Consider the following 57,671-nt stretch of genomic DNA (forward strand, 5'->3'; position numbering starts at 1 on the left):
GACACTAGCGGGTTATTTCTTTTAAAGGCGTATCTTCACGCAGCCCATCAAGCGCTTGCTCTTCAGATTCATAAATATCCATAATATGATGCAACCGAGTTAACTCAATTAATGCTCTTACGCTAGAATTTGGATTTAACAACACAATATTCCCATGGTAATGCATGGTATTTTTACGTGCAGAAATCAAAACTGAAAGCCCACTTGAGTCAATGTATTCAAGCTGGCTCATGTCGAAGACCAGTCGAGTATTACCCTTGTTGATGTATTCTAAAATAGCGGCTCTATATGTTGGCGTTTGTGCCATTACCATTTTTCTTGGTAAGCGAACTACACTCGCGTGTTGTTGTGCTTTTAATTCGAAGTTCATAATGTCGCCCTCTGATTTATCATGTAACAAAGTGAATATTGGTATTATCAATCATTGATTTTTATATCATCGGCTGAGAATATCTTTAATTACTAAAAGATACTGCAGTATATGTGCCAGTTATTTTATTGTTTAATTTCAATTGATTGCATGTATTAGAGAGTGTTTATTGCAAATTGAGGGTGAGATTTTGCAGATTGCAATGCATTGGTGCATGCCGGAGGGGGTTATTTTTAGTGATAAGTAAGTTCTGACGTGCAGCGAAGATTTTAAAAAGCAGTAAGCTGGGCTAATTTACTGCTGTTATAAGGGTTCGTAATCGTTATTTCTGTCAGTAAGTGGGTTAGTTTCTTAATAAACTCATTCTTAGGTGGCTGCCTAATACTGTGGGTTGATTCCACACCTGATCCATCCAACTATACATTATCCATAAACCCCGACCATGTTCCTCATTTTGATCAGGACAATCAATCAAAGCGGGTAATTCGGTATAAAGAGCATTATCAAGTAAGTCGACGATGACGCTATCGGTATTACAGTGCATTAATAAGGTAATGTTGGCAGCATCACAGCTTGTGTGTTGAAGGATATTATTGACGCCTTCTAACGTACAGGTAATGACTTTAAAACGCTGCTTATCACATACTTGGTTGTTCAGCATAAATTGTTCTAGTTCGATACAAAATTGCTGCTGCTCAATAATTTGAGGCGTTAAGTTTAATTGTAAACTATTCATAATGCGCTCCTTATGGCATTTTATCACTTATGGATCCCGATGAATTAACCGCTTTGTTTGCCTGATGGCTTTGCTGGTTATGGCTTTTTTGGTGTTCAACAGACTTTTTCTGGTGCCACAGTCTGTTGGAAAACAACATAAGTGACATGTCGTCTTGTGCTTCACCTTGTTGCCACATTGACAATGCATGACGAATACGATGGATCATCGCATCACCACTAATTGCGTGGTTGACCATGCATAATGTTTTGAGCCGTTCAAGCCCAAACATACCCAACTTCGGATGGTTAATTTCATAAATACCATCAGAAAAAATCATTAGATGTTCATCATCAGCTAGGTGACCTTGGCAGTCGATATATTGAGTATTTTCATCAATACCAATGGGTAAACTCGAAGGGATATCGAGTGACTCACAGCGATGTTGGCTGATGAGAAAGGGCTGTGGGTGACCGGCATTGCACATTTCATATTGGCCACTTTTACTGTTGATTTTTCCTATTATCATCGTGGCAAATTGACCGTGCTGGCAGGGGTCTGAAAAAACCTGATTAATGTAATCCATTAGTATTGCTGGAGATTGATGCCAATCTACTCGACTTGGATTTAATGATTGTGCCAGGGCGAAACTTTGCATTGCGGCCCCCGCGCCGTGACCTGACACATCGATTAAGAAAAATCCGATCCATTGGCCGTCAATAGTAAAGCATTGAAACATGTCACCGGCCAACTCATTTGCTGCAGCGAAATAATGATTCACTTGCCAATTTTCTAAGGTGAATCGTTTGTCAGGTAATAATGCATGTTGCAATTGAGCGGCTTGTTTCAATTCAGATTTTTTCTGATCAAGTAATTTTTGTGTTTTATGAAATGCCTGATTAAGTGCATTATTTTGTGCTTTCATTATCTGTTGTGCCTTAATCAGACGAATCGCGGCGATGACACGCATCTTTAGCACTTTGGGTTCAAAAGGCTTAGCTAAATAATCATCTGCTCCAGACTCTAATGCATAAATGAGGTCATCGGTTGCATTATTACCGGTAAGTAACAGTATGTAAGGAGGTGAATCAGTTTGTTTCAATATTTCACAGACGGCAATCCCAGTTAATTTAGGCATACGCCAGTCGCTGATGAGTAAATCAATGGGTTGATTTTCACACAAGGATAAGGCTTGTTGCCCGTCGATACACTGATGCAATACGATGTTGCAATCTTCAACCTGCAGCAATTCCAACAGACTTGCGATAAACAGTCTTTCGCTTGTCGAGTCTTCTGCGAGCAGTATATTGATAGTGTGTGTTAACTTAGCCAGATTCATGTTTTACTCCAATGTTGACCTTTGAAGGTTTACTGATCAACCTTCACACTGTGTCTTCGGTGTTAATTCCACTATTAACCCATAACTACAATCAATAACTACAAGCAATAACTATTCCATTCTTCAAATAACTTTTAAAACATGATCTTGTGAAAGTTTATTTGCTATACCTGTTTTCAATTTTCAATTTGCAATGTCGTTATTGCAAAATGCAACAGCCTCATCCATAGTAATTGTATAAGACGTTTATCAACGTTATTTGCTGGTCCGTAAGGGAGAGGAAATTTGTCTTTTCGATTAAAAACGATTATAGGAGTGGCACTGATTGAAGCCATATTGCTATTTATTTTGGTCTACACCAGTATTGATTACCTCAAACAATCTAACCAGTCTGAAATTGAGAAACGAGCGAGCCTAACCACGAGCTTATTTTCGGTAGCGGCTAAAGATGCGCTAAATGAGTTGAATAAAACCACCTTAAGAGAGCTAGCCAAAGAGCTTAGTCACAAACAAGAAGTCAGCTACGTTTATATTTTTAAAAATAATCAACTTATCGTCGCAATGCACAAAGAGTCCAGCAATGTTATATGGGGCGTTGATGAAGTAGGCCAAATTGATGAACAAAACAATATTTTTGATATAAACAGGCCAATAATTAAAGATGGGCTTGATATTGGGGCTGTTCAAATCGGATTTGATCGCTCTGGATTTGATGCCTTTTTAATCCAAGCTTCTAGCCGGCTTTTATCTATTGCGGCTGTTGGAATACTCCTCGTCGCACTATTTTCTTGGTTATTAGTTGTGTATTTGACTCGTAATCTGATGCAATTACAAATAGCCTCAAAACTTATTTTGCAAGGTAAAACCGGGGTACAAATACCGGTTGTCGGTAAAGATGAAATTGCTCAAACCACCACTGCTTTTAATCAAATGGTACAAAATATTGATTCAAGATCTCATGCCTTAACGGGAGCAAACGTCAGATTAAATACTATTTTAGAATCAGCTGCTGACGGATTTGTTATCATTGATGTTAACGGCTTGATTACTGAAGTGAATAAATCCGTAACCCGTCTTTTTGGCTATAGTAACGAGGAGCTGGTGGGTGAAAATGTTTCGATACTGATGCCAATAGCCGATCGAGAAATGCATGGCCACTATATAAAGCGTTACCTTGACGGGGCTGAAGCTAAGATAATCGGTACCGGTAGAGAGTTAATTGCTGAGCACAAAGACGGACATCAATTTCCTATTGAATTGTCAGTGTCTAAAATGGTCATTGATAACAACATTTTATTTTTGGGATTTATTAAAGATCTTACTGCAATAAAGCTTAATCAGAAAGCGGCTGAACGAAGCCAGTCAATTTTACTGACGACGCTTGAGGCAAGCCAAGATGCATTAATTACTATTGATATTACCGGTAGTGTAGAAGAATTTAATCCAGCAGCGATTAAGCTTTTTGGTTATTCCCGCGAAGAAGTGTTAGGTAAATACTTAGAGGATTTAATTATTCCTAAGGCATTTCAACAAGCTCATCGAAAGGGTATGGAACATTATCGGCAAACGGCCAAAGGGGCTGTGTTGCACAAACGGATTGAGGTACCCGCCCACAATAAAGACGGTAAAGAGTTTCCCATTGAGTTAAGGGTCATACCTATTCAGCTGGGAGATGATATTTTATTTACCGCATTTGTACGGGATATTTCTGAGCAAAAATCAAAAGAAGAAGAGTTGCGGCTTGCCAAAGAGCAAGCTGAAGCCGGCAGTAAAGCAAAATCACGCTTTTTAGCCACCATGAGTCATGAAATCCGCTCGCCATTAAATGCCGTGCTGGGTAGCGTTGAGTTACTTTTGGGGTCGTCGCTTCAAAAAGAGCAACGAATTTATGTTACAACGGCTAAAGAAGCGGGCGATGCGCTATTAAATACCATTAACGATATTTTAGATTTTTCTAAAATTGAAGCTGGGCAAATGGTGCTTGAGTCTCATGAGTTTGAACCCGATAACCTAGTAGCTCAGGTGCTGCAAATCCTTGCCAATAAAGCATTAGAAAAAGGCGTGCATCTTGCCAGTTATATTAATCGCAATGTTCCACAGCGTTTAGTCGGTGATCCTCAGCGGCTTCGTCAAGTGATCCATAACCTGGTTGACAATGCGATTAAGTTTTCAAACTCAGGCTGTATTACTGTAGAAATGTGGATACCTGATAGTCATAAAGAACGCGTTGAGCTATGTTGTTCAATATCAGATCAAGGTATTGGTATCAGTGAGGATGCTCAAGCAAAGCTATTTGTTGAATTTTCCCAAGTTCACGACACCCATACCACTAATTATAAGGGGACGGGTTTAGGGTTAGCGATTTGTGCCGAATTGGTACGAATGATGGATGGTGATATCTCGGTGGAAAGTGAACTTGGTAAAGGCAGCCGATTCAATTTGTTTGTGACGCTAGATAAAAGTACCAAAGCAATAAATCATTATGCAAAATTACCTGAACATTCTCGAGTGCTGATTATTCACCCTGATAAGCAATTGTGCAAATTGGTAAAAAAACAGTATATAGAATACGGTGTAAAAACAACGTATATAAATGATGTCGCTAACGTTTTTAAACTATCGCGAGTTCGGGGACAGTTTGACCTCATTTTACTCGATGATTCATACATTATGTCGGTTGATAGAAAGTTATTGAAAATTTTACATAATGACTTTTTATTGCCACAAGGTATTTTAGCTGCATTGAGCACTGGAGTGAATACTCAAGTGTCGCAACTATTAAATGAAATGGGCATAGAGCAAGTCGTTAACAAACCCCTTAGTCGCGCGATGTTGCTAAATCTAATCAGCGGATCAACCCAAGAAACCAAACTTGAATCGCAACAGCGAGATAATTTTTCATTTCCTCAACACTGTAAAATCCTCTTGGCTGAAGACAGTCCTGCAAATCAAATGGTTGCAGGAACGATGCTGGCTAAACAGGGGGCTAATATTGAGTATGCTAATAATGGTGTAGAAGCGGTTAACATGGCGCTTAAAACTGACTATGACATCATTTTAATGGATATTCGTATGCCAGAAATGGATGGGTTAGAGGCGACAAGCCTTATTTTACAGCAAAAACCTAAACAAATTATTCTGGCGATGACAGCCAATGTATTCAAAGAAGAGTTAGAGGCTTGTACTCAGGCAGGAATGCTTGATTTTATTGGTAAACCAGTCAATAGCAAAGATTTGATCGACGGTGTCGCTAAGTGGGTCAATAAAGCGCAAACATCAACACGCGATGAGCCAGACGATCAAGTCGAAATAACTTCGCAGCCTAAGATGGCGCTTGAATTACCGCATAGTGTTGATTGCCCCTCAGAGGAACAATCTGAGGAAGACATTAACATGAATTTATCTTTATCACTGTCGCCAAACAATGATATTGCTGCTGTCCAAAGCAATACATTGCAAGAGACTAAGATGAACATTGGCCTATTAAATTTTGATGTAATAGCTACTTTAGTCGATGTTATTGGCGAAAAAACCTTAAAGAAGATGCTAAAGGTCTTTTGCCAAGAAGTACAAATGAGAATAGAAACATTACAAAGACTAGGACCTGACGGTGACATGAGTCGAATTGAAGATGAAGCTCATACCCTAAAAAGCAGTTCTGGTAGTTTTGGGGCTGCAGCATTGTATGAAGCCGCTAAAACGTTAGAAGTGGCTTCAAGAGAGGGCAAGGATCCCATAGCAGAATTATTAGAACAGACTATTGTCATAGCAAATCAAAGTGTTGATGTAATTAAACAAATTTATCAATTAGATGATTGAAGATTCATTTCAGCAACTGAAGGAACATTATGGGATTTCGAGTCGTTTTAGTCGAAGACAGTATATCTTTAGGGGCGCTTTATACCGAATACTTATACAGCGAAGGTGCCGATGTCACTTTAGTGCATTATGGTGAAGATGCGCTAACAGAAATACATCGTCAACCGCCAGATATACTTATTCTAGACATCAAACTGCCTGATATGTCTGGAATGGATATTCTTGCTCAGGTGAATGAAAGCCATCCAGATATTACAGTGATAATGATCACCGCTCACGGCACTATTGATATTGCTGTAGATGCCATGCGATCCGGTGCGTTTGATTTTTTAGTTAAGCCATTTGACAGTAAACGTTTAGCGATAACGTTACGTAACGCGTTGAAGCAAAGGCAATTAGTTAAACTGGTTACACAGTATGAAAACAGCCTACCCAAAGCCAACTATCAAGGGTTTATAGGTGAGTCATTAGCCATGCAAACCGTGTATAAAACGATTGATTGCGTCGCTAATAGTAAGGCATCGGTGTTTATTTTTGGTGAAAGCGGTACTGGCAAAGAGGTCTGTGCACAAGCTATTCATAATGTTGGTAATCGCAAGCATAAATCATTCATAGCACTCAATTGTGCTTCTATCCCAAAAGAGTTGATCGAGAGTCAGATTTTTGGTCATACCAAAGGCGCTTTTACTGGGGCGGTGAGTCAGCGAGATGGGGCTGCAACACAAGCTGATGGTGGTACATTCTTTCTTGATGAAATCTGTGAAATGGAGCTTGAACTACAAAGCAAGTTACTGCGCTTTATTCAAACCGGAGTATTTCGTCGAGTGGGGGGAAGTAAAGATGAAAAGGTCGATGTGAGGTTTATCAGCGCCACCAATAAAGATCCTTGGCAACAAGTGCAAGAAGGCTTGTTTAGAGAAGACCTGTATTATCGATTGCATGTTATCCCGATTGAGTTGCCTCCACTCAATCAGCGCGGTAAAGATATTTTATTAATTGCCAATAAACTGTTAAAACAATACGCGAAAGAAGAACAAAAAAACTTTAAAGGCTTCAGCGCTGCAGCTCAAAAGCAACTTCAACTATATGCTTGGCCTGGCAATGTCCGACAGCTACAGAATATTGTTCGCCAAATTGTGGTATTGAACAATGCCGATGAAGTCGAAGTAGCCATGTTACCCTCGCAAATCAGCAAACCGTTATCAAATCTGGTTCAGGCTCCTAGTGTGTATGGTGCTAATCAAACCGTTGCCGTTATGCAAACTGCGCCGACAAGTTCTGCACAACCTGAAAACAGCACTCTTGATAATACGCCATTAAGTGACATCAATACGGTCGTGATTGAAGCCTTATGGAAAACTGAGAAGCGAACGATTGAAACCGCAATTGAACTTTGCGAAGGCAATATCCCAAAAGCGGCAGCTATGTTAGATATCAGCCCCTCTACGATATATCGAAAGAAGCAATCTTGGGATGATATGGAGCTTAAATAGTCGTGTTGCTGTGTAACAAAAAAACCTGCAAATACAGGCTTTTTGTCATATCGCTGCACGATGTTAACTATGGTAGTGCTCGCAAGCGTATAAAGTATTTTCAAGCAAACTGGCAATGGTCATCGGGCCAACTCCACCAGGAACCGGGGTAATAAATGCCGCATTTTCAGCGGCAATATCAAATTCAACATCACCCACTAGGCGACCATTATCCAAACGAGTGATACCAACATCAATAACAATCGCGCCGGGTTTTATCCATTCGCCAGGAATAAACCCTGGTTTACCCACCGCAACAACCAACAGATCGGCCTGACGGACTTTTTGTTCTAAGTTTTTAGTAAAGCGGTGACAGGTTGTGGTGGTACAACCGGCTAATAATAATTCCAGTGTCATTGGACGACCGACAATATTTGATGCACCCACCACGGTAGCATCTAGACCATAAGTATCGACACCGGTTGATTTGATTAAGGTCATAATGCCCATAGGGGTACATGAACGTAGCACTGGAATGCGTTGTGCTAAACGGCCGACATTATAGGGATGGAAGCCATCAACGTCTTTATCTGGACGTATACGTTCAATGACCTTTGAATCATCAATATGATCAGGTAGAGGCAGTTGTACAAGGATCCCATCAATGCTTGGATTAGCATTACACTGGTCGATTAGAGCTAATAGTTCTGCTTCAGTAGTGTTGATGTCGAGGTCAAACGATTGCGATTCAAAACCGACTTCCTCACAAGCTCTGCGTTTACTGCCAACATAAACTTGAGATGCGGCATCACTGCCCACTAAAAGAACCGCAAGTCCTGGCGCGCGAAATCCAGCTTGTCTACGTACTGCTACTTTTTGTTTTAGTGTGGTGCGGATAGATTGTGCAATGGCTTTACCGTCAATAATTTGAGCAGTCATGGCTGTTGAGTTTCCTTTGAGTGGCGCGGGTGTTGAAGTCAATTGTCGATCGGCGGTTATTCTAGCAGGCGTATTGAAGAGTGTCATTTGCTAGACGAGGAAAATACAGTTAATAAACTATTCGCGCTATGATACTAATCATAGTTTTTGCTGCTAAATTCGGCATATAGCATTTAGGGGTAAAAAAATCGTTGACGATAGCAAGGTGACTCGTTAATATGCGCTCCGTTCTCGAGACAACCTTGTTATTGTTTATCGATAATATAAAACTCGAATACAAGACTAGATTTTCGGTGATTAGCGCAGCCCGGTAGCGCATCTCGTTTGGGACGAGAGGGTCAGAGGTTCGAATCCTCTATCACCGACCAAATTAAATGTTATTTGCTATCATAGTGAGTAACAGAACAAGTAAACTTGTTCAGCCAGACAGGATACAGCGTTTAGCTGTGACCATGCGCCCGTAGCTCAGTTGGATAGAGCACCCGCCTTCTAAGCGGGTGGTCGCAGGTTCGAATCCTGCCGGGTGCACCATTTCAGTGGTGATTGTAGCTCAGTTGGTAGAGTCCCGGATTGTGATTCCGGTTGTCGTGGGTTCGAGCCCCATCAGTCACCCCATTTTTTCTGATTAACTCAAACTATCGAATAAAGACCCTTTATGGGTGTCGTTATGTTCGTTTTGGTCACGATAATTATTTTGCTGCAGAGCATTATCAACCTAAGTCAACAATCTCATTTCGCACATTAAACGTGCAAACACATCAAAATTGATCACAAGTCGGCTTTTTTATCACGTAAATCGACCTTTTCAGGCTCGACTCTGTTAAAAACGGTAGCTATAATGTCGCGTCTTGATAAATATCAAAAATAAGCTAACTGCACCAACAGCGTCTTCAGCATCATTAATATCGCTGTGCTGGGTGTCAGAGCTAAACCCGTGGTCAAGAAACGAATATCTAATGGTTGAGTTGTCGACCATTACAAAGAACGTTAGACATATTTCGAGGTAAAACAATGCAAGTTTCTGTTGAAACAACTCAAGGCCTAGAGCGCCGCCTAACTATTTCTGTACCTGCTGAGCAAATCGAGAAATTGGTTAAAGACAATGTATTGCGCGAAGCAAAGCGTGCTCGTCTTCCAGGTTTCCGCCCAGGTAAAGTACCTATCGGCGAAATCAACAAGCGTTATGGTAAAGCCATTCGTCAAGACATCACTGGTGAAGTGATGCAACGCAACTTTATTGAAGCGGTTGTGGCTGAAAAGTTGAACCCAGCGGGTGCACCCGTATTTACTCCTGGTACAACTGAAGGCGAAACATTTGAGTTCGTTGCTACGTTTGAAATTTATCCAGAAGTGGTACTAACTGGCTTAGATAACATTGCCGTTGAACAGCCTAAAGCTGAAGTAAATGATGCAAACGTAGACACTATGATTGAAACGTTACGTAAGCAGCACGCTACTTTCGCTGCGGTTGAACGTGAAGCAGTTGCTGACGATAAAGTTAAAATGAACTTTATTGGTACTATTGATGGTGAAGAATTCGAAGGCGGAAAAGCTGATGATTTCGAACTTCAATTAGGCAGCAGCCGTATGATCCCTGGTTTTGAAACCGGTATCGTAGGCCATAAAACCGGTGACGAATTCGAAATCGAAGTGACTTTCCCTGAAGATTACCATGCTGAAAACTTGAAAGGTAAAGCGGCTAAGTTCGTTATTACCTTAACTGAAGTTCAAGCGGCTAATCTACCAGAAGTGAATGATGAGTTTGCCTCTTTGTTTGGTATTGCGGAAGGTGGCTTAGACGCACTTAAGACTGAAATTCGTAAAAACATGACTCGCGAACTAGAGCAAGCGTTAAAAGCGAATGTGAAAGAGCAGGTCATTACTGGTTTACTTGCAGCAAACGACATTACCATTCCTAAAGCACTTGTAGAGGGTGAAGTGAATGTACTTCGTCAACAAGCAATGCAACGTTTTGGTGACCAAACTGAAAATATGCCAGAACTTCCGGCTGAACTTTTCACAGAACAAGCTGAGCGTCGTGTTAAGATTGGTTTGCTATTAGGCGAAGTGATTAAGACCAATGAGCTAAAAGCTGAAGATGATCGTGTCAATACATTGATCGAATCTATGGCTTCAGCGTATGAAGATCCGTCAGAAGTTGTGTCATACTACAACTCAAATAAAGAACTTATGCAAAACATGCGCAATGTAGCGCTTGAAGAGCAAGCTGTTGAAGCTTTGTTAACATCAGCAAAAGTAACCGTTAAAGACGTCGCTTTTGAAGAATTTATGAACAAGGCTACCGGACGAGCGTAAGCTAAGCTTGACTTAACAAGCCGTTCGCCATTTATAATGGCTCGTATGAGGTTCCTCATGCGGGCCATTTTTATTTTAGGGAAATGAATAATGCATAAAGCACCAGAATCAGTACTCAATGCGCTTGTACCTATGGTTGTTGAACAAACAGCGAAAGGTGAACGTTCTTATGATATATACTCTCGTCTATTAAAAGAGCGAGTCATCTTTTTAGTTGGCCAAGTCGAAGAACACATGGCTAACCTCATTGTTGCTCAACTATTATTCCTTGAGTCAGAAAGCCCAGATAAAGATATTTATTTATACATTAACTCTCCCGGCGGTTCCGTAACGGCAGGCATGGCTATTTATGACACTATGCAGTTCATTAAGCCTAATGTGAGCACTGTATGTATTGGCCAAGCTGCGAGTATGGGCGCCTTCTTATTAGCCGGTGGCGCTAAAGGTAAACGTCATTGCTTACCGAACTCACGAGTGATGATCCATCAGCCATTAGGTGGTTTCCAAGGTCAGGCATCAGACATAGCAATTCATGCTAAGGAAATCCTAGGCATCAAGAATAAATTAAACCAAATATTAGCTGATCATACTGGCCAGCCGCTAGAAGTGTTAGAGCGTGATACTGACCGTGACAACTTTATGAGTGCTACACAAGCTGTTGAATATGGTATTGTCGATTCATTACTAACAAGTCGCGGCTAAAACGGGTAGCTGATTTTTTAGTTACATTAAGGTATTCTGTATTGAGAGACGTTCGGTCATCAATGTGGTTATGATAAGTATCTGCAAGCAGGGCTTAGGTTAGCTTAAGTTGTAAACAGAGGTAGAATAATGGTCGATAACAAAAATAACGGTGACAGCGGCAAATTGCTGTACTGCTCTTTTTGCGGAAAAAGTCAGCATGAAGTGAGAAAACTCATTGCTGGTCCATCAGTTTATGTATGTGATGAGTGTGTTGATTTGTGTAACGACATCATCCGTGAAGAAATCAAAGAGATTTCTCCTAAGCGTGATGAAGACAAGTTGCCGACACCCCATGAGTTACGCAAACATCTTGATGACTACGTAATAGGTCAGGATCAAGCTAAAAAAGTGTTAGCCGTAGCGGTATATAATCATTATAAGCGTTTACGTAATGGCGCAATGAAAGATGGTGTTGAACTTGGTAAAAGTAACATTTTACTATTAGGCCCAACCGGTAGCGGTAAAACATTATTAGCTGAAACACTTGCACGCTCACTGAATGTCCCTTTTGCTATGGCTGATGCAACCACATTAACCGAAGCTGGTTATGTGGGTGAAGATGTTGAAAACATCATTCAGAAGCTACTGCAAAAGTGTGATTACGACGTTGAGAAAGCCGAGCGTGGCATCGTCTATATTGATGAGATTGACAAAATCAGTCGTAAATCAGACAACCCTTCAATTACTCGTGATGTGTCGGGTGAGGGTGTTCAGCAGGCGTTGCTTAAGTTAATTGAAGGCACTGTTGCTTCAATTCCGCCACAAGGCGGACGAAAGCATCCACAACAAGAATTCTTGCAAGTGGATACGTCTAAAATTCTGTTTATCTGTGGTGGTGCATTCGCTGGACTTGAAAAAGTCATTGAGCAACGTGCACACACAGGGACTGGAATTGGCTTTGGTGCAGAAGTAAAAGGCGAAGCAGATAAAGCGACTATTTCACAGATCCTTAGCAAAGTAGAGCCTGGTGATTTAGTGAAGTTTGGGTTAATCCCTGAATTTGTTGGTCGTCTACCTGTTGTTGCTACGCTAACCGAGTTAGATGAAGCAGCATTAGTACAGATTCTATCTGAGCCTAAAAATGCATTAACTAAGCAATACAGTGCATTATTTGAGATGGAAAATGTCGAGCTTGAATTTCGTGATGATGCATTACAAGCTATTGCTCATAAAGCCATGTCACGTAAAACCGGTGCCCGTGGATTACGTTCTATTGTTGAAAGCATCTTGCTCGATACCATGTACGATATTCCATCGACTGAAGGCGTGATCAAAGCGGTTATTGATGAATCAGTAGTGAAAGGTGAATCAGTTCCTATTTTGATTTACGAAAATACAGAGACACAGGTTGCTTCAGGCGAGCAATAATTGCTCTGATAGCAAGTAAGTTGATAAATAAGGAGTCCATTGGGCTCCTTTTTTCGTATTGCCCATTGAAACTGATAACATTACCCCAATATAATTATTATTAAGTCTATTTCATTAAACGGAATCGAGCCATGACTAAAGAGCGTGAAGCGCATATCGAACTCCCCGTATTACCACTGCGAGATGTGGTGGTATACCCACATATGGTAATTCCGCTATTCGTAGGACGGGAAAAATCAATTCGTTGCCTTGAATCGGCAATGGAACAAGACAAGCAAATTTTATTAGTCGCTCAGCGAGACGCTGATCTTGACGAACCGACCAAAGACGATATTTTTGATATTGGTACGGTAGCCTCTATTTTACAGTTGCTTAAATTACCAGATGGCACGGTTAAAGTATTAGTTGAAGGTGGTCAACGAGCCAAAATCAAGCAATACATCCAAGAAGAGGCATTCTTTACTGCAACAGCAGAATACCTCGAGTCACAACAGTTAAGTGACAAAGAGGAAGAAGTGCTAGTTCGCAGTGCGATTGGCCAATTTGAAGGCTACATTAAGCTAAATAAAAAAATCCCACCTGAAGTATTAACGTCATTGTCAGGTATTGATGAAGCCGCTCGTTTAGCTGATACCATGGCTGCACATATGCCATTGAAGCTTGAAGACAAGCAATCTGTGCTAGAGATGATCAATGTCGGTGAGCGTCTTGAATACCTGATGGCAATGATGGAATCGGAAATTGACTTGCTTCAAGTTGAAAAACGTATTCGTACCCGTGTTAAAAAACAGATGGAAAAAAGTCAGCGCGAATACTATTTGAATGAGCAAATGAAAGCCATTCAAAAAGAGTTAGGCGACATTGACGAAAGCCATGATGAATTTGAAGTGTTGGCGCGTAAGATTGAAGACGCTGGCATGCCAAACGACGCAAAAGAAAAAGCCATTGCTGAGTTGAATAAGCTCAAAATGATGTCACCAATGTCAGCTGAAGCCACTGTTGTGCGCAGCTACGTTGACTGGATGACTGCGGTGCCTTGGAAACAACGCTCTAAAATTAAGCGTGACTTGGCCAAAGCACAAGAAGTACTTGACGCAGACCATCATGGGCTTGAAAAAGTCAAAGAACGTATTCTTGAGTATTTAGCAGTACAAAGCCGAGTTAGGCAGCTTAAAGGGCCCATTTTGTGCTTAGTAGGACCTCCAGGCGTGGGAAAAACCTCGTTAGGTCAATCTATCGCTAGGGCTACTGGTCGTAAGTATGTTCGCGTTGCATTAGGCGGCGTGCGTGATGAAGCAGAAATTCGCGGTCATCGCCGTACTTACATTGGTTCTATGCCAGGTAAAGTCATTCAAAAGATGGCCAAAGTAGGCGTTAAAAACCCATTATTCTTACTCGATGAAATCGACAAAATGAGTTCCGATATGCGTGGCGATCCATCGTCAGCGCTATTAGAAGTACTCGATCCTGAACAAAATGCAACGTTTAACGATCATTACCTCGAAGTCGATTACGACTTATCTGATGTGATGTTCGTTGCTACGTCAAACTCAATGGATATTCCAGGCCCTTTGCTTGACCGTATGGAAGTTATTCGTTTAGCCGGTTATACCGAAGATGAAAAGCTTAATATTGCTAAGAAACATTTATTGAGTAAGCAAATTGAACGTAACGGCCTTAAAGCAAAAGAAATCAATGTCGATGACAGCGCTATTTTAGGCATTATTCGTTATTACACTCGTGAAGCGGGTGTGCGTTCATTAGAACGTGAATTGTCGAAGATTTGTCGTAAAGTAGTTAAGCACATTCTGCTTGATAAAACGGTCAAAGTGATTGACGTTAACCAAGATAATTTAAAGTCATTTCTAGGTGTACAACGTTTTGATTTTGGCAAAGCAGAATCGAACAACCAAATTGGTCAAGTGACTGGCCTTGCATGGACTCAAGTCGGCGGCGATTTGTTAACCATCGAAGCCACCTCAGTAGCAGGTAAAGGTAAATTAACCTATACCGGTTCGCTGGGCGATGTGATGAAAGAGTCTATTCAAGCAGCAATGACGGTTGTACGCGCTCGAGCAGAAAATTTAGGCATCAATAACGACTTTTATGAAAAACGTGATATTCATGTGCACGTACCAGAAGGCGCGACACCAAAAGACGGTCCTTCAGCCGGTGCAGCAATGTGTACCGCGTTAGTGTCTAGCTTAACGGGTAACCCAGTGCGCAGTGATGTTGCTATGACAGGTGAAATCACCTTACGTGGTGAAGTATTGCCCATTGGTGGCTTAAAAGAAAAGCTATTAGCAGCGCATCGCGGCGGAATTAAACACGTATTAATTCCTCAAGAAAATGAACGAGATCTGGAAGAAATTCCAGCCAATGTGATTGCAGATTTAACCATTCATCCAGTACGTTGGATAGATGAAGTGTTGAAATTGGCGCTTGAACGACCAGTTGAAGGCTTTGAAGTGGTCAAAAAATAGCTTGTTAGTTAAAAAGTTGCTATAGAGCATAAAAAAAATGAAAAAAGGGGCTTAACAAAGCGCTGACCTGTGGTAGCCTAGGTCGGTGGAGAGTCAGTCGCACCAAGCCCTTGGGGCATCTGACGTAGAGCTGTATCCAATTTCATTTTTTGGTTTTCGTACTAAGTTTGGTGTGTTATCAAACTTATAAAATAAAGCCTCCGCAGACTGCTCTAATCATAGATTTGGTTGCGGCGCGACAATAACATTCAAGGGGATGACATGAACAAATCTGAACTAATCGAGAAAATCGCATCTGGTGCTGATATTTCTAAAGCTGCTGCTGGCCGCGCACTGGATTCTTTTATCGCTGCGGTAACTGAAGGTCTTAAAGATGGCGATAAGATTTCTCTAGTTGGTTTTGGTACTTTTGAAGTACGTCAACGTGCTGAACGTACTGGCCGTAACCCACAAACGGGTAAAGAAATTAAAATTGCTGCTGCGAACATTCCTGCGTTCAAAGCGGGCAAAGCGCTAAAAGACGCTGTTAATTAATTATTAACAACGTGGCCTTTGTAAGGCATTCGTAAAGTAAGCACTGCTTAGGCGGTGCTTTTTACGAAAAGCAACCTGTAATATGCGCGGCATAATACATGTTGGGAGTATTGGGTTTTACCCGTGGTAGCGTCTGATAACTCCATATAATTTACAATAAGGCGCAGCCACAAGGTGATGCGCCTTTTTATTTTATTAATCGCAACAAGCGAGAATTCAGATGTTAGAAAAAATTCGTGAAGGATCACAGGGGATTGTTGCTAAAACAATTCTAGTCCTTGTGATACTTTCTTTTGCTTTTGCCGGTGTGAGCAGTTATTTAGGCTCAAACACGGGTGTACCTGCTGCAGTTGTTAATGGTGACGCAATCGCCGCCAACGATCTAGAACAAGCTTTTCAAAATGAACGCTCTCGTATTGAGGAACAGCTTGGCGAAATGTTTACCGCATTAGCGGCTGATGATTCTTACATGAACGGCATTAAACAAGGTGTATTAGATCGTTTAATTGCTGATAAACTCATTGATCAAGCTGCTTATAAATTGGGCTTACGTGTATCTGATGAGCAAATCAAACAAGCGATTATCGAAGAACCTGCATTTCAAACTGATGGTCAATTTGACAATGAACGCTACCTAGCAGTATTGCGTCAGTTAGGCTATCAAACCACAAGTTTTAGAAACATGATGCGTGTTGATATGACTCGTCGTCAGTTACTCACCGCACTAGTGGGCAGTGAGTTTGTTTTGGATGGCGAAGCTAAGCAGCTTGCACAAGTTCAAGGCCAAACCCGTGACATCCGCTACTTAGTGGTCGACTCAACACCTTTTTTATCAAGTGTGTCGGTGTCTGATGAAGAAGTGCAAAGCTATTACGATGCTAATTTATCGCAATATATGAGCCCTGAAAAAGTCAGTCTTGAGTATGTTGAATTGAATGCTGATGAAATGGCTAAAAACAGTGAAACCTCTGATGAAGAAGTAAAAGCTTATTACGCCGATAACAAAGCACAATATAAAACGGCTGAAAAACGTCTTGCTGCGCATATTTTTGTTGCCGCAACCGATGACGACAGTGCAGATAAAGCCAAAGCTGACGCCATTGAAGCCAAGTTAATAGCGGGTGAAGATTTTGCTGAAGTGGCAAAAACTGATTCTGATGACCAGCTTAGCGCTCAACAAGGTGGTAAGCTAGATTGGTTTGAACAAGGTGTAATGGATCTGGCATTTGATGAAGCACTTTTTGGATTACAAAAAGATCAAGTCTCGTCAATTGTAAAAAGTGAGTTTGGCTATCACATTATTAAGCTACTTGATTTACAAGCCAGCCAAGCGACATCGTTTGACGACGTTAAAGCCAAAATAGTAGCACAGCTGCAACAAAAGAAAGCGCTAGATGTATACTATAGCTTACAAACTAAGCTGGCTGATACCAGTTACGAAATCCCTGATTCTTTAGCTGAAACCGCGCAAGCTGTTAATGCGAAAGTACAAACAACTCAGTTATTTTCTCGTGACGACGTACCTGCTAAATTTAACACCCCAGAGCTTATCAAAGCGGCGTTTTCTGACCAAGTGTTAGCCAGTGGCATGAACAGCGATGTGATTGAACTTGCGCCAAACCATGTTGTGGTGATTCGCATAAAAACACATCAAACAGCAGGCATCATCAGCTTAGTTGATGTTAAAGCGGGTGTTATTGAACGTTTGAAGCAAGATAAAGCCAATGACGGTGCGCGTGATAAAGCCGCTGAATATATGGCGCAGTTAAAAGCGGGTAATAACACCTTAACCGGTGCAACCTTAACCGCCTTGCCTAAATTAGGTCGTTTCAATCAAGACATCGACCAAGCCATTACCAACAAAGCCTTTAAGATTGCTGCTCCTACTGAAAACAGTGTCACTATTGACACTGCATCATTAGCTACTGGTTATGCGGTTATTGTTGTTGATAAAGTCAATGAAGCAGAAGGCATCAATGACAAGCTGATCAATACGCTTAAACAACGTATCGCGCCTCAATACAGTGAAGCTGATTACCGTGCTGTGATCACCTCACTAAAAGCGGTTGCTGAAATTGAGTATCCTGTTGCTGACTAATTAAGTCATTTTAATAGTAAGTAATAACAGAAGACCTAGGCTAGCCTAGGTCTTTTTTTTAAAGGTAATATAGGCATGAAACCATTAACCAGCGGAGATGATATTGAGCGGTTTGAGTTATCGCATTATTGCGATGAGACGTTTGAGCTTATCAAGCAGGGAGTCTTGCAGATTAAGCTGGTTATATTTGAGCGATGTCAGTTTATTCAATGTGATTTGAGTCAGAGTGATTTCAATCACTGCCAGTTTATTGAATGTGTCTTTAGTCAATGTAATTTAAGCGTGTTATCTGTCGTCGCCACTGAGTTTGATGATGTTATTTTTCGCGACTGTAAGGCCATAGGTATTGACTGGACTAAAGCTCAGTGGCCGCAATTTATGACTCAAACCAGCATTAAATTTGAGCAATGTTTACTCGATGGCAGTAACTTTTACTCGCTTCATTTACCCGAGATAACATTGGTAGATTGTCGTGCCCACGATGTTGATTTTAGAGAAGCCAATTTAAGCAAAGCCGATTTGCGACGGACAGATTTTACTTTAAGCCAATTTAGTCATACTAATTTAAGCGGTGCTAATTTTACCGATGCAAGCAATTATCACATTGACATCACCCGTAATGAGGTTAAACAAGCCATATTCAGCCGATTTGAAGCCTTGAGTTTGTTAGAAGGCTTAGATATTCAATTAGTTGATTAATTTCATTATTCCAATTTTGGTTAAACTTTGGCTAAACAATGGCTAAAGATTAGGTATTATTGCCTGCGCACAAGCAACAAGTTAATTTACATTAGTTAGGTTCTGATAGCGATCGGGATGTGATGACTTACACCCAAAAGGAGACGACATGAGCCATAGACTTGATCAGGCATTTGAGCGAGTATTAGCTTATTTAGATCAGCATTTACATGAGCCGTTTGACCTGGGAATGTTAGCTGATATTGCCGATATACCACAAAGCCATTTTGAAGCGCTATTTTATGCGCTGTATCATATCTCCATTGACGCCTATGTAGAATTACTAAAAAGCCTAGAAGCCGCCCATTTATTAGGTTTTGCCAAGCAAGTTTCTCTGACTACAATCGCGGCTAAATTGGCCTATCGTAACGAACAGCACTTTATCGAATCGTTTACTCGCAGTATTGGTCAAAGCCCTCAATCATTCCAACAAGCGCCTGATTGGGGCAACTTTTTTGCTAAGCAACAACCGCTTAAATCGTTTCAAGCAGATGTTAGTCAGCAAGAGAAGCAACCCTCAGTTGATATTGTATCGTTTGATACGCAAGCATTAGCGGTGATGGAACATCATGGTGATCCGGCTTTATTACCTCAAACTATTGCGCGATTTATTGAATGGCGTCGACAGTTTGCTTTATCTCCTACAAGCGGTAGAACCTTTAATTTGCTTTACTCAAGCTCGGAGTTATCTGCTAAAACGCAATATCGAATTGATATTGGTGTATCGTTAAATACCGAGACACAAGCAAGGTTGAACCCTTTAGCGTTAGAATCGAGTCAGATTAAGCTCAAAGAGATCCCTCAGGGACGATGTGCGAGGGTTAAATACAATGGTGATGATAATGGTATTACGGCGGCAATAGGCTACCTGTATCGCGATTGGGTTAATGCGAATGATGTTACCCTAAGAGATTTCCCCTTATTTTTAGAGCGACTCGTGATTGCTGATAATGAGTTTGGTGACCCTCAGCCAAAACAACAGCAAGACTCACAACAAGTACTGATTTATTTACCGATTGTTTAACCTCAAACCATAAGCCATCACGGGCTGACCATGGTCAATAAATATTCACTTATTCACTATTAATATAGGGATCTAATGCTGACTTCAACCCTCAAAGAGCAGGTATAAAGGGCGTTTATTACTTGTGAGTCATCACTACTATCCGCATGAGGTTATTGAATCATGTCATCCCAGACAGGGTAATCTAGCCACGATAGCCTAAAAAGCTAAAAAGAGACAGATATGGGTGAATGGCAATTAAAGGTGAGGGCAACGACGAGATTTGGGCATTTTTGTGTGTGCCCGGCTCAAAAATAGTAAACATCTTTCAGGGCGGGACTGGAGTCATAAAAAAGCCGTAATGCAGGGCATTACGGCTTTTTACGTTAACGTGCTATAACTGAGCTTCTAGTTCACTTATGCTTCCTGTTCACTTATGCTATAGCTCAATCACATCAAACGTGACACTCGGATCAACGTCGGCTTCATAATCAATACCATCAATACCAAAGCCGAACAGTTTTAAAAACTCTTGTTTGTATTCATCGTAGTCAGTTAATTCACTTAAGTTTTCAGTGGTGACTTGCGGCCATAAATCACGGCAATGCTGCTGAATTTCTTCGCGAAGTTCCCAATCATCAAGGCGTAAGCGATTTTCGCTGTCAACAGCTGGTGTTTGGCCATCAACACGGTATAGGCGTTCACTGAATAAGCGGTAGATTTGTTCAATACAGCCTTCATGTAAGCCTTCTTGACGCATTTTCTTAAATACCATCGCGATGTAAAGTGGCATTACGGGAATTGCTGAGCTCGCTTGTGTCACCACACTTTTTAACACTGCAACGTTAGCTGAGCCACCCGTAACTGATAATTTGCTGTCAAGGGCGTGAGCTGCGCGGTCTAAATCCATTTTGGCTTTACCCAAGGCGCCATGCCAATAAATAGGCCAAGTCAATTCGGTACCAATGTAGCTATAAGCAACCGTTTTGCAATTGTCAGCTAATACGCCAGCTTCGCTTAGCGCACTCATCCATAATTCCCAATCTTGGCCGCCCATTACCGTGATGGTGTCAGCAATTTCTTGCTCAGTAGCAGGCTCTACAGAGGTATCAATAATGGTGTTTTTGTTGGTATCAACAGCCGTGGCAGTATACGTTTGGCCAATTGGTTTAAGTGATGAACGGATAACTTCACCGGTGTCTGGCAATTTACGAACTGGAGAAGCCAGTGAGTAAACCACCATGTCGATTTGACCTAAATCTTGCTTGATAAGCTCAATAACTTGTTGCTTTGCTTGATGGCTGAATGCATCACAGTTAATGCTTTTTGAATACAGGCCTTCTGCTTTGGCAAACTTGTCAAATGCCGCTGTGTTGTACCAACCGGCAGTACCGGGCTTAGTTTCAGAACTTGGTTTTTCGAAAAACACCCCGATGGTGGCGGCGTCGCTACCAAATGCTGAAGCGATACGAGAAGATAGGCCATAGCCACTTGAAGAACCGACAACCAGTACTTTTTTTGGCCCATTAGCCATTTTGCCTTTGGCTTTAATTAGTTCGATTTGTTCTTTTACGTTCGCTTCGCAGCCAACAGGATGAGTCGTGGTACAAATAAAGCCACGAATTTTAGGTTTAATAATCATATTTAAGCTTCTTCCTTTAACATTGGCTCTAGGATAAATAGTTCGGCGACTAAATGGCACTGATTTTTGCTAAAAAGGTCTCAAAACCATAGTGGTTGGAGCAGTTTAGCGCTTTTGCATAAATTGACTTTGCTCTTTAATGAGTCGCTGGGTGTATTCATGCTGTGGTGCGGTAAACAAGGCCTCAGTGGTGGATTTTTCAACCATATGACCATTTTGCAGTACCATAATTTTATCACTTACATGACGGATAATATTGAGATTATGTGAAACGAAAATATAGGATAAACCCATCTCTTTTTGGAGTTTTAATAGCAGATTAATAATTTGAGATCGAACCGATAAATCCAGTGCTGTCAGCGCTTCATCTGCAATAATAATTTTGGGATTAAGCATTAATGCCCGCGCAACGGCGACACGCTGCTTTTGGCCTTCTGAAATCATGTGCGGATAAAAGTCTGCGTGCTCGGGCAATAAGCCGACTTTTCTTAAGGTTTCAATGACCAAGGCTTTACGTTCCGTTGAATTTAATTGTGTATTAAATCGCAACGGTTCTTTAAGCAAGTTACCAATGGATAAACGTGGATTTAGCGAGGTGGTTGGATCTTGGAAAATCATTCTAATTAACCGACATCGCTGCTTTAAATTATGCGTTTCTAATGTTTCACCTTCAAAAAATATTTCGCCGCCACTACGTTGCTCTGCACCGACTAAAATTCGGGCAAGGGTACTTTTGCCTGATCCCACTGTTCCCACAATTGCCAGTGTTTCACCGCGCTCGAGTTCAAATGAGACTGGAGACAATGCCTGATAATATTGAGGTTTAAAACGCTTATAACCGGTTAAGTATTGCTTACTTAACTCAGTCACTTTAAGCAATGGTGTCGTCATCTTCTTGCTCACTTTTATAAGGGAAATGGCAGGCAAAATAGCGGTCTTTAATATGTTCAAGTTTAGGCTGTTTTACACAAGTTCGCTGCGCTTCAGGGCAACGTGGGCCGAGTCGACAACCCGCGGGTAAATGTTGCAGAGACGGTGCCGACCCTTGCAGTGTGGGTAAGTTAGCTTTGTGACGCATTTTTTTAGTATGATCAGGTAGGTTTTTTAATAATGCCCGCGTGTAAGGATGATAGGGCATGGCCACCATTTCGTTAACGGGTCCTGATTCCATAACCTGACCACTGTACAGAATGGTTAAGTTGTCACACCAATGCACCATGGTTTCGAGCTCATGGCTGACCAATAAAATGGACACATTTTGCAGTTGATTGAGTTGTGATAATAATCTAAAAATCTGCGCTTGAGTATTAAGCTCCATAGAGTTGGTTGGCTCATCGGCAATGAGTAGTTTGGGATGATTGGCGACAGCCATTGCAATCATGACTTTTTGGCATTCGCCTTCAGACAATTCCCATGGATAGCATTTCATTAGCATTTTGGGTTTTTTTATACCCACTTTGTGGAGCCATTTTTGCGCGTTTAAATAGGTCGCATGACTGCGTCGCCAAAAAGGAATATTTTTATTGGGCACCATAGCTTCAATTAATTGACTACCAATGGTTTTAACCGGATCTAAACTGCCTGAAGGATCTTGGAAAATCATCGCCATTTCGCTGCCCATTAGGCAACGCCGTTGTTTGGCATTCATTTCCAATAAGTTTTTTCCATCCCACATCATACGATCGGCAATAATATGCCAATTAGGACCCAACACCCCCAAAATCGCTTTGGCTAACAAACTGCGCCCAGAGCCTGATTCGCCAACCAGCCCATGAATTTCACCTGGGTTGATTGTCAAACTGACTTTTTCGAGCACTTTTACAATGCCCTCGGGGGTATCTAGTTCAATCGTGAGATTACGAATATCGAGTAAAGGCATAAGTTAGTTTCTTATCGGTGCAAGCGCAGAACGTAAACCATCACCAACTAAGTTAACCGATAACACGGTAAACAAAATGGCGATACCAGGGATACTTACGGTCCAAGGTGCGAGCAGTAAATTATCAAGCCCTTGTGCGACCATCGCCCCCCACTCTGGACTCGGTGCCTGAGCTCCGAGGTTTAAAAAACCGAGTGCAGCGATATCTAATATCGCCGCAGAGATTGCCATCGTGACCTGAATAATCACCACATCCCATACGTTGGGCATAATCACATACCAAAAAACTTGCAATGAGTTGGCACCGTCTAGTTTTGCTGCAGTGACATATTGTTTTTGTAGCTCTTCATGAACGGCTTGATGAATAACACGGACAAATTGTGGAACCATCGCGATCCCCACGCCCCAAAACACATTATTAAGTCCTGGCCCCATAACCGCGACCACTAAAATGGCCATTAATAATGAAGGAATAGAGAGGAGTGCATCTAATAAGTGACCCAGAATACTCGACTTAATACCGCGCATCATTCCTGAAAGCGAACCAATAATAAAGCCAAAAAACAGCGAAGCCGCCACAATAAGTAGTGACATACCAAAGGTTAATTGTACGCCGTGTAAGATGCGGCTAAAAATATCTCGTCCAAGATCGTCAGTCCCAAGAAAGTGTTCTACTGAACCGGCAGGATCCCATGATGGCGGCAATAGTAATACTTGTTGGTCTTGCATCTCGGCCGAATAAGGCGCGATGATCGGGGCGAAAATAGTTAATATTAATAAAAATATGACGGCCCATAGACCGATTACGGCAAATGGATTAGCCGAAAACGTTTTCCACATTCGCCACAGCGGTGAGGCAATATGATCTTCTTGGTAAATTTTAATTCGAGGCATACAATTCCTTTCTGCTCATTGGATTGATTGCGGTATGAAGCAAATCAATCAAAATGCTCAAGAAAATGATTAATAATGAGACAGATAAAATGCCTGCTTGAATGACGGTATAATCACGCTGATAAATGCCCGAAACTAACCAGCTGCCTACACCTGGCCACGAAAAGATAACTTCAACCACGATGCCATAGCTAGCAAACGATCCCAGCATTAAACCAATACTTTTTAGCACTGGAATTAAGGCGTTGGGTAATGCATGGCGCAACAGTATTTTAGCTGTGTGTAAACCTCGCGCTTCAGCGGCTCGAATATAGGTTTTATTCATTACATTTAAAATGGCTTGTCGAGTGATCCTCACCACCAATGTAAAGGGAAGTACCGCTAAAGTGACTGCGGGTAATATCAAGTGCAGTAAAGCATCATGAAATGCCGGAATGCGATAAGCAGAATCAGATAATAAGGTATCTATTAACATGAAGCCCGTGACAGGTTCAATTTCATAAAGTAAATTAATTTGGCCTGAAATCGGCAACCAGCCTAAATTGACTCCAAACCACATAGATAGGGTTAACCCCAGCCAAAATACCGGGATAGAATAACCCGTTAAAGTGACCGCTAAAATACTATGTTGAAGCGCTTTATTATTGCTTAAGGCAGCCAGAATACCTATGGGAACCCCAAAGAACACCGCAATAAATCCTGAAAATAACGACAGCTCAAATGAAGCAGGCAATACTGAAGCCAGTTCCTCTGAAACCTCTTGCTGCGAGTTACTGGATATCCCTAAGTTACCCGACAAACGCTGGCGTAAATAGGCAGTAAACTGCAATAATTGATTATCGTTTAATTGATAATCTTGTTCAATTTGCTGTTTTTGCTCAATCGTTGGGTACTGAATCCCCGACAGCGAGTAAGTTTTACTGACAGGAAATTGTCCCGATGCCATAAATAGCACTGCTATCATTAACAGTGATGTGGCCATAAACAGCGTTATGCGCCTAAAGAGGTAACGCCACATTTATTGGTTTTCCTCTTTTGTTTTGGTTGTTCCGGCAAATGAAATGCCGCCATAAGATCTAATTTGCATGCTAGTAATATTGTTCTTTTTCAAGACCACTTTTTTAGCGTGAGCAAGTGTCACCATAGGAACTTGATCGCTGATAATCGCTTCGGCGGTTTGATAAAAAACTTTACGTTCTGGTTGAGTTGAGACACTTTGGGCTTGGGTTAATAAGTGTTCAAAGTCTTTTTGGCACCAGCGAGAGCGATTATTGTTAGAGGCTAATGCTGCGCAGCTTAATAACGGGGTAAAAAAATTATCGGGGTCGCTATTATCAGCATTCCAACCAATGAGAACCGAATCATAATTAGAACTGGCTAACTTCTGGGTGAACACGCTCCAATCATAGCTAATGATATTAAGTTTTACCCCAATACGGGCTAAATCTGCCTGAATAAGCTCCGCTGTTTTCAGTGCGCTAGGATTATAAATCCGCGCCACAGGCATGGCCCACACATTAATGGATAAATTAGATACGCCTGCTTGTTGCAGTAAAGCTTTGGCTTTTTCAGGGTTATATTCATTAGGCGATAAGTTTTTCGAATAAGCCCATGATGCTGGAGGCAAAACCCCTGTAGCCTCTACGGCGGTATCATTATATACCACGTCTAAAATATTATTCTTATCGATAGCATGTGCAAGCGCTCGCCTTACCCTAACATCATCTAATGGCGGTTTTTGGGTGTTAAATGCCCAAAATGCCACGTTCAGTCCGGGTTTGGTATCGACAATAATATCCTTATGTTGGTTAAGTACTGCAAGCTCACCCGCTTTGGGCAATGATGAAACACTGCAGTCTCCGGTGATTAATTTGGCAATGCGCGCGGTGCTTCTTGGGGTAATATCAAACACCAATTGGTCTATCTCAACCGTGGGTCCCCAATAGACTGGATTCTTTTTATAGCGAATATATTCATTTTTAACATACTGATTGAGCTGAAAAGGTCCTGTGCCTACAGCGTAATAATCAATATCTTCAGGCTTGCCCTGGGCTAAAAGTTGATAACCATATTCTGCCGATAACACTACGGCAAAATCAGTGGCGAGATTAGATAAAAAAGAAGCATCTTTACGCACTAAATGAAAGATAACTTGGTAATCGTTTACTTTTTCAATTTTATCGATTAAATCAGCAAAACCTATACTTTGAAAAAATGGATAACCGGTTCTGCTGACTAAATGATATGGGTGCAAGGGGTCAATTATACGGTTAAATGAAAATAACACGTCGTCGGCATTAAAATCTCTTGTAGGGGCAAAGTGCCGCGTCTTATGAAAGCTAACATGCTCACGCAAGGTAAATAGATAACGTAACCCATCATCGGAGATTTGCCATGATGTTGCTAAGCCGGGAGTCATCTCGGCTTTTTGTTGGCTGTAATTCACCAATCTGCTGTAAATCTGATGTGAAGTGGCATCAATAGTGGTGCCAGATGTGACAAGCTGGGGGTTAAAACTTTCGGGATTACCTTCGCTACAATATACGAGACCAGAAGGTAATTGTGCTTGTCCGCATGCAGCCAACATAACGCTGGATAGACATAGAGACATCAGCTGGTACCAACGTTTTACTATAACAGGCATGGTGTGATCATATTTTATCGATTTTGAGTGGTTATTTTAACAGTGTTCATTGCATTGGGGCAATGAGCATATCCAAGCTTCATTCAGCTCTTATCGAGTAAGTTGTACTTTTTCAAAATACCACGAAGTTGATGATAGCTTAAGCCTAATAAATCGGCGGTTTTTTTCTGATTATACAGGCCTTCAGCCAATGCGCGTTGCAATAATTCTATTTCACTGTTTTCGGTATATTCTTTAAAATCTATTGGAAATTCGATGCTACTCAATACGGCTGATGTGTCGGTGTTAATACGGGACTCAATGGGCTCAGCAACAGAGGCCGTGGCATGTTCAATCTGCATAGCTTGACGTTCTCGGGTTTTGACTCTATTTACTGGACGGTAGGGTGATGCAAAAGGGTCTAAAATAATATGATCAATTTCTTGGCCATCAGTCCCTTCGCGATAAACACTTCGCTCGACGACATTTTTTAATTCACGGATGTTCCCTGGCCAGCTGTGCATCATTAATTGTTCTATCGCCAGCGGACTAAAACCGCCAAAATATTCCAGTGATAATTGTCTTGCCATGCCAATAGCAAAATATTCTGCTAATGTCATGATATCTTCGGTTCTATGTCTTAATGGAGGTAAGGTGATTACATCAAAGGCTAAACGGTCGAGTAAATCAGCTCTAAATTCACCATTTTCTGCCAAGGTCGGTAAATCTTCATTGGCGGCACAAATAAGCCGAACATCAGATTGAACTGTTTTACTGCCACCCACTCGTTCAAATTCACCATATTCGATGACACGTAATAACTTTTCTTGGATTAATCCCGAGGTGTTTGCGAGTTCATCTAAAAAGAGTGTTCCACCATCAGCGCGTTCAAAACGACCTTCGTGCCGACCTTTTGCGCCAGTAAATGCACCAGACTCATGGCCAAAAAGCTCAGTTTCGAGTAAATTTTCACTTAGTGAAGAACAATTAAGTTTAATAAAGCTTTGATCCCAACGAGGAGATAAGTAGTGTAGTCGTTCTGCAATTAATTCTTTGCCAGTGCCGCGCTCACCAATAATGAGCACAGGCTTGGATAATGGCGCGACTTTAGACACATGTTCTAATACTTCAAGTAATGCATTAGATTGGCCGATGAGATTATTTTGCTGAAATTGTTTACTCACAGTTAGCTACTCGCAAAATTGTTAGTGATTTAGACTAATAATTGGTGAAAATCATAATAAATGGCTTGAGTGTTAAAAGAAAGCAAAAGTTAAATATTTGTTTAAGTGTATGATATTATTTAACTTGTAAATATTGGCACGTAATGTGTATTACTAACTGCGACATCCACGTTAATTTTGAGGAACACATTATGGGAATTTTCTCTCGCTTCGCTGATATCGTTAATTCAAATATCAGCTCAATACTTGATAAAGCCGAAGATCCAGAAAAAATGGTCCGTCTTATCATTCAAGAAATGGAAGACACTATTGTTGAAGTACGTTCAACCTCAGCGAAAGTATTGGCTGAGAAAAAAGAATTACTTCGTCGGATTGCTCGTGTTCAAGAGCAGGTTCAAGATTGGCAGAATAAAGCTGAGTTAGCGTTATCCAAAGATCGTGAAGACTTAGCCAAAGCTGCTTTGAGTGAAAAACAAAAAACAGTTGGTTTACTGCAAGCTCTTGAAATGGAACTGCAAGTTGTTGAAGAACATGTTGCTCGTTTAAAAGATGAAATCGCTCAACTTCAAGAAAAATTGAATGATGCCCGTGCTCGTCAAAAAACCATCATTATGCGTAAGCAAACTGCCACTTCACGTTTAGAAGTAAAAAAGCAGCTTGATTCAAGCAAAATCGATGATGCGATGATGAAGTTTGAACAATATGAGCGTCGAGTTGAAGGGATTGAAGCACAGGTAGAATCATATGATTTAGGTAAAAAGAACGTTCTCGCTGACGAGTTTGCAGCATTAGAAGCAGAAGACTCTGTCAATGACGAATTAGCAGCATTAAAAGCAAAAATGAGTGCAAAAGCACAACCTAAATCTAAAGCATAAATTTATTCAGAGGTGAGTTATGGATATGGATCTTCTTATTGCACCAATTATCATCTTTATGGTGATTGTGGCACCTATCTGGTTGGTTCTTCATTATCGCAGTAAGCGACAAGTGAGCCAGGGACTCACTGAGGAAGAATTTAATCAGCTTAATGGTTTAATTGCTAAAGCTGAGAAAATGAGTAGTCGCATCGAAACATTAGAAGCGATTTTAGATACTGAATCACCAGAATGGAGAGCAAAACATGAGCTCAGCTAATGGTCGTACTTTATACCGCAACCCCAAAAGTGGTAAAGTGGCTGGGGTGTGTTCAGGTATCGCTGATTATTTTAACTTTGAAACATGGCTAGTACGTGTCATCGCTGTGTCGATATTCTTACTCGGTGGCTCAGGGTTTGTGTTTGTTATTTATATTGCCTTATGGATGATATTAGATATTAAGCCACAGAACTTACAACACAGAGATCAGCACAAAGATATTGAAGTTAAAAAGAAAGTTTGGCAAGCGGGTGAACCTGCAAAGCAAGCGTTGTTTGATGTTAATCGTCAATTTAATGGATTAGAAGTCCGTTTACGACGACTCGAAGAACATGTCACTTCAGACAACTTTGATCTTAAACGCCAAATAAATAGTCTTTAATCCTACTAATGGGCGGTTTTCCGCCCGTGTTTTTGGGGAGCCATCAGCCATCATGAGATTTTTAGATCGTTCCTTGTTTCACGTCACTCAAACCGCGCAATCTTTGGTTCATCGTAGTACCGACCGTCATGTTAGGTTAGCTGTGACTGGATTATCAGGTGCAGGTAAAACGGCTTTTATCAGCGGATTAGTTAACCAATTATTGCATGCCGGGAAAGGGGCCAAGCACAATCCTTTACCATTATGGCAAGTGGCGCGCGAAGGTCGATTAATTGCCGTCAACCGTGCCATGCAACCTGATTTAGATATTGCCAGTTTTGATTATCAAGGTGCAATAAATGCATTAAGCTCGTCGCCTCCCTATTGGCCCGCTTCAACCAAAAATATTACTGAATTACGCTTGGCGATTAAGTATCAGCCACAACAAGGCTTGTTAGCAAAGTTGACGGATACCGCAACCTTGTATGTCGATATTGTTGATTATCCTGGTGAGTGGTTACTTGATTTACCTATGCTTAAACAAGACTTTACCCATTGGTGTTTGTCGCAACAGGCCACCGTGACATGTTTAAGCCATTCACCTTTATTTGCGGCATTTAATCAGGCAGTAGAGCAGTTAGACTTAAGCCTATTAGCGGATGAACAACAACTTAAGCACATTGCTGATTTGTATCAAACCTTATTGGTTGATTTGGTTCGGCAACAGGGGTTTTATCACGCCCAACCAGGGCGTATGTTATTACCGGGTGAATATGAAAATACCCCGTTACTGACATTCTTTCCATTGATTACCTTGAGTCCAATTCAGCATTCGGAATTATCTGCAAGCTCAAGTGATTCAAATTATCACGTACTTAAACGGCGTTATGAACAGTACGTATCACAAGTCGTTAAGCCCTTTTATCGTGACTACTTTTCTCGATTTGATCGCCAATTGGTATTAGTTGATTGTTTAAATGCGCTTAATCATGGTCAGGCGCAATTTAATGACATGGGCCGTGCACTTAACAGCATTATGGAGAGCTTTCAATTTGGTCAGTCGAGTTTAATAAAACGTCTGTTTTCACCGCGGATTGATAAAGTTTTATTTGCTGCTAGCCAAGTAGACAGAGTGACCCGTGATCAACAGAGTCATGTGCTCAGTTTGTTAACCGCAATGCTACAACAAAGCCAGCATTATGCCAATTTTGAAGGCAGTGAAGTTGAAACCATGGCGATAAGTGCGATTAAGGCCACTCAACATGGGATGGTCAATATTGATGGTGTTCAACAAGAAGTGGTAAAAGGGACTGGGCTTGATGGTAAGAAAGTGACCTTATATCCTGGCGATGTTCCGGCATCATTACCTGATGCAGAATTTTGGCAACAACAAGGATTTAGTTTTAGTGCTTTTCTGCCGCCTAATTTAAGTCATATTCATGATCACAATCCGCAATTTGAACACATTCGTCTCGATCACCTTTTAGAGTTCCTATTAGGCGATAAATTGTCTTAATGGATTTATTTTGAGCAATAATTTGGGCCTTAGTTATGAATGAATCTACACATAGTTCGCCGATAAAGAAATCGCAAATATTTACGGAGTCAGACTTAATCGTGACTCAAGAGGCGCATTCCAAAGCGGATCCTATTAAGCCCGCTAAACCGTTTGAAGACATTGACTTTATTTGTGAGAAATCCTTAATAGAATTACCAGCCTCAATGGAAGACAGCATTAAACCTGCAACACCCAAGCGTTGGTCACTATTGGCAAGATTATCGATTATTGGTTTGGTGTTCTTCGTCATAGTTCAAACCGTGATGGGGTTAATTGACTCTCTTCAGCAAAGTCCGTGGTTATTTGGTTTTTATGCAACAGTGTTATCCATTGTTAGTGTATGGGCGATGGTGTTGACCCTTAAAGAATGGCGTAAATTAGTTAATCTTAAAAAGGTGAGTGACCATCAAGCGAAAGCTGAACGGTTGTCGCAAAGCATGCAAATGGGTGAAGCTAAACAATTTCTGGCACCAATATTAGCCAAATACCCAAATAACGAGGCAAAGCAACAATATCTACAAGCCTGTAGCCATGAACATAATGATGCTGAAATCGTTGTATTATTTGAAGATATTGTGTTGTCTGAACGTGATCTACTTGCTAAAAAGCGAGTTAATCGTTTTGCTGCAGAGTCGGCATTATTATTAGCGGCCAGTCCGCTCGCCGCGCTGGATATGGCTATTATTTTGTGGCGTAATCAAAAAATGATCAATGAAGTCGCTGCTATTTATGCGATTGAGTTAGGTTATTGGAGTCGGATAAAACTTATTCGTAGCATTGTGGTTAATCTTATTTACGCGGGGAGCACAGAGGTGATTACCGATTTAGGGACCCAATTATTATCGGTGGAAATGACCGGCAAGTTATCTGCCCGAATTGCACAGGGGCTCGGTGGCGGTTTACTTACCGCAAGACTCGGTTATCAAGCTATGAGTTTGTGTCGCCCTATTGCATTTAATAAACACAATAAGCCTAAATTATCCCACGTTCATCAGCATTTATTGGGTGAATTAAAGCAGTTTACCTCGTCAATGATGTCCAAAAACAAATCGAAACAAACTCAGCCTGTTGATAAGAACGAATAAAATATGTGTTTTTTTTGTACAATGTGAGTTTATTGACTACAGTTAGCCTCCGATCCGGAAACCCTACGCGTTCCGAATCGTTCGAGCTTGGTAATGGAGAAGGACGCATACCAGCAAATTAAGGACAGAAAGGAGAATCTAATGAAATCACCATTGACATTAACTGCAATATTTATGGGTTTATGCTGTTTGTTAAGCAGTCATTCTTACGCCGCAGAAACGGCAAAAACAATGGCAGAACCTACACAGAAAATGACAAAAGCGATTAAAAAAAAATCAACTGATATGCAAAAGGTCAATATCAATAATGCCAGTGTTGAGGAATTACAAGCCCTCAAAGGTATTGGTCAAGCGAAAGCAAAAGCGATAGTTGATTATCGAACCAAAAATGGCAAATTCACCGATTTACAACAGTTAACCATGGTGACAGGTATTGGCGATAAGCTAGTGAGCCAGAATACCGAGAATATGAGTTTCTAAACGAGACTGTTATTAAAAATTAGAATTAAAACTAAAACGGAAGCAATTGCTTCCGTTTTTTTTCGACGCTGCATTACTTACTGAGCATTTAACGCTTGGCCATTTGTGTCGATAGAGCCATTGCCCATCAAAAATAAATAACTAGGCATAATTTCTTGTGCTGTTTTTAGGGTTTTTGGATCTTCACCAGGATAAGCCTTTGCCCGCATTTCAGTGCGAGTTGCGCCAGGATTAATACTATTAACTCGTACCGAAGTGTTATCACACTCATCGGCTAATACTTGCATCATTCCTTCGGTGGCAAATTTAGAAAAAGCATAAGGTCCCCAATAAGCTCGACCTTTACGGCCAACACCGCTTGAAGTAAACACAATTGAAGCATGCTCGGCTTTACGCATTATAGGCAATAATGACTTGGTCATGATGGCTTGAGCCGTGACATTAACCTTTAAAATGGTTTCAAGAGAGGTTAAATCAATATGCTCAAATGGGCCTAATGCTCCCAGTTGAGATGCGTTATGCAATAAACCATCTAAATGACCAAACTGCTCAGCAATGGTGTCTGCCATATCAATATAATTCTGTTCAGTCGCGCCTTTCATATCTAAAGGCACAATGGCAGGCTTTGGATAACCCGCATTGACAATTTCATCGTATACGTTTTCGAGTTTTTTGACGGTCTTACCGAGTAAAATTACCGTTGCGCCGTGTTTGGCAAATTCGATTGATGCTGCACGACCAATCCCGTCTCCAGCGCCCGTAACTAAGATTGTTTTGTTATTGAGTAAATCTTTTGCAGCTTGATATTCCAACATGATTGATTATTTCCTCTTAGCGCAATCGCCCGTCAAATCTAGTACCGGATAAAAAATAAACGACCGTTTGAAACAAATGATTAATAATTGTATGCCAATAGGTCATACGTATGTAACAAACTTGTAGCTAACTCAATAATTTTACGTTAACTTGAGAATAGTTAAGGACTAACATAAGTCCTTATGGTCGCATGATTGGACTTATTGTGACTAGTTTTTGGGGAAAAAAAATTATTAAAACAAGATTTGGGGAAAAAAGATGAAAAGACTCATTTTGGGTGTTGCAATAACATCTGCTCTTGGCTTAACAGCATGTGGTGGTGACAGTTTTAACGAAGCCGTAGCGAATGCTGAGCCGTTAGTGCCTGTTTCACATATGCAGTTTGATCCTGCTAATAGCCTAGTACCATTACCAAACGATTTACTTTTTAGTGGCACAACCGATGGCACATTATCTATCCCTGGCGAGGCCAGCGGTAACTATACTGATCCTCAAATCGCATTAGGTGCATTAGATGGCTGGTCAACTAGCTCACCTATTACGGTTACTGTTGAACTTGCTAATGATTTACAGGGCAATGCGTTAACGTTGGATGCAGCCTCTGTGTTTCAACCGGGTGCGGTGCGTATGTTCGAAGCGACGGTGGGCGGAGCATTATCAAGTGATGCTGAGTGTCAATCAGCACCTTCAGTTTCTGCCTGTAAAGTGGGTGAAGAGCTTCAATTTGGCGTTGACTTTGTATCAAAAGCATCAGGCAATAAAGTTGCCATCGTACCGCTTAAACCATTAAAAGCTGGCCAGTCTTATATCTACGTGACTACCGATCTTATTCAAGATTCGTTAGGCCGTGGTATTGCTCCGTCTACTACATATGGTCTGTTAAAGTTAGATTTTGAAACTCAGCAGCTTGAAACAGAACAACAAAAAATGCTCCAGTATCTCGTTAACAGTTATGAGAAAGGCGTTGCTGCAACACATGGCGTTGACCCTGAGTCGATTAGTTTTTCAGGCTTATTTACCACTCAGTCCGTAGCTGATGTGTATGAAACCACTAAATTATTGATGGCGTCTAACCCAGCCTATATGCCTGCATTTGCAGAAGCGATAACGCCAACGGGATACACTGTTGCTCAGGCTGCGGGATTAACTGTAGAAGACGGTGCAGCATATGTTGTTGCTGACATGGCCGATCTTTACACCGCAAAAATTAAGCTGCCTATTTACGGTGATTGTTCATCTGCAACTTGTACTATTCCAATCATCGATGGTGCCCCAACAGCCCCCAATGGTCGCTGGTTTGCTCAAGGCGACAGCCCGGTATCAGTATTATTAGCACTACAGGCCGGTACATTAAGCCAAGCTAATTATTTTGCCCAAGCATCTGACAACGGTGTTGACCCTCAAGCAGCGTTGAGCAACCCAGCACTGCTTGCAGGTAAGCAGTGGAAACTTGACGATGGTACTGCAGCTGACACCACTAAACATTTAACTAAGTTTAATCCTATTCCGGCTATCCAAGGTTATGAAACTGTTGCCGTTCAAATTACCTTACCCAATGCGGCTAAGCTTGCCGCATTTACTGCTGCTCAAGGGGGTACGTTTGTACCACCAACCAGTGGTTGGCCAACAACGATTGCACTGCATGGTTTAGGCGGTGGTAAAGAAATGGCGCTTGCTTATGCCGGCACTTACGCTGCTGCTGGTGTTGCCACTATCGCGATAGATATGCCATTACACGGTGCCCGCTCATTTGATTTAGACAAAGACGGCATTTATGAAATATCTGCTACAGATCCTTCATTTGGTCCGGTAGTGGGTACACCTGATGCGTTTACCAATGGTAACCCATTAGTGTTTGTCAATATTTCAAGCACACTGACAGTACGTGACAATTTCCGTCAAGCAACCTTAGACCATTTAGGTTTAAGATTATTATTGACTGGAATGGCGCAACAACTCGCTGCGGCAAGTCAACCTCAAGTATTTGATGTATCTAAAATGAGTGCTCAAGGTTTGAGTTTAGGAGGCATTGTGGGTACCACATTCTCAACCTATGCGAGTACCGGATTAGTTAATCCTATGACGGGTGATGCTTTACCTAACGCTTATGCAATTAATGCAGCATCGTTAGTGGCGCCATCGGGTGGTTTAGCGGGTGCTTTTGCTGGATCTGCGGCGTTTGGGCCAGTGTTGTTTAGTAACATTACTGCCTCTAGCACTTTCATGGATCTTGTGACGGCGGCTAATACAGCAGGTTATGAGCCTGGTACCCCAGAATACGCAGCATTAGTGCAGGCGGTTTATGCTGGCTTTATTCCTACCTTTGCGTTTGCAGTGCAAACGGCTATTGATTCAGCAGACCCGATTAACCATGGTGAGAAATTAGCGTCTACCGGTTTACCTGTGCACCTGATCGAGATTGTCGGTGATGGTGCTGGTAATTTACCAGACCAAACCTTACCTAATAGTGTTGAAGGTTTCCCATTGTCGGGTACTGAACCATTAATAGCTTCGTTAAGCCTAGATTGTGTTGATACAACAACGCCTGGTTCTGGTGCGGTACGTTTTTCTAAAGGTCATCACAGTTCGATTGTGAGTCCTGGTGAGACACCTGCAACAGATGGTATGGCAATGCAAGCTACTGTTGAAATGCAGTCTCAAGTAGCAGGTTTTGCAAAAACAGCTGGTTTAGGACAAGCGACGATTGTTGTGAATAATAGTGATGTGATCCAAAGTTGTAACTAATGCTTACTAATTAGTATGTAATATCTTAAAAAACCCAGCAATTAGCTGGGTTTTTTATTGTCTACTTATTGGTTATTGCTGTTAAAATACCGCAGATTGTCATCCCTGTATGGAGCGAAATTTGGAATTTTTATATGAATACGGCCTGTTTTTAGCAAAAGCGGTAACAATTGTTGTCGCTATTTTAGCGGTAGTAATATTTGTACTGGCTAGCAGCATGAAAAACAAATCTGATAAAGGTGAGTTAAGACTGACTGATATTTCAGATGAGCTGCTGCAACTTAAGCACCAGTTAAAAGAAGAGTTACTGCCTAAAAAGCAATTTAAAGCCTATGAAAAGCAAGTGAAAGCAGACGAAAAAGCCGCTGAAAAACAAGCTTTAACCAAAGGCAAAGTGTTCGTTATTGATTTTAAAGGCAGTATTGATGCCAATGAAGTCGCGTCATTACGTGAAGAAGTCACCGCTATTCTAACCATTGCTGATAAAGATGACCAAGTGTTGGTGAATGTTGAAAGTGGTGGCGGTATGGTTCATGGATATGGTCTAGCTTCAAGCCAATTAGATCGCTTGCGTCAAGCTAATATTCTGTTGTCTATCTGCGTGGATAAAGTGGCGGCGAGTGGGGGTTACATGATGGCGTGTGTGGCAAACAAGGTGTATGCCGCTCCTTTTGCGATTGTCGGTTCTATTGGCGTAGTGGCACAGGTTCCTAACTTTAATCGCTTGCTTAAAAAGCATGATATTGACTATGAGCAGCACACTGCCGGTGACTTTAAGCGTACCTTAACCATTTTTGGTGAGAATACCGATGAAGGCAGAGCTAAGTTCCAACAAGAACTCGAAGAAACTCATGTATTATTTAAAGAGTTTGTTGGCCGTTACCGTCCCAATATGGACATTGCCAAAGTGGCAACAGGCGAACATTGGTATGGACAACAAGCCATTGATTTAGGGTTAATTGATGAAGTATCTACCAGTGATGATGTGATTTTAACTTTAGTTAAGACCCATCAAGTGATCAAAATAAAGTATCAAATGAAGAAAAAGCTGGCTGATAAAATTGCCCATGGTGCATCATTATCAGTAAATACCGTGATGAATCGTTTAGCTGAGCGTAACCAGTCGGTGTAGCATTACATTGTGAGTGATTGGATAGATCAAAAAACGACAGCTCATGCTGTCGTTTTTTTATGCTAGAAAAACCTCAATATGATTAGGCTTTGTAACTGATGTGTTGATGAAAACGTAAAATAACATCTGCATGTTCTTTATCGATGTCTAGCTCATTAGTAAAGAGACGTAAAGCGTCTTCTACTTGGTTCATGAAGCGGCCATAACCTTCGTCTGTTTCATCACTTTTACCCGCTACAATGACAAACCGGAAAGCATCTACAAGCTTATTGGCATCCCAGTGGCAAATAGGTTCAGGTGATTCAGTGTGAGGGTCAAACCCGATCATCTGAAACTCGTTGGTGCTGGTTAATTGCTCATACTTACTGTTACGTACAAGTGGCAACTTACCGTTAGCAACAACAGCAACACGATTTAACTGCTTACTGCTTGTCGCTTTGAAAAACTTATCGCATAAATTTTTATACAGACTTGAAAAATCAGTTGTATCATTTGCAAGCAATTGCTTTTTGATACGACGCTCAACCGGAATGTTAATGGTGACATAATTAAGCGTGCTCACATCGTCTGGTAGCTCGCAGTGACGACGATGATAGCGGCTGTCTACTGCGCGTAATTTATAGCCGTATGTTTCTTTGAGCCCCTTGGATTTTGCAAAAAAGTCATATGAAAGATGCTGGTGGTCACGCACTTTAATCGGTACATCTTTGACGGGTAATAACGGTTTTAACTCAGCAATAAATTTTTGCACATGAGAATGGAATTCAGCTGAATGGCTACGAAGATCTTTACCTGTGGCTAAAAATACAATTCTGAGCTTTCTGGCTCGAAAACCTGCAACGCTGTGCAAACTGTTTGCTTCATGATGGGCTGGATTATAGAAAAAACGTAATTGCTCTTCTGAGTTTAAGCAATAGGCTTCGTTGTGGAAGCGTACCATAGGTAATTTGTCGGTGGTGACAACGTGGACGTTGTACAATTCTTGCTTTTCAGCTAATTGATAAACTAATTTACTGAATTCATCGTAACAATTTTCTAAATCACTGTATGCGTTAAGATATTCATCGGTTAACGGGAAACCAATGGTAATGTATTGATTTTTACGTGTTGCGGTTGGCAAGTATACTTTTTTTTGACGACTGACGGACATATTATTTCCTTATTGCCTTAGTTGTTGTCTAAAGTTTATCGTTATTTATTTATTGTTATTTATTCACTGTTAATTATTCATGGTTATCTAATGTGCTAGCTGTGCTCATTTTAAACATTGGAGCTTAAATTAAAATGACTTTCGATCACTTTATTAAAAAAAAATTAACATTTTGAGCTAAAGTCAAACAAACTGAGCGATTTACTCTACTAGTGCCTGAGTGATCCAAGGTAACATCCACTGCGTAATCATCGGTTGAGCCTGTTCATTAGGATGAATGCCGTCGCGTTGCATTAATGTTTTATCGATGGCGATATCTTGCATAAAAAACGGTATCAGCTTAATCGCGTATTCTTCGGCTAATTGATGGTAAGTCTGAGTAAAAGAGCTGGTATATCGGGGACCGTAATTGGGTGGCACCATGATTTCAGTCAGTAAGACTTTGGCGCCATGTTGCTGGGATAGGTTAATGATTTTTGTAAGATTTGATTTCAATTTATCGGGTGGAAAACCACGCAGGCCATCATTGCCTCCTAACGCAATTATAATTAGATCGGGTTGGCTTGACCTCAGTAAACTCGGGAGTCTACGTAATCCACCCGCGGTGGTTTCACCACTCACCGAACCGTTAATAATGTGGGCGTTTGGCAGTTCATCACGGAGTAATTGTACCCAGCCTTGGTTTTCTGCCATACCATAGCCTGCACTTAAACTATCACCTAATATCAGAATCGTGGCAGCATAGGTTGGTGCGCACATCATTATCACTAAAAGCACGCTAGTAAGTACGCGTTTAAGTGACGAATATAAGAAGGATTGTATGTCTAATAATATCGATCGAAATATCAGTGCCATTACTGTAACTAACCTCAATAAAACTGTCGTGACCCAAGAGGGAGAGTTGACTATCCTCAACGGCATTAATATAGAAGTCAAGCAAGGAGACAGTATAGCCATTTTGGGACCATCAGGTTCAGGTAAGTCGACACTATTGGGATTACTTGCGGCGTTAGATACGCCTACCTCAGGTGAAATTGTATTAGATGGCGTAGCATTATCAGGCTTAAATGAAGAGCAAAAAGCTGCGCTACGGAAACAAAAAGTCAGTTTTATCTTTCAGTCATTTATGTTGGTCGATACGTTAACGGCCCTAGAAAACGTGATGTTACCTGCTGAGCTTGCTGGGGTGAAAGATGCCAACCAAAAAGCCCAATCGATGCTCGACCGAGTCGGTTTATCTCATCGATTAAATCATTTACCCAAACAATTGTCCGGTGGGGAGCAGCAACGTGTCGCCATCGCACGGGCGTTTATTTGTGAACCCAAAGTCCTGTTTGCAGATGAACCGACAGGTAATTTAGACAGTGTTAACGGTGATAAAATCGCTGATATGTTATTTGCCCTCAATCAAGAGAGTGATACTACGCTTGTGCTGGTGACCCATGATTTACATTTGGCCAAACGTTGTGCTCGGCAATTAGTGATGGAAAATGGTCATTTGTCAGAACCCTATTTAGATACCAGTGTGACCGAACATAAGCATTCACAGCCTTTAGCGGAGGTTAATTAATGGAATGGCAAATTGCGTGGCGATTGTTTAAACGAGAACTGGCTCAAGGGCAGTTAATGCTTATTGTATTGGCCATTACGTTAGCGGTGTTATCAGTAACGGGCCTTGCGCGGGTGAGTGAGCGTTTACAAGTGGCCATTAATGGCGAAGCCGCTAACTTTATTGCCGCCGATCGTATTATTGATTCGCCGGTTGAACTTGACCCACAATTGCTGACACTGGCAGATAAAATAGGCCTGGCTCACGTCACGAACATGCAATTTAACTCGATGGTATATTCGGGCAATAAGTTTCAGTTAGTCACGGTAAAAGCGGTAGGTGATGGTTATCCGTTAAAAGGCGATATAGAGCTGAGTAACGGTATCACTAGAGCACTGCCACAAACGGGTCAAGCTTGGTATGAAAACCGTTTAGGTGGTTTGCTTGGCTTCCCAAAAACCATTGAATTGGGCAATAGTGAGTTATCGCTTACAGAAGAGATTAGCCGTTTACCTGATGCTGGCTTTAATCCGTTTGCCTCCTCGCCGGTGTTACTTATCCGTTTAGATGATGTGGCGGCAACCGGCATTATCCAACCGGGCAGCAGGGTGACTTATTTATACCAATTTACCGGTAATGCTGAACAACTAGTGGCGTTTGAACAGCAAGCCAAACCTCTACTGAATAACAGCCAGCGCTGGGTGGATGTGCAATCGGGAGATTCTCCTATTGCCTCAGCAGTGCAGCGTGCTGAGCGCTTTCTGTTGCTCGCCAGTCTACTCGGCATTGCTTTAGCGTGTGCCGCGATTGGCATAGCCGCCCAGCGTTATTGTCAGCGTCATTATGACGTAGTGGCCATGCTAAAAACCTTTGGTGCTTCGGGTCAGCAAATTCGAGTATTATTTGGACTGCATTTGTCGTTAGTCACACTACTGGGTATTGTCCTTGGTTTGCTGGGCGGGGTATTGCTCGACCTTGGGATTACCGCTTTTTTACCGGCCGAAATCGCCGCTTACTCACCCCCGTATTTCCGCCCCATATTATTAGGGGTTAGCACGGGATTGATCAGCGCATTTATGTTTTCCGCATATCCATTAATGCGTTTATTGGCCATTCCGCCGTTAAGGGTATTGCAACGTCAATTAGAAGGCTTGCAGCTAGGCATGTGGTTGCATCTGTTATTAAGCTTGGCTGCGATGGCCTTGTTGGGTTATTTATATTCAAGAAGTTTAGCGTTGACCATGACGGTGGTACTCGCGGTGATGTTGTTGGGAGTCTTATTGAGTGTGCTGGGGTTTGTGATGATCCGCTTTGGTCATGGCATTGGCATGAAAACCACTAATCCTTTTCAATTGGCTTTAGCCGGACTTCGTCGTCGTGCGCGGCAAAACGCAGTACAGTTGGTTGGTTTTAGCAGTGCACTGGTATTGCTGTTAACCATATTAGCGTTGCGCCAAGATTTACTCAATGAATGGCAGAAACAGTTACCTGAAAATGCCCCCAATTACTTTTTAGTCAATATAGCGCCAGAAGATGCTAAGCCACTTGATGACTTTTTAACCCTCAATCATATTAAAGCAACCGATATTTATCCTGTGGTTCGTGGGCGACTGACTCACATTAACGACGAGGAATTGATTTCAGGTAAGCAGGCAGAGAACGGTGTTGAAGGGCGTGTGGGTATTTCACGCGAACTTAATTTAACCTATCGTGAAACCTTACCGCCGAATAATACCTTACTCGAAGGCGCATTTAACCTCGCTGGCGATGATGTGTCGGTCGAGTCTGGTGTGGCAGATCGACTCGGCATTGTAATGGGGGATACACTAACTTACCTCATCGATAATCAATCATTTTCGGTTAAGGTTGCCAGTATCAGGCAAGTGCATTGGGAAACCTTACAACCCAATTTCTTCATGATCTTCACCCCTGAAGCACTCGCGCCGTTTGCTTATACTTCTATGGCAAGCTTTCATCTAAATGATGCGCAATTGGCGGCCGATGGAAGCCTGCTTAGCGCAAATCAAGTGGTATTGCAGTTAATTCAACAATTCCCCACGGTATCGATTATCGATGTCGGAGCGATTGTTCGGCAGTTACGGCAAATCATTGAGCAAGTGTCATTGTCGTTGTCTTTGGTGTTGGTATTAGTGTTACTGGCCAGTGCTTTGGTGTTGGTTGCGCAAACGGAGGCGGGAATGGCGACTCGGCAGCGAGAGCTCGCCGTGTTGCGTACTTTTGGCGCCTCCGGTTGGCTGCTACGCGCTTCAACGGGATTTGAGTTTGCCATACTCGGTGCTATTGCTGGCTTGTTGGCGGTGATTGTGGCCGAGTTTGCCTTGTTTATGTTAAAAACCCAAGTGTTTGATCTGGTGGTTTATATGCATTGGCCATGGTGGGTATTAGCCCCTGTTGCGGGGGCGGCAATTGTGTCGATATTAGGTATTTGGCGCTGTAGGCAATTACTCAATATGTCCTGTAGTGACATGCTCAAAGCCGGTTAGGTTGGCACCAAAAAAGGAGATGATGATTCATCTCCTTTTTTACTTCGTTAGTCGGGTTACTTTTTTTGTCTTGGTTTGTATTGTGTAGGACAATAACCTCTATCAATGCCTAGAGGACGTAATTTAAGGTGTTTGGTTTTACGGCCACTGACACGTGATCGCCATAACTTAAAACTATTAGGTTTAAGCGCTAGGCGCATCAGTTTGATCACATTGGACTCGCTTAAGCCGTAAAGGTGTTCAATGGCTTCAAATGGGGTTCGGTCTTCCCAAGCCATTTCAATAATTCTTGAGGTATCTTGAGGTGGTAGCATTGCTTTTCAACGTCTTGATTGGGTTTGCAGACTAATACGTTAGTCGATTCAGTTTAGATTAGTGCGTTAAGGTAAATGTGCGACAGAAAATTAGCCTTGAGCCAATTTTTTTATTCACCGTGGAAAGGTTGATGCGCCTTGACCGATTTGGGTGTAAAAGTGCTGAATTATCTTTGCAACAAGGCGTGTGCTGTATTCATCAAGCAAAGGTCTGCTTTAATGAGCTTGTGGTATTAGATGGGGCAACTCAAGTTTATGAAAATAATCATATTAAATTGGATGGCAATAAGCTGACCTGCCGGCCTTTTCGATATTAATGGTCAATAAGTCTGCTAATGCCCTTTGTTCTAATGTCGATGGCGTATATTCGACATTTTTTTCTTTAGTGGATATTGAGCGATTATCACAATGACATATTGCTGGGCGGTTAGATGCAGATACTACCGGCTTAGTACTTATTACCGATGACGCTCGTTGGACCTCAATATTACCTTACCCTCCAAGCTGTGTTGCAAAGTATACCGGGTCACATTAGCTTCGGATTATTAATCAGGCAAGCACTTGTTTAACCACTTAATCGTTTTTAAGTTGGCTTGATGTATAATTACGTTATATTGATTAGATCTCGGTGCCGATCACAGGGAGTGTAGTGGTTAATTTCGTGATAAAACAGTGTAAAGAGCTGAATGATTTATGACTTAGTCCACCATGATACTTAGTTTTAGGGGCAAATATTGTCAATGGAACATAAAACACCACTCTCATATCATTTTAAAGACAAACATATATGGTTTGACATGACCATGTTGGCGGCTTTGTTTGTGGTGGCGGCCTACGTTCCGCTATTAAAAATTGTTCCTTTAGTTGCCTGTCTAGAGTTATTCAGCTTTTTTAGTTTTCACTTACTAGCAAAGCGAAGTCGCTTCCAGTTACAGGGCTTTCTGGGGGGATTTATTTCCAGCACGGCAGTTTTTTTACAAATATTGAATGATAAAAAATTTGCAACAACAAGTGAACGTGACTTGCTACTGACATTGTTGTTTGCCTTATGTTCTATGTTACTGGAATGCCTATTTATTATCTTTTTTTTGGCAGATCAATTACCTTTTACTTTTTATATCCCCTTTGTCACGCAATTATTGTTTTTTATTACGGCGATTATATATGTGCAGATTCAATCCAATTTACTTTTTTTAAGCAAGCAATCAGGACAACCTACAGTTGATATTGAGCTATTAATTGATCATCCGATAAATTGGAAAAATGTTGCTAAGCTATCTATTTTTATCCTCGGACTTGTTTACGCCATGCATTTTATAGGCAGTGAACTTGGTCTCTCGCGAGAGATCAGTACTTTGCTTGTGTCATTTTTTGAAGCTCATGCCATTCTTGTATCTGTGATGACCGAATGGTCTATGAATCCACAGGATATTGATTTAATGAATTTATTGTTGTTAATTTTACTCGGTAACACCATCAGTAAATCGTACTTGGTATTTAAAGGAAGCAATTTTTCTCACAAAGGGTTTTTTATTGCAATGATGTTTATGGGGTTTGCGTTAAGTGTCGGTGTTACATTTATTGACGCTTTTTTACTTGAGTAATGTGTTTGCTATTACCCCTAATAATACAAACAGCACTTGACGTCTGTGGCATAATCCCCTCAAGTAGCCAATAAAAAATGATTATCCCACGTTAAGGTTATTTATGCGTCTTGATCGATTTATTTGTAAAAGTACTGAGTTATTAAGGTATGACGCGATCCAACTAATTCATAGTGGTGAGGTGTTGGTTAATGGTGTGGTTGTTAGGAATGAAGCTGTTCAGGTTCATGAAAATAATGAAGTTAGCTTAAACGGTCAAAAGCTTGCAGCTCGAGCTTTTCGTTATATGTTAATCAATAAACCAGCCAATACTCTTTGTTCGAATGTCGATGGTGTCTATCCGTCGTTATTTTCGTTAATTGACGTCGAACGCCCATCTGAGTTGCACATTGCCGGACGATTAGATGCCGACACAACCGGATTAGTGCTTATTACCGATGATGGTCGTTGGACATTTGCTATAACATCTCCGTCTGGACAATGCCATAAAGTTTACCGGGTTAAATTAGCTAAGCCGATAGCCGCAAATGCTTGTGAGTCTTTTTTACAAGGCATTGCTTTGCAAGGGGAACAAGAGCTGACATTACCGGCGCATTTGCTCATTATCACACCTCAAGAAGTATTGCTGACTTTAACGGAAGGCAAGTTTCATCAAGTAAAGCGTATGTTTGCTGCTATTGGTAATAAAGTGTTGTCTCTTCATCGTGAAAGTATTGGTGCTGTGAGTGCCGATGTAGCAGCAGGGGAGTGGCGTTATTTAACCGATGTGGAAATTCGCTCATTTGGTGATAAATGACTCTGCAGTCATATTACGCCTCTGCCAGATAATCTGTATCCCCACCAAGCGATTGCATAACCATCAGTTATTATCTGAATTCGGGTGTAAACCATTCCAGATTTACCCGCTAAATTATCAAAAATAAATCTTAACAGACTAAATATGCCACTGCTTAGGCTAAGATCCTATAATCAAATAAGGTGCGATTAATAGATAATTTTATGAGTTTGTTGATAGATTTATCCCAGTAGATATTTACAGATCTCGATTAGAATACCTTAACTAGTCGCTTTTTTATTGACCCCCCCATCATCGCAAGTGTTTTTGATAATATAAAATTATTAAAATAATACTAATTGAAAATTTAACGCTACAAAAAATAATAGCTATACTTTCTTTATTGAAACTAACCACCCAATAGTAAGGAAGTCATAACATGGTTTATCCTCGTACATTTAGCCACATTGGTATATCAGTACCAGACTTAGAAGCCGCCGTTAAGTTTTATACAGAAACGCTAGGGTGGTACATCATTATGGAGCCTACGGAGATTGTTGAAGATGGATCGGCAATCGGTGAAATGTGTACTGACGTATTTGGTGCCGGTTGGGAGCACTTCCGTATTGCTCATCTATCAACGGGTGACCGTATTGGTGTTGAACTTTTTGAATTTAAAAACCAACAGAACCCAGAAAACAACTTCGAATATTGGAAAACGGGTATCTTCCATTTCTGCATACAAGACCCCGATGTAGAAGGACTAGCAGAGAAGATTGTTGCTGCGGGTGGTAAAAAGCGTATGAAGGCTCCTCGTTACTATTATCCAGGTGAAAAACCATATCGTATGATTTACATGGAAGACCCTTTTGGTAATATTTTGGAAATTTACAGCCACAGTTATGAGTTGACTTATGCAGATGGTGCTTATAAATAAAGCGTATTTATACACTATAGGAATGTGAGGGGATTTAAGGTTCATGGATAACTTTGTGTGAGCGAGCGTATAATTTATTACAGATTAGATAATGAAAAAGACCACCATTTTAGGTGGTCTTTCTATTTTAATCTAGGTCTGCTAAGTCATCACCTTTAATGGGTGCCAATGCCAATAACCTTCGATATTAATCAGTGAGTAAACTTAACCTAAAATTTGTAATCCGTTAGGCTATTGGCTTTAAATGCGTCAATCATTTTTTTTAAATGAGGTTATAAACCGTTTTTATACTTCAATATAAAATTAAGCTTCAGCGTCTACATCCGTAACTGAAATACCAATATGTGAAAAACTACTTAGATATTTATTATTCAATTTAACCGCTTAATACCGCTGTGCTGCCTCTTATGCCGCACGAGTTGATAACGTGAGTGCATAAGATTATGTGGTGGCCATGAATGATTAAAAATACGTAAAATAAAAAATCTTTCTCATCATTTTTATTAACAGTGACGTTAGCACTGACACAAAGGATATTCATTGTCGATAGTAATCAAGTGTTATCAACATGCTTTAGCTATCCATTCTAAATATCCTATGCCATAACCTTGGAAGAAATTTGTTACTATCGGGCAGATATGTTGAGACGGCGGCAAGTTTAAAACAGGCAATCGCATTAAAACCTAATTTAAATATCACTCGTATCGAACTCGCAAAACATTATAGGGATTGAGATCGCAACAAAAAAATTGAATTTACAGCAAATATACTCGAGTTCTTCTACCAAAAGTTCCAGTGGGATATAAATATAGTCAAAGCGCTGGATCAGATAAAGCTCTAAACGTTGGCCATTTAAACTCATCGGCGTTAGTTGCCATTGGCCTTGATTTTTAATTCAGCGCCCTTTAGCTTCTCCGCAAAAAAGCGCTTTATTAATTATTTCATCATGATCTCACGCATGCGATATTCACCCGTTAACGTCCTCACTTCAGGGTATTTTGCTGAAATTTCGTTAGACATTTTTTGATCCGCCTCACTCCACTTCTTCATGAACGCTTCATACTTCTTTTTGTTAGGCTCTATGTCTGCGCCATTAGCCATAGTCACTACTAATAACATATTAAAATCACCACTCACGGGCAAGTCACTAGCATAGATTTTCCAGTCTTTGATAAAGCCTAGCTCTTTTTCAATTTTAACCGCTTTAACCCAACTTCCACTCAGACCGGCCAAATATACATCAGACATATTAGGGTCCACTTTAACGGTAGTGATTACCATAATTTCGGTACCTAGATCGTAATCTTCGTAAATTTCTAATCTATCTTTAGCAAATAATGTAGAACTAAACACAACGCAAGCTAATGTAATTAATATTCTTTTCATTTTATTTTCCTTTTTTATAATTAATTAAATCGTTTGTTTTTTGAACTTTTTAATAATAGTAAGGAATTAGGCACAGTCAAGTCACTCTAAAGTTTGACATTTTAAAAATGAGTTTTATAAGCGTTGGTGAGGATTGCAAAAACTAATCGTATTAACTAGCGGGTCATGCCGGGGGAATTCAAATTGTTTTAATCAAGATGAAGACTTAAAGGCATAATGTTGTTCGCCAACGGGTCCTGCGTTGTTCAACCTCCTGCATCTGACCTCCATGGACGGAGGGAATGCCTTATTTTGTCATTCGTTAGACTATTCACTTTAAATCAATTAAATATTGATTTTTCAACGAGGTGATACAGGTTTTATACTTCAGTATAAAAATGTAACTTCAGCGTCTATATCCGTAACTAAAATGCCAATATGTGAAAAACGACTTGGATATGTATCACTCACCTTAACCTCTTAACCTCTTAACCTCTTAATTTCTTAACAATGCAGTCGTGTTGTCCGTTATACCGCCCGAGTTAATAGCGTTACTATATGAGATGGTGTGCTAGTTATAAGTTATTAAAAATACTTAAATTGATAATTTTTTGTTATTATCATTTTATTATCAATGTTCATTATCAGCAGTGACGTTAGCATTTGCACAAAGGATATTCATTGTCGATAGTAATCAAGTGTTTGGTGTAAAATAGAGGCGCGATATGTTAAATCAACAATGGTTAACCACCTTCATTAAACTCGTGGAAGTAGGGCATTTCACTCACACCGCCGAGCAGCTTTTTATGACTCAACCCGGTGTCAGTCAGCACATTAAAAAGCTTGAACAGCAGGTGGGTGTTGATTTGCTTATCCGAATAGGGAAAAGCTTTGAGCTAACCGAGGCGGGGATTATTTTATATCAACGAGCATTGGTTTGGCAGCAACAACAACGGCAAGTTTTGTCACAATTAGCGGTGGATGATGAGCACATTGGCGAGTGTCGTTTAGCTTGTTCTGGATCGATGGCGTTATTGTTATATCCCCATCTAATTGACTACCAGTTACCGCATAAGCAATTACAAATCTCACTGGAAGCGGCGCCCAATCACCGCATCATCGATAGTGTAATGGCCAATACCATTGATGTCGGCATTATCACTCAGTCGATTAATATGGACGATTTGGTCGTCACCCCATTAGCCACACAAGCATTGTGTTTGGTATTACCTGAGTCGTGCTCATATCAATCGGTCACCTTTGAACAGTTAATGGCCCTTGGCATGGTCAGCCACCCCGACGGCATGCATTATTGGTCGCAAATAACCCAGCAGTATTTTTCCGATAAACAAGCGTTAGCGATGCAGGTGCCGATCCGAAGTTACGTTAATCAACTGAACCAAATTCTGGTGCCGGTAGCTAAAGGATTAGCATTTGCTGTGTTACCACAATTTGCTGTAGATCATTTTGCGCAACCAGAGCATATTCGAATTGCATCTTTTGCCACTGAGCAAACAGCTCATGTAGTCGTGAGTGAACCATTGTTCGTCATTTATAAAAAACATCGACCACTCGCTCGACGCTATGGTCCTATTATCGATAAAATTAAACAATGGGTTTAGCCATTAATATAGAAACTAGTTAATCACTTGTTGTAATGCACTGTTGATGTCGCGGTATTGAAACCCAAAGCCTGCCGCTAAAGTGCGTTTTGGCAATACAAATTGACCTGTAGTGAGTAATTCTGACATTTCACCCATTGCCAGCCTTAGTGCTAATGGTGGCGTGGTTATTTTGGCGGGACGATTTAATGCACTGCCTAATGCTTTAGCAAATTCTGCATTGCTAACTGGCTGAGGCGCGGTTGCATTATAGATGCCTTGTAAGTTTGGATTGCTGAGTAAGTAGCACAATAATCTAATTAAATCATCGATGTGGATCCAACTCATCCCTTGCTCACCATTACCTATTGGGCCGCCTAAACCAAGCTTGAATGGGGGTAACATTTTTGCCAATGCGCCGCCATTTTTGCCGAGTACAATACCAATACGCGTAATACACACTCTGGTATGTTGCGATTGAGCTTGAAGGGCAATGTTTTCCCATTCCTGGCATATATCATGGCTAAATTCAGCATTAAAACCACTGGTTTCATCAATAGGTGTGTTGCCTTGTCGGCCATAGTAACCGATGGCTGAGGCGCTAATAAACGTATGCGGTGGATTGGTGCTTTTACGGATAAGCTGAGTTAAGGCCGAAGTGATGTCCCAACGGCTGTCGCAGATCAGTTTTTTTTGCTTGTTGCTCCAACGTTTATTGACTATAGGTTCGCCTGCAAGGTTTATTACTGCATCAATATCGTTAAGATCTGGTTTGTCTGCAAGGGTTTGCCAGTATTGATGATGGCTGCCAAGAAGACTTTTTCCGTTACTAACATTTCGCGTCAATATGATCAGCTGGTGCTCGCCAAGCGATTTGACTAATTGTTTACCCACAAATCCTGTTGCGCCTGTTATTAGTATTCTCATGTAAATCCCCCTTTACTCAATGTTGCTATATACGATGATAAGCTTAAAAAATGATCACAAATTCTGCGAGTAACATAGCTGCTACTGCGGTTTTTGGTAGCATAATTCCATCGACACTGAATCTGCAAAGCGCAGTGCATGGGGTTTATCGATTTCAACACTGGCAAATTCAACCCAATCATGTCCACTGGCAATAGAGAGGGTTTGATGCGTTAAGTTTTCTAATAAAGAAAATCGGTTATTCTCAATCAAGGCAATGATTTTTTTAGTAATAGTGCGATAATTCAATGCATCTGCTACGTTGTTACTGTTGCGGGCTTTATCGGCACAATAATGGATCACCACGTTGATGATAACATCCTGTTGATTATTAATTTCTTCTTCTTTGATACCAATAAAAGTACGTAAACGTAAGTTTTTAATGCGTATAATGGCAGTTTCTGGTTTCATATTATGTCAGTAAGTCCCTGAAAGTGGTTGAATGCCAATATTGGCATCAGCTGAATATGAATAGACAATAATTTTTAACTTAGATTGCAATATGTTACTGGGTTTAGCTTAGCATATAGAATCATTTTAATAAGCAACAATAAGGATTTTTCACCCTATGAAAGGAATACAACAATCCCCCATGGCTGTTCGCAGTTTTGTGGTAATGGCCTGCGTGGTGATTATTTTAGCAGGGATTAAAACGGCCAGCCCTATCGTGGTGCCTTTTGTCTTATCTGCATTTTTAGCAGTGATTTGTAATCCTGCCATTCGATTGATGTCGCGTTTTCATATCCCTAAATGGCTGTCGATCATCTTATTAATGGGGTTTATTGTGTTAATGGGACTGTGGCTGGCCAGTTTAGTTGGCAGTTCAGTGAATGAATTTTCCCAGCAAATGCCGTTGTATCGTCAGCAATTAATTGAGCAATTTGCTTGGGTGCTTGAAAAACTGCAAAGCTTTAATATTCAGATATCTAAGCAAAAAGTGCTCGACTACTTTGACCCTGGTATGGCGTTATCCATGACCACCAACATGCTCTCTGGGGTCGGCAATGTCATGGCTAATTTATTTCTGATCATTCTGACCATAGTTTTTATGTTATTTGAAGCACAATCGTTACCTAAAAAATTCCATTTAGCGTTAGATGACCCCGATATGCGACTCCAGCAAATCGATAAGTTTTTACATTCGGTTAATCAATACATGGTGATAAAAACCTTAGTCAGTATAGCCACTGCGATTGTGATAGGCATTGGCTTGAGCATCATTGGGGTTGACTATGCGTTGTTGTGGGCGGTGATTGCTTTTCTGTTTAACTATATTCCTAATATTGGGTCCATTATTGCCGCCATCCCAGCCGTGTTATTGGCTTTTATCCAAATGGGCCCAGGTGCTGCGGGTATTACCGGTTTACTGTATGTGGGTACCAATATGGTGATGGGCAATGTGGTTGAACCACGTTTTATGGGACGTGGCCTTGGACTGTCTACCTTAGTGGTCTTTTTATCATTAATTTTTTGGGGCTGGCTGCTTGGCTCTGTTGGGATGTTGTTGTCAGTGCCATTGACCATGATTGTTAAAATTGGTCTTGAGTCGAGTCAATCGGGTAGTTGGTTGGCTATTTTATTATCGGATGATGTTGAGGAAACGCTCAGTGGATCTGCGAGTAATGATGAAGTTGACACTTTAGCGGCGACTGAAACAGAATCAAGTAAGGGTGTTGGCAATGCCGCTGAAAATGATAACGATAACGACAATGCTGCCAAAGCCAAGTCATCAACCACTGATGCCTGATCCTATCGATTGTATAAGCTGATAAAGTAAGAGAGTGTATGAAGCGTTTTTTACAAGTACTACCCAGTTTGACCCTAGGTGATGATGTTTTCCGCTTATTTCACGGTCGTGGAGGGTTATATGCAGGCGATGAGCATCTGTGTTTAGATTGGTACAAACCGGTGTTATTACTCACCAGTTTTAAAATGCTCGAAAGCGAGCAACTCGATGAATTAGTGACTGCAATCGTGAATTTTTGGCAACAACAACGCCCAAATGAGCCACTTAATTTGGTCTACCAATACCGCCAAGGTGGCCAAACCTTGAGCGAATTGTTGTATGGACAAGTACCTGAACAGCACGTGGTCAGCGAAAATGGCGCGCATTTTTTAGTGCATCTTTTGCGCGGACAAAACCACGGTTTGTTTTTAGATATGGCCAACGGCCGAGCTTGGGTCAAGCAGCATGCTAAACATAAAAAAGTGTTAAATTTATTTGCATATACCTGCGGTTTTTCGGTAGTCGCTTTGCAAGGCGGCGCAGATGAAGTGGTTAACATGGACATGAGTAAAGGAGCGTTAAGCATTGGTAAGCAAAACCATGTATTAAATGACTTACCTGCTGGGGCGCGTTATTTAGGCCATGATATTTTTAAATCTTGGGGTAAGCTAACCAAGCTTGGCCCTTATGACTTGATTGTGGCCGATCCACCCAGTAATCAACGCGGCAGTTTTGTCGCCACTAAAGATTATGATCGGCTACTAAAACGCCTGCCTGATTTACTCGCTCCACAAGGTGAAGTGTTGTTATGTTTAAATGCGCCCGAGCTAGGTTGTGATTTTTTGATGCAACAAGTGGCTAGCACTGCGCCAACATTAACTTATGTTGAGCGAATTGCTAATCCGCAAGTTTTTGCAGATATTGATGAGCAAAAATCATTAAAAGTACTGCGTTATCGCCTTAATTAATCTATTTATGCTGACGAACATATCAAACCGATACTGAGTATCGGTTTTTTTATTTAATTTGGCGAGAAAACCCCATCATCCGAGCAAAGTGAAAGTCGTGGGGGGGTGTTTTTCAAGGGAGTTGGCTAGGGTGTTTTTTTTGAACCAAGATTGAATATTTATCTTTAACTCGGTTTAGCGCGGCATTTATAATCTTAAGCTGTGATTATTCATTTACATAATCAATACCCGAGCCGCCATGTTACATCAAGTGTCATTTCAGTCCTCTCTTGCGCAATTCAACAACATCGCGACGGTTAAATTCTGCTAGCGATAGGGAGTCTTGTTTAGTCAATTAAGGTCACTGCAATTAAAATTTGTTTATTCAAGCACTAACGCCTCAGCGCACATTTCAAACCCCGGCTATCAACCATTACCTAACCTTTAATCGCGGGAAGCCTCTCATTGTGTCTTATACTCAATGTTAGTAAAGGGTGAAGTTGGTCATAACATCGGTAAGTAAGTCTTTATTTAATCAATATTTATGCTTAATAACCCTCAACTTGATAATGATTTATGTAAATTGATGATCTAGATCATATTAACCTCGTTTTACCAATTTGTGAGTATATAGTTTGTTCTTTGATTAGCGCTAAAATTCTCACGAGTCCTAATGATGAAGCAGCAAAGTGATGATAATTTGTTGCTTTTTATCCCCCACTCTTGGAGGGTCCATGAGTAATGATACCGAAAGCAAAAAGGGTCTGGAGTTAAAGATTTTTATCTTTTTGACTGTTTTTTTAGCCCCCATTTTATCTGTGTTACTGGTTAGCGCACTTGGATTTAGCATCTGGTTTAGCCAAATTTTAACCGGGCCGCCAGGCGCGGGTTAATCCTCAAAATATAAACAATATGAGAGCGATATATGAGCAATGAACTGCACGTAACCAGCCTAATTGTCCAAGTACACCCAGATAAAATGGCTGACGTAAGACAGCAAATTATGGCGATCGAGAATGCTGAGTTATCAGCCAATAATGACGTTAAATTAGTCGTCGTCGTTGAAGGCCCGAGCCAAAGATCCTTGATGGATGATATATCAACGATTAATGCTATTCCGGGTGTGTTGACTGCCACCATGGTGTATCACCAAAGTGAAGAGCTTGAAGAAGGTGAAGTATGAATATGAATAGACGCGATTTTATGAAAGCCAATGCCGCTATCGCAGCGGCAAGTGTTGCGGGCTTAGCGTTACCAACGAGTGCAAGTAACCTAATCACTAGCTCTGAGCAAACCAAATTAGAATGGAACAAAGCCCCTTGTCGTTTTTGTGGCACAGGTTGTTCCGTCATGGTTGCCACTCGCGATGGTAAAGTCGTTGCCACTCATGGCGATGCAAAAAGTGAAGTTAACCGCGGCTTAAACTGCATTAAAGGTTATTTCCTGTCTAAAATTATGTATGGACGTGATCGTCTGCAAACGCCAATGTTACGTATGACGGACGGCAAGTATGACAAACATGGTGAATTTACTCCTATTACATGGGAGAAAGCATTCGATACTATGGCTGAACGCTGGAAAGCCACCATAAAAGCCAAAGGCCCAACAGCGGTTGGTATGTTTGGTTCTGGTCAGTGGACTGTGTGGGAAGGCTATGCCGCGGTTAAGCTAATGAAAGCCGGTTTTGGCTCGAACAATATCGATCCTAACGCTCGTCACTGTATGGCATCTGCGGTCGGTGGCTTTATGCGCACCTTCGGTATTGATGAGCCAATGGGTTGCTATGATGATATGGAAGCGGCCGATGCGTTTGTGCTTTGGGGCTCAAACATGGCAGAAATGCATCCTATTTTATGGACTCGTATAACTGATCGTCGTTTAAGTGCGCCACACGTTAAGGTGGCGGTATTGTCTACCTTTGAACATCGTTCATTTGATCTTTCTGATTTATCCATAGTGTTCACCCCACAAACCGATTTGGCGATGCTTAACTTTATTGCCAATTACATTATTCAACATGACAAAGTCAATAAAGATTTCGTTAAAAAGCATGTGAATTTCCGCAAGGGAACTACCGACATTGGTTATGGTTTGCGTCCTACACACCCTTTAGAAATGAAGGCCAAAAACGTGGCGACGGCAGGTGATTCTACGCCGATGACTTTTGACGAATTTGCCAAATATGTTGCCGATTACGATGTTGAGTCAGTCAGTAAGTTATCGGGTGTACCAGAACATAAGCTCATCGAATTGGCTGAGCTTTATGCTGATCCTAACCGTAAAGTCACCTCATTCTGGACCATGGGCTTTAACCAACATACTCGTGGTGTGTGGTGTAATAACCTGATTTATAATATTCACTTGCTAGTGGGTAAAATTTCGACTCCAGGTAACAGCCCATTCTCATTGACAGGTCAACCCTCTGCTTGTGGTACCGCGCGTGAAGTGGGCACATTCTCACATCGTTTACCTGCAGACATGGTAGTGACTAACCCTGAGCACAGAAAGCGTGCCGAAGAGATTTGGCATATTCCAAGTGGCATTATACCGCCTAAACCGGGTTATCATGCGGTTGAGCAGAACCGTCGCTTAAAAGACGGCGATCTCAATTGCTACTGGGTTCAAGTGAACAACAATATCCAAGCGGGCGCCAATATTAACGAAGAAGGCTTGCCGGGTTATCGTAATCCAGAAAACTTTATCGTGGTGTCTGATGCGTATCCAACCGTCACCACTCAAGCTGCCGATTTGATTTTACCTACAGCCATGTGGGTCGAAAAAGAAGGTGCCTATGGTAACGCTGAACGTCGTACCCAGTTCTGGCATCAAATGGTCAAGGCCCCAGGTGAGTCACAGTCAGACTTATGGCAGTTAATGGAGTTTTCAAAGCGCTTCACTACTGACGAAGTATGGCCAGCTGACGTGTTAGCGGCTAACCCTTCATTTAAAGGTAAAACCTTATATGAAGTGCTTTATCAAAATGGCAACGTTGATAAATTCCCATTAGCCGACGCTGACCCTAAGTATTTGAATGATGAAGCTAAGCACTTTGGTTTTTATGTCCAAAAAGGCTTGTTCGAAGAATACGCTACCTTTGGCCGTGGCCATGGTCACGATTTAGCTGACTTTGATGTGTACCACAAAGAGCATGGTTTACGTTGGCCGGTCGTCGATGGCAAAGAAACTAAATGGCGTTTCCGTGAAGGTTCTGATCCTTATGTTAAAGCCGGTAGCGACTATGAGTTTTATGGTAAGCCTGATGGCCGTGCGGTTATCTTCGCATTACCTTACGAACCTGCTGCCGAGTCGCCAGATGAAGAATACGATATTTGGTTGTCTACCGGTCGTGTGCTTGAACATTGGCATTCAGGTTCGATGACTCAACGTGTCCCTGAGCTTTATAAAGCCTTCCCTGATGCGGTGTGTTTTATGCATTCAGATGATGCTAAAAAGCGTGGTTTACGCCGTGGTGATGAAATTAGAGTGATATCTCGTCGTGGTGAGATTAAAACCCGTATTGAAACCCGTGGACGTAATAAGCCGCCAGTTGGCTTAGTATTTGTACCTTGGTTTGATGCCAGCCAACTCATTAATAAAGTAACGTTAGATGCGACAGATCCACTGTCAAAACAAACAGACTTTAAAAAATGTGCCGTAAAAATTGTTAAGGCTTAAGGAGACAGACCATGAAAACAGGTAAATTATTATCGATTATCGCGTTATTAGGTTTCTCTGTAAGTGTAATGGCTACCAGCGTACCTGAAGACAAAATCGACACATTACGTTTAGCACCAATCAATATCGAACCGACACCACCTGCGATGCAAAAGGTGGTCAATAACGATGTTAAGCAGGTACGTAGTTATCCGATGCAACCACCGATTATCCCACATAAAATTGATGGTTATCAAATTGATCTTAAAGTGAATAAGTGTCTCCAGTGTCATTCTCGTACCAGTGGCTCACCCGCGCCAATGGTCAGTGTGACTCACTATATGGATCGGGATAATAACTTCTTAACTAATCTATCACCACGGCGTTATTTCTGTACTCAATGTCATGCACCGCAATTAGATGCCAAGTTACTAGTTGAAAATGACTTTATCGATATTGAACAATTAATTAAAGCGAAAGCCGCGGTTAAGCATTAGGAGTGACTATGTTTGCAAAACTGTTTGAGCAACTAAAACTGGTGTGGAAAGTATTGCGTCGTCCGAGTGTCCATTACAGTTTAGGCTTTTTGACTATCGGCGGGTTTATCGCTGGAGTAATTTTTTGGGGTGGATTTAACACTGCTTTAGAACTCTCCAACAGTGAGCAATTCTGTATTAGTTGCCATGAGATGGAAAATAACGTCTATAAAGAGTTACAAAGCACCATTCACTTTACTAACAGCAGTGGGGTACGTGCAACGTGTCCAGACTGCCATGTACCACATAACTGGACCGATAAAATTGCCCGTAAAATGCAAGCGTCTAAGGAAGTGTGGGGCAAAATATTTGGTACCATCAATACGCGTGAAAAGTTTGAAGGTAAGCGTCGCGAGCTGGCTGAGCATGAATGGAAACGCCTTAAAGCCAATGATTCGTTAGAGTGTCGAAACTGTCATAACTTCGATTATATGGATTTCACTCGTCAGTCTACGCGTGCATCACAAATGCATTCAACGTCTCTGGCTAGCGGTGAAAAAACCTGTATCGACTGTCATAAGGGGATTGCACACGAATTACCTGATATGGCGGGTGTAGAAGGGTTCTAACTT

At 41.3% G+C, this 57,671-nt stretch carries 49 protein-coding genes and 3 tRNA genes; 34 read left to right on the forward strand and 18 right to left on the reverse strand.

All coding sequences use genetic code 11. The annotated features are described in order from the left end of the window. Nucleotides 1–4: 4 nt before the first annotated feature. The 3 genes from AAEZ02_RS03930 to AAEZ02_RS03940 form a co-directional block, all read right to left on the reverse strand. Nucleotides 5–370, reverse strand: coding sequence for an STAS domain-containing protein (locus AAEZ02_RS03930; protein WP_124013382.1), 366 nt, complete (start codon nt 368–370; stop codon nt 5–7). Nucleotides 371–713: 343 nt separating this feature from the next. Further along, nucleotides 714–1,106 carry an ATP-binding protein gene (locus AAEZ02_RS03935; protein ID WP_101030316.1) on the reverse strand — a complete coding sequence of 131 codons (393 nt, stop codon included), beginning with the start codon at nt 1,104–1,106 and terminating at the stop codon, nt 714–716. Nucleotides 1,107–1,116: 10 nt separating this feature from the next. Beyond that, nucleotides 1,117–2,424: a SpoIIE family protein phosphatase gene (locus AAEZ02_RS03940; protein WP_124013381.1), complete on the reverse strand. Its 1,308-nt coding sequence runs from the start codon at nt 2,422–2,424 to the stop codon at nt 1,117–1,119. Between the two features lie 285 nt (nt 2,425–2,709). On the opposite strand from AAEZ02_RS03940, the gene AAEZ02_RS03945 reads away from it, so the two are divergent. Together AAEZ02_RS03945 and AAEZ02_RS03950 are read left to right on the forward strand one after the other, a co-directional pair. Further along, nucleotides 2,710–6,243: a PAS domain S-box protein gene (locus AAEZ02_RS03945; protein ID WP_351122052.1), complete on the forward strand. Its 3,534-nt coding sequence runs from the start codon at nt 2,710–2,712 to the stop codon at nt 6,241–6,243. Between the two features lie 29 nt (nt 6,244–6,272). After that, the gene (locus tag AAEZ02_RS03950) at nt 6,273–7,736 is read left to right on the forward strand and encodes a sigma-54-dependent transcriptional regulator (RefSeq protein ID WP_124013379.1); all 1,464 of its coding nucleotides are present in this window, start codon (nt 6,273–6,275) and stop codon (nt 7,734–7,736) included. 63 nt (nt 7,737–7,799) lie between these two features. On the opposite strand, the gene folD is transcribed toward AAEZ02_RS03950, so the two are convergent. Further along, on the reverse strand, nt 7,800–8,654 hold the full coding sequence (gene folD / locus AAEZ02_RS03955; RefSeq protein WP_124013378.1) for a bifunctional methylenetetrahydrofolate dehydrogenase/methenyltetrahydrofolate cyclohydrolase FolD: 855 nt from the start codon (nt 8,652–8,654) through the stop codon (nt 7,800–7,802). Between the two features lie 291 nt (nt 8,655–8,945). On the opposite strand from folD, the gene AAEZ02_RS03960 reads away from it, so the two are divergent. From AAEZ02_RS03960 to AAEZ02_RS04010, 11 genes are all read left to right on the forward strand, one after another. Then, a tRNA-Pro gene (locus tag AAEZ02_RS03960) sits at nt 8,946–9,022 on the forward strand. Nucleotides 9,023–9,108: 86 nt separating this feature from the next. Further along, nucleotides 9,109–9,185, forward strand: a tRNA-Arg gene (locus AAEZ02_RS03965). Nucleotides 9,186–9,193: 8 nt separating this feature from the next. Further along, a tRNA-His gene (locus AAEZ02_RS03970) sits at nt 9,194–9,269 on the forward strand. A gap of 396 nt (nt 9,270–9,665) precedes the next feature. Beyond that, nucleotides 9,666–10,970 carry a trigger factor gene (tig, locus tag AAEZ02_RS03975; RefSeq protein ID WP_124013377.1) on the forward strand — a complete coding sequence of 435 codons (1,305 nt, stop codon included), beginning with the start codon at nt 9,666–9,668 and terminating at the stop codon, nt 10,968–10,970. 90 nt (nt 10,971–11,060) lie between these two features. Beyond that, nucleotides 11,061–11,672 carry an ATP-dependent Clp endopeptidase proteolytic subunit ClpP gene (gene clpP, locus AAEZ02_RS03980; protein WP_101030322.1) on the forward strand — a complete coding sequence of 204 codons (612 nt, stop codon included), beginning with the start codon at nt 11,061–11,063 and terminating at the stop codon, nt 11,670–11,672. A gap of 129 nt (nt 11,673–11,801) precedes the next feature. Continuing rightward, entirely contained in the window at nt 11,802–13,082 is a 1,281-nt protein-coding gene (clpX, locus tag AAEZ02_RS03985) for an ATP-dependent protease ATP-binding subunit ClpX (RefSeq protein WP_101030323.1), read from the forward strand. A 131-nt stretch (nt 13,083–13,213) separates the two neighbouring features. Then, nucleotides 13,214–15,565, forward strand: a complete 2,352-nt coding sequence (gene lon / locus AAEZ02_RS03990) for an endopeptidase La (RefSeq protein ID WP_124013376.1) — start codon at nt 13,214–13,216, stop codon at nt 15,563–15,565. 261 nt (nt 15,566–15,826) lie between these two features. Next, nucleotides 15,827–16,099, forward strand: coding sequence for a nucleoid-associated protein HU-beta (gene hupB / locus AAEZ02_RS03995; RefSeq protein ID WP_059745462.1), 273 nt, complete (start codon nt 15,827–15,829; stop codon nt 16,097–16,099). A gap of 220 nt (nt 16,100–16,319) precedes the next feature. After that, nucleotides 16,320–18,197, forward strand: a complete 1,878-nt coding sequence (locus AAEZ02_RS04000) for a SurA N-terminal domain-containing protein (protein WP_351122057.1) — start codon at nt 16,320–16,322, stop codon at nt 18,195–18,197. Nucleotides 18,198–18,272: 75 nt separating this feature from the next. Further along, nucleotides 18,273–18,896 (forward strand): pentapeptide repeat-containing protein, encoded by a 624-nt coding sequence (locus tag AAEZ02_RS04005; protein ID WP_124013374.1) that lies wholly within the window; start codon nt 18,273–18,275, stop codon nt 18,894–18,896. 148 nt (nt 18,897–19,044) lie between these two features. Next, a complete protein-coding gene (locus AAEZ02_RS04010) occupies nt 19,045–19,959 on the forward strand; it encodes an AraC family transcriptional regulator (RefSeq protein WP_351122062.1) in 915 nt (304 codons plus the stop codon). A 418-nt stretch (nt 19,960–20,377) separates the two neighbouring features. Here the strand turns inward: AAEZ02_RS04010 and fabV are convergent, their stop codons facing one another. The 7 genes from fabV to pspF form a co-directional block, all read right to left on the reverse strand. Beyond that, entirely contained in the window at nt 20,378–21,580 is a 1,203-nt protein-coding gene (gene fabV, locus AAEZ02_RS04015) for an enoyl-ACP reductase FabV (RefSeq protein WP_124013372.1), read from the reverse strand. 105 nt (nt 21,581–21,685) lie between these two features. Continuing rightward, on the reverse strand, nt 21,686–22,471 hold the full coding sequence (locus AAEZ02_RS04020) for a peptide ABC transporter ATP-binding protein (protein WP_101030329.1): 786 nt from the start codon (nt 22,469–22,471) through the stop codon (nt 21,686–21,688). Then, complete coding sequence (locus AAEZ02_RS04025) at nt 22,452–23,459, reverse strand: oligopeptide/dipeptide ABC transporter ATP-binding protein (protein WP_124013371.1); 1,008 nt, start codon at nt 23,457–23,459, stop codon at nt 22,452–22,454. The genes AAEZ02_RS04020 and AAEZ02_RS04025 overlap by 20 nt, the downstream gene beginning before the upstream one ends. Nucleotides 23,460–23,462: 3 nt before the next feature. Further along, nucleotides 23,463–24,353 carry an ABC transporter permease subunit gene (locus tag AAEZ02_RS04030; RefSeq protein ID WP_124013370.1) on the reverse strand — a complete coding sequence of 297 codons (891 nt, stop codon included), beginning with the start codon at nt 24,351–24,353 and terminating at the stop codon, nt 23,463–23,465. Then, the gene (locus tag AAEZ02_RS04035) at nt 24,340–25,371 is read right to left on the reverse strand and encodes an ABC transporter permease (RefSeq protein WP_101030332.1); all 1,032 of its coding nucleotides are present in this window, start codon (nt 25,369–25,371) and stop codon (nt 24,340–24,342) included. The genes AAEZ02_RS04030 and AAEZ02_RS04035 overlap by 14 nt, the downstream gene beginning before the upstream one ends. Further along, on the reverse strand, nt 25,372–26,997 hold the full coding sequence (locus AAEZ02_RS04040) for an ABC transporter substrate-binding protein (RefSeq protein ID WP_351122066.1): 1,626 nt from the start codon (nt 26,995–26,997) through the stop codon (nt 25,372–25,374). It abuts the gene before it with no gap. Nucleotides 26,998–27,080: 83 nt separating this feature from the next. Beyond that, nucleotides 27,081–28,160: a phage shock protein operon transcriptional activator gene (pspF, locus tag AAEZ02_RS04045; RefSeq protein WP_101030334.1), complete on the reverse strand. Its 1,080-nt coding sequence runs from the start codon at nt 28,158–28,160 to the stop codon at nt 27,081–27,083. A 191-nt stretch (nt 28,161–28,351) separates the two neighbouring features. Between pspF and pspA the strand changes: the two genes are divergently transcribed. The 6 genes from pspA to AAEZ02_RS04075 all read left to right on the forward strand — a co-directional run bounded on the left by pspA (nt 28,352) and on the right by AAEZ02_RS04075 (nt 32,778). Further along, nucleotides 28,352–29,035: a phage shock protein PspA gene (gene pspA, locus AAEZ02_RS04050; RefSeq protein WP_101030335.1), complete on the forward strand. Its 684-nt coding sequence runs from the start codon at nt 28,352–28,354 to the stop codon at nt 29,033–29,035. A 19-nt stretch (nt 29,036–29,054) separates the two neighbouring features. Next, nucleotides 29,055–29,294 carry an envelope stress response membrane protein PspB gene (gene pspB / locus AAEZ02_RS04055; protein ID WP_101030336.1) on the forward strand — a complete coding sequence of 80 codons (240 nt, stop codon included), beginning with the start codon at nt 29,055–29,057 and terminating at the stop codon, nt 29,292–29,294. Beyond that, the gene (gene pspC / locus AAEZ02_RS04060; protein ID WP_101030337.1) at nt 29,281–29,676 is read left to right on the forward strand and encodes an envelope stress response membrane protein PspC; all 396 of its coding nucleotides are present in this window, start codon (nt 29,281–29,283) and stop codon (nt 29,674–29,676) included. Before pspB ends, pspC begins: the two co-directional genes overlap by 14 nt. 52 nt (nt 29,677–29,728) lie before the next feature. Next, nucleotides 29,729–31,171, forward strand: coding sequence for a YcjX family GTP-binding protein (locus AAEZ02_RS04065; protein WP_101030338.1), 1,443 nt, complete (start codon nt 29,729–29,731; stop codon nt 31,169–31,171). A gap of 35 nt (nt 31,172–31,206) precedes the next feature. Beyond that, the gene (locus AAEZ02_RS04070) at nt 31,207–32,298 is read left to right on the forward strand and encodes a TIGR01620 family protein (protein ID WP_124013367.1); all 1,092 of its coding nucleotides are present in this window, start codon (nt 31,207–31,209) and stop codon (nt 32,296–32,298) included. A gap of 141 nt (nt 32,299–32,439) precedes the next feature. After that, the gene (locus AAEZ02_RS04075) at nt 32,440–32,778 is read left to right on the forward strand and encodes a ComEA family DNA-binding protein (RefSeq protein WP_206191864.1); all 339 of its coding nucleotides are present in this window, start codon (nt 32,440–32,442) and stop codon (nt 32,776–32,778) included. Between the two features lie 77 nt (nt 32,779–32,855). Here AAEZ02_RS04075 and AAEZ02_RS04080 read toward each other — a convergent pair whose 3' ends face one another. Next, nucleotides 32,856–33,593, reverse strand: coding sequence for a YciK family oxidoreductase (locus tag AAEZ02_RS04080; protein ID WP_101030340.1), 738 nt, complete (start codon nt 33,591–33,593; stop codon nt 32,856–32,858). A 259-nt stretch (nt 33,594–33,852) separates the two neighbouring features. Between AAEZ02_RS04080 and AAEZ02_RS04085 the strand changes: the two genes are divergently transcribed. Next, nucleotides 33,853–36,339 (forward strand): VolA/Pla-1 family phospholipase, encoded by a 2,487-nt coding sequence (locus tag AAEZ02_RS04085; protein ID WP_124013366.1) that lies wholly within the window; start codon nt 33,853–33,855, stop codon nt 36,337–36,339. Nucleotides 36,340–36,460: 121 nt separating this feature from the next. Next, entirely contained in the window at nt 36,461–37,471 is a 1,011-nt protein-coding gene (gene sohB / locus AAEZ02_RS04090; protein WP_164839466.1) for a protease SohB, read from the forward strand. Nucleotides 37,472–37,553: 82 nt separating this feature from the next. Here sohB and AAEZ02_RS04095 read toward each other — a convergent pair whose 3' ends face one another. Both AAEZ02_RS04095 and AAEZ02_RS04100 read right to left on the reverse strand, forming a co-directional pair. Next, the gene (locus tag AAEZ02_RS04095) at nt 37,554–38,621 is read right to left on the reverse strand and encodes a DUF3083 family protein (RefSeq protein ID WP_101030343.1); all 1,068 of its coding nucleotides are present in this window, start codon (nt 38,619–38,621) and stop codon (nt 37,554–37,556) included. Nucleotides 38,622–38,822: 201 nt separating this feature from the next. Then, complete coding sequence (locus AAEZ02_RS04100; protein WP_124013418.1) at nt 38,823–39,380, reverse strand: arylesterase; 558 nt, start codon at nt 39,378–39,380, stop codon at nt 38,823–38,825. A 61-nt stretch (nt 39,381–39,441) separates the two neighbouring features. On the opposite strand from AAEZ02_RS04100, the gene AAEZ02_RS04105 reads away from it, so the two are divergent. Together AAEZ02_RS04105 and AAEZ02_RS04110 are read left to right on the forward strand one after the other, a co-directional pair. After that, nucleotides 39,442–40,191: an ABC transporter ATP-binding protein gene (locus AAEZ02_RS04105; protein WP_101030345.1), complete on the forward strand. Its 750-nt coding sequence runs from the start codon at nt 39,442–39,444 to the stop codon at nt 40,189–40,191. After that, entirely contained in the window at nt 40,191–42,674 is a 2,484-nt protein-coding gene (locus AAEZ02_RS04110; protein ID WP_124013365.1) for an ABC transporter permease, read from the forward strand. The genes AAEZ02_RS04105 and AAEZ02_RS04110 overlap by 1 nt, the downstream gene beginning before the upstream one ends. A gap of 56 nt (nt 42,675–42,730) precedes the next feature. Here the strand turns inward: AAEZ02_RS04110 and AAEZ02_RS04115 are convergent, their stop codons facing one another. Next, nucleotides 42,731–42,988 (reverse strand): TIGR03643 family protein, encoded by a 258-nt coding sequence (locus AAEZ02_RS04115; protein WP_101030347.1) that lies wholly within the window; start codon nt 42,986–42,988, stop codon nt 42,731–42,733. 740 nt (nt 42,989–43,728) lie between these two features. Between AAEZ02_RS04115 and AAEZ02_RS04120 the strand changes: the two genes are divergently transcribed. From AAEZ02_RS04120 to AAEZ02_RS04130, 3 genes are all read left to right on the forward strand, one after another. Continuing rightward, nucleotides 43,729–44,592: a DUF4010 domain-containing protein gene (locus AAEZ02_RS04120; RefSeq protein ID WP_351074795.1), complete on the forward strand. Its 864-nt coding sequence runs from the start codon at nt 43,729–43,731 to the stop codon at nt 44,590–44,592. 103 nt (nt 44,593–44,695) lie between these two features. Continuing rightward, nucleotides 44,696–45,388 (forward strand): pseudouridine synthase, encoded by a 693-nt coding sequence (locus tag AAEZ02_RS04125; protein WP_351074793.1) that lies wholly within the window; start codon nt 44,696–44,698, stop codon nt 45,386–45,388. Nucleotides 45,389–45,806: 418 nt separating this feature from the next. Next, a complete protein-coding gene (locus tag AAEZ02_RS04130) occupies nt 45,807–46,304 on the forward strand; it encodes a lactoylglutathione lyase family protein (RefSeq protein WP_351074791.1) in 498 nt (165 codons plus the stop codon). A 936-nt stretch (nt 46,305–47,240) separates the two neighbouring features. Here the strand turns inward: AAEZ02_RS04130 and AAEZ02_RS04135 are convergent. After that, nucleotides 47,241–47,690, reverse strand: coding sequence for a hypothetical protein (locus tag AAEZ02_RS04135; RefSeq protein WP_101030352.1), 450 nt, complete (start codon nt 47,688–47,690; stop codon nt 47,241–47,243). Nucleotides 47,691–48,394: 704 nt separating this feature from the next. Between AAEZ02_RS04135 and AAEZ02_RS04140 the strand changes: the two genes are divergently transcribed. Continuing rightward, nucleotides 48,395–49,291: a LysR family transcriptional regulator gene (locus AAEZ02_RS04140; RefSeq protein ID WP_124013362.1), complete on the forward strand. Its 897-nt coding sequence runs from the start codon at nt 48,395–48,397 to the stop codon at nt 49,289–49,291. A 15-nt stretch (nt 49,292–49,306) separates the two neighbouring features. Here AAEZ02_RS04140 and AAEZ02_RS04145 read toward each other — a convergent pair whose 3' ends face one another. Next, nucleotides 49,307–50,197, reverse strand: a complete 891-nt coding sequence (locus tag AAEZ02_RS04145) for a TIGR01777 family oxidoreductase (protein ID WP_351074788.1) — start codon at nt 50,195–50,197, stop codon at nt 49,307–49,309. Between the two features lie 81 nt (nt 50,198–50,278). Then, the gene (gene folX / locus AAEZ02_RS04150; RefSeq protein WP_351122072.1) at nt 50,279–50,647 is read right to left on the reverse strand and encodes a dihydroneopterin triphosphate 2'-epimerase; all 369 of its coding nucleotides are present in this window, start codon (nt 50,645–50,647) and stop codon (nt 50,279–50,281) included. A 157-nt stretch (nt 50,648–50,804) separates the two neighbouring features. Between folX and AAEZ02_RS04155 the strand changes: the two genes are divergently transcribed. The 7 genes from AAEZ02_RS04155 (at nt 50,805) to AAEZ02_RS04185 (ending at nt 57,668) form a co-directional block, all read left to right on the forward strand. Then, nucleotides 50,805–51,983: an AI-2E family transporter gene (locus AAEZ02_RS04155; RefSeq protein WP_351074785.1), complete on the forward strand. Its 1,179-nt coding sequence runs from the start codon at nt 50,805–50,807 to the stop codon at nt 51,981–51,983. 38 nt (nt 51,984–52,021) lie between these two features. Next, nucleotides 52,022–52,930 (forward strand): class I SAM-dependent methyltransferase, encoded by a 909-nt coding sequence (locus AAEZ02_RS04160; RefSeq protein ID WP_351074783.1) that lies wholly within the window; start codon nt 52,022–52,024, stop codon nt 52,928–52,930. A 713-nt stretch (nt 52,931–53,643) separates the two neighbouring features. Next, the gene (locus tag AAEZ02_RS04165; protein ID WP_101030358.1) at nt 53,644–53,802 is read left to right on the forward strand and encodes a periplasmic nitrate reductase, NapE protein; all 159 of its coding nucleotides are present in this window, start codon (nt 53,644–53,646) and stop codon (nt 53,800–53,802) included. Nucleotides 53,803–53,834: 32 nt separating this feature from the next. Continuing rightward, nucleotides 53,835–54,092, forward strand: a complete 258-nt coding sequence (locus AAEZ02_RS04170; protein ID WP_101030359.1) for a chaperone NapD — start codon at nt 53,835–53,837, stop codon at nt 54,090–54,092. A gap of 2 nt (nt 54,093–54,094) precedes the next feature. After that, nucleotides 54,095–56,584 carry a nitrate reductase catalytic subunit NapA gene (napA, locus tag AAEZ02_RS04175; protein ID WP_351122087.1) on the forward strand — a complete coding sequence of 830 codons (2,490 nt, stop codon included), beginning with the start codon at nt 54,095–54,097 and terminating at the stop codon, nt 56,582–56,584. Nucleotides 56,585–56,595: 11 nt separating this feature from the next. Beyond that, nucleotides 56,596–57,060 (forward strand): nitrate reductase cytochrome c-type subunit, encoded by a 465-nt coding sequence (locus AAEZ02_RS04180; RefSeq protein WP_101030360.1) that lies wholly within the window; start codon nt 56,596–56,598, stop codon nt 57,058–57,060. A gap of 8 nt (nt 57,061–57,068) precedes the next feature. Beyond that, the gene (locus tag AAEZ02_RS04185; protein WP_502959585.1) at nt 57,069–57,668 is read left to right on the forward strand and encodes a cytochrome c3 family protein; all 600 of its coding nucleotides are present in this window, start codon (nt 57,069–57,071) and stop codon (nt 57,666–57,668) included. The last annotated feature ends 3 nt before the right edge of the window (nt 57,669–57,671 follow it).

The sequence above is a fragment of the Shewanella sp. T24-MNA-CIBAN-0130 genome (assembly GCF_040310185.1).
Taxonomy (GTDB): domain Bacteria; phylum Pseudomonadota; class Gammaproteobacteria; order Enterobacterales; family Shewanellaceae; genus Shewanella; species Shewanella psychromarinicola.

Coding starts and splice junctions, on each gene's coding strand:
- AAEZ02_RS03930 (WP_124013382.1), bottom strand. CDS start 370: ATGAACTTCGAATTAAAAGCACAACAACACGCGAGTGTAGTTCGCTTA.
- AAEZ02_RS03935 (WP_101030316.1), bottom strand. CDS start 1,106: ATGAATAGTTTACAATTAAACTTAACGCCTCAAATTATTGAGCAGCAG.
- AAEZ02_RS03940 (WP_124013381.1), bottom strand. CDS start 2,424: ATGAATCTGGCTAAGTTAACACACACTATCAATATACTGCTCGCAGAA.
- AAEZ02_RS03950 (WP_124013379.1), top strand. CDS start 6,273: ATGGGATTTCGAGTCGTTTTAGTCGAAGACAGTATATCTTTAGGGGCG.
- folD (WP_124013378.1), bottom strand. CDS start 8,654: ATGACTGCTCAAATTATTGACGGTAAAGCCATTGCACAATCTATCCGC.
- tig (WP_124013377.1), top strand. CDS start 9,666: ATGCAAGTTTCTGTTGAAACAACTCAAGGCCTAGAGCGCCGCCTAACT.
- clpP (WP_101030322.1), top strand. CDS start 11,061: ATGCATAAAGCACCAGAATCAGTACTCAATGCGCTTGTACCTATGGTT.
- clpX (WP_101030323.1), top strand. CDS start 11,802: ATGGTCGATAACAAAAATAACGGTGACAGCGGCAAATTGCTGTACTGC.
- lon (WP_124013376.1), top strand. CDS start 13,214: ATGACTAAAGAGCGTGAAGCGCATATCGAACTCCCCGTATTACCACTG.
- hupB (WP_059745462.1), top strand. CDS start 15,827: ATGAACAAATCTGAACTAATCGAGAAAATCGCATCTGGTGCTGATATT.
- AAEZ02_RS04000 (WP_351122057.1), top strand. CDS start 16,320: ATGTTAGAAAAAATTCGTGAAGGATCACAGGGGATTGTTGCTAAAACA.
- AAEZ02_RS04005 (WP_124013374.1), top strand. CDS start 18,273: ATGAAACCATTAACCAGCGGAGATGATATTGAGCGGTTTGAGTTATCG.
- AAEZ02_RS04010 (WP_351122062.1), top strand. CDS start 19,045: ATGAGCCATAGACTTGATCAGGCATTTGAGCGAGTATTAGCTTATTTA.
- fabV (WP_124013372.1), bottom strand. CDS start 21,580: ATGATTATTAAACCTAAAATTCGTGGCTTTATTTGTACCACGACTCAT.
- AAEZ02_RS04020 (WP_101030329.1), bottom strand. CDS start 22,471: ATGACGACACCATTGCTTAAAGTGACTGAGTTAAGTAAGCAATACTTA.
- AAEZ02_RS04025 (WP_124013371.1), bottom strand. CDS start 23,459: ATGCCTTTACTCGATATTCGTAATCTCACGATTGAACTAGATACCCCC.
- AAEZ02_RS04030 (WP_124013370.1), bottom strand. CDS start 24,353: ATGCCTCGAATTAAAATTTACCAAGAAGATCATATTGCCTCACCGCTG.
- AAEZ02_RS04035 (WP_101030332.1), bottom strand. CDS start 25,371: ATGTGGCGTTACCTCTTTAGGCGCATAACGCTGTTTATGGCCACATCA.
- AAEZ02_RS04040 (WP_351122066.1), bottom strand. CDS start 26,997: ATGCCTGTTATAGTAAAACGTTGGTACCAGCTGATGTCTCTATGTCTA.
- pspA (WP_101030335.1), top strand. CDS start 28,352: ATGGGAATTTTCTCTCGCTTCGCTGATATCGTTAATTCAAATATCAGC.
- pspB (WP_101030336.1), top strand. CDS start 29,055: ATGGATATGGATCTTCTTATTGCACCAATTATCATCTTTATGGTGATT.
- pspC (WP_101030337.1), top strand. CDS start 29,281: ATGAGCTCAGCTAATGGTCGTACTTTATACCGCAACCCCAAAAGTGGT.
- AAEZ02_RS04065 (WP_101030338.1), top strand. CDS start 29,729: ATGAGATTTTTAGATCGTTCCTTGTTTCACGTCACTCAAACCGCGCAA.
- AAEZ02_RS04070 (WP_124013367.1), top strand. CDS start 31,207: ATGAATGAATCTACACATAGTTCGCCGATAAAGAAATCGCAAATATTT.
- AAEZ02_RS04075 (WP_206191864.1), top strand. CDS start 32,440: ATGAAATCACCATTGACATTAACTGCAATATTTATGGGTTTATGCTGT.
- AAEZ02_RS04080 (WP_101030340.1), bottom strand. CDS start 33,593: ATGTTGGAATATCAAGCTGCAAAAGATTTACTCAATAACAAAACAATC.
- AAEZ02_RS04085 (WP_124013366.1), top strand. CDS start 33,853: ATGAAAAGACTCATTTTGGGTGTTGCAATAACATCTGCTCTTGGCTTA.
- AAEZ02_RS04095 (WP_101030343.1), bottom strand. CDS start 38,621: ATGTCCGTCAGTCGTCAAAAAAAAGTATACTTGCCAACCGCAACACGT.
- AAEZ02_RS04100 (WP_124013418.1), bottom strand. CDS start 39,380: ATGTGCGCACCAACCTATGCTGCCACGATTCTGATATTAGGTGATAGT.
- AAEZ02_RS04105 (WP_101030345.1), top strand. CDS start 39,442: ATGTCTAATAATATCGATCGAAATATCAGTGCCATTACTGTAACTAAC.
- AAEZ02_RS04110 (WP_124013365.1), top strand. CDS start 40,191: ATGGAATGGCAAATTGCGTGGCGATTGTTTAAACGAGAACTGGCTCAA.
- AAEZ02_RS04115 (WP_101030347.1), bottom strand. CDS start 42,988: ATGCTACCACCTCAAGATACCTCAAGAATTATTGAAATGGCTTGGGAA.
- AAEZ02_RS04120 (WP_351074795.1), top strand. CDS start 43,729: ATGGAACATAAAACACCACTCTCATATCATTTTAAAGACAAACATATA.
- AAEZ02_RS04125 (WP_351074793.1), top strand. CDS start 44,696: ATGCGTCTTGATCGATTTATTTGTAAAAGTACTGAGTTATTAAGGTAT.
- AAEZ02_RS04130 (WP_351074791.1), top strand. CDS start 45,807: ATGGTTTATCCTCGTACATTTAGCCACATTGGTATATCAGTACCAGAC.
- AAEZ02_RS04135 (WP_101030352.1), bottom strand. CDS start 47,690: ATGAAAAGAATATTAATTACATTAGCTTGCGTTGTGTTTAGTTCTACA.
- AAEZ02_RS04140 (WP_124013362.1), top strand. CDS start 48,395: ATGTTAAATCAACAATGGTTAACCACCTTCATTAAACTCGTGGAAGTA.
- AAEZ02_RS04145 (WP_351074788.1), bottom strand. CDS start 50,197: ATGAGAATACTAATAACAGGCGCAACAGGATTTGTGGGTAAACAATTA.
- folX (WP_351122072.1), bottom strand. CDS start 50,647: ATGAAACCAGAAACTGCCATTATACGCATTAAAAACTTACGTTTACGT.
- AAEZ02_RS04155 (WP_351074785.1), top strand. CDS start 50,805: ATGAAAGGAATACAACAATCCCCCATGGCTGTTCGCAGTTTTGTGGTA.
- AAEZ02_RS04160 (WP_351074783.1), top strand. CDS start 52,022: ATGAAGCGTTTTTTACAAGTACTACCCAGTTTGACCCTAGGTGATGAT.
- AAEZ02_RS04165 (WP_101030358.1), top strand. CDS start 53,644: ATGAGTAATGATACCGAAAGCAAAAAGGGTCTGGAGTTAAAGATTTTT.
- AAEZ02_RS04170 (WP_101030359.1), top strand. CDS start 53,835: ATGAGCAATGAACTGCACGTAACCAGCCTAATTGTCCAAGTACACCCA.
- napA (WP_351122087.1), top strand. CDS start 54,095: ATGAATAGACGCGATTTTATGAAAGCCAATGCCGCTATCGCAGCGGCA.
- AAEZ02_RS04180 (WP_101030360.1), top strand. CDS start 56,596: ATGAAAACAGGTAAATTATTATCGATTATCGCGTTATTAGGTTTCTCT.
- AAEZ02_RS04185 (WP_502959585.1), top strand. CDS start 57,069: ATGTTTGCAAAACTGTTTGAGCAACTAAAACTGGTGTGGAAAGTATTG.